Genomic DNA, 45667 nt, shown 5'->3' with positions numbered 1-45667 from the left:
CCGGCATGGGCGGCATGGAAGACATGTATTGATCAGCCGCGACTTGCGGTTCGTGGAAAGGCCCCGCGGTTGCGGGGCCTTTTTGGTGATGCAGGGAGAGATGAGAGCTTGGAGGGCTTCTCCGACGATGGTGATTCGCTCCCTGTGGGGCCCCGCTTCGCAGGCTCCACTGGAGCCTGCTTCGCGACCCACATGGTCGCGACATGGAAGACATTGTAATAAGAGCCGTCAGCCATCAGCTGTCCGCTGTCCGAGAGACGCCCCGCGATTGCGGGGCGTCTCTCGTTTCAAGGTGAAATAAAGGGGACTTTGACGTCCCAAGAATACGTTGCGATGTGACAAAACCCCACCCGAAGGGGGGCTGAGGGCCGGAAAGGGAAAATCTGTCCCGATGGGGTGGGCTGGCGGGAACATCCGGAGGGCATAACCCGCGCCGTTCCTGGGAACTGCCTCGCAAAGTCGAGGCTTTTTTCTTATATGAGACAACATCGTCATTTTTAATTGCTACCAAGGGGTTGACTATGTTTCCGGCCGAATGGATGCTTCTTCCGAATCCCCGGGAATGTCTCCCGGGCACCTTGAAAAAGCAGGAGAACCCATGGGCATGGGCCTTCTCTTTGACGCGACGCGCTGCATCGGATGCGGCGCCTGCAGCTCCGCCTGCAAGGAGCAGAACAAGCTACCGGGGAAGGTAGAGGAGGTGTTGACGGCCTACACCTGGACCACGGTCCAGGAGCGGGAGGGCCTCAACGTGCGGCGCCTGTGCATGCACTGCGAAGTGCCCACCTGCGCCTCCGTCTGCCCCGTGGGCGCCCTGAAGAAGACGCCGGAAGGCCCCGTGGTCTACGATGCCGAGCGCTGCATGGGCTGCCGTTACTGCATGATGGCCTGCCCCTTCGAGATCCCGAAGTACCAGTGGGATCGGCCCGTGCCCGTGGTCGGCAAGTGCATCATGTGCGCGGGCCGCCTCAAGGAGGGCAAACCCACCGCCTGTGCGGAGGCCTGTCCGGCGGAGGCCACCATCTTCGGGAAGAAGGAGGATTTGATCTGGGAGGCCCGGACGCGCATCCGCCAGAAGCCCGGCGCCTACGTCGACCACATCTACGGGCTCACGGAGGCCGGCGGCACGTCGGTCCTGATGATCTCCAACGTGCCCTTCGACAAGCTGGGGCTGAAGTCCAACCTGCCCGGAGAGCCTCCGGCCATGAAGACCTGGCAGGTGCTGTCCAACATCCCGGACTTCGTCGCGGTATGGGCCGTCTTCCTCTACGGGGTGCACTGGATCACCGCCCGGCGGGAGGAGGTGGCGAAGGCCACGGCCAATGGAAACGGGAACGGCCGCGACGGGCAAGGCCACGGACGGGAGGACCGGTCATGAACACCACGCTCACCACGCCCGCCACGCTGGCCGGACGCCGCTTCCGGCCCGGCTTCTGGACCGCGGTATTCGTGATCCTCTTCCTCGCGTTCTGCGCCGTGTCCGTGATCCGCTATACCAAAGGGTTGGGCGCCGTCACCAATCTGAGCGACCAGTTCCCCTGGGGTCTCTGGATCGGCTTCGACCTCCTCTGCGGCGTGGGCCTGGCCGCCGGCGCATTCACCCTCACGGCGGTGGTCCATCTCTTCAACCTGCGCCGCTACGAGCCCATCGTCCGCCCCACCATCCTCACGGGCTTCCTGGGCTATGCGTTCGTGATCGTGGCGCTGCTGCTGGACTTGGGCCAGCCTTGGCGCATCTGGCATGCCATCGTCTACTGGAACACGCACTCGGTCATGTTCGAGGTGGCCTGGTGCGTGATGCTCTACACCACGGTGCTGGCGGTGGAGTTCTCCCCGGTGGTCTTCGAGTACTTCGGCTTCCACACGCCGGCGAAGTTCATCCACCAGCTCATCACACCCCTGGTCATCCTCGGCGTGATCCTCTCGACCCTCCACCAATCCTCGCTGGGCTCCCTCTACCTCATCGTCCCCAGCAAGCTGCACCCGCTCTGGTATTCACCGATGCTGCCGCTGCACTTCTACATTTCGGCCATCGGGGCGGGCATCGGCATGATCGTCCTGGAATCCTACCTCAGCAAGCGGGCCTTCCACCGCCACCTGGAGATGGATCTCCTGGAGCCCCTGGCCCGGGGCATGGTGGTGGCGCTCGGCATCTACGGCCTCATGCGGCTGCAGGGGATCGCCCGCAACCATGCGTTCGGGACGATCTTCGATCTCAGCTATGAAGGACGCATGTTCCTCGTCGAGTTCGCGCTGGGCGTGGTGCTGCCTGTGGTGCTGATGTCCTTCCGGAAGCTGCGCACGAATCCCGATTGGCTGGTGGCCGGCGCCTTCCTCGCGGTGCTCGGGTTCGTCATGAACCGCCTCAACGTGAGCATCACGGGCATGGAGGCGGCTTCCGGCACCCGCTACCTCCCCTCGGCCATGGAGATCACCGTCTCCCTCGGCCTCGTAGCCATCGGCATGGCGGTCTTCGCCTTCGCCGTCCGCACCTTCTCAGTCTTCCCCGAGGGTCCGGTCGCTGGCGCCAAGGAGCTCTCCAGGAGGAGCTAGCATGCGAACCCGAATCGGCACGCGGCTCGTCCTGGGCGCCGGCTTCGCGACCGCGGTGGTGATCGGAGGCATGGCCTTCGCCGTCCTCCGATCCCACACGGCCCAGCTCCTCGCCGAACGCACCCGCAGCGCCGACCAGCTCAGCGAGACCATCAAGAGCGCCACCCACTTCGACATGCTGGAGAATCGGCGAGAGAACCTGCACCGCCAGATCCGGGCGGTGGGCGACCTGCGTGGGGAGGGCATCCGGAAGGTGCGGGTGTTCAACAAGGAGGGTCGCATCATGTTCTCCTCGGCGGAGGAGGAGATCGGCACCAGCCTGGATATCCGCGGCGAGGCCTGCTACGCCTGCCACGCCGAGGGACGCCCCCTGGAGCGCCTCGGCATCCAGGCCCGGGCCCGCACCTTTCGCGCTCAGGATGGGACCCGCATCCTGGGGCTCATCAACCCCATCCCCAATGAACCGTCCTGCTCGACGGCGGCCTGCCATGCCCACAGCGAGAAGCAGAGCCTGCTGGGGGTCCTTGATGTGAACGTCTCCCTGGCCGAGGTGGACCGCGAGATCAGCCACAGCCGGACGCTGATGGTGGTCTCCGCCACCGTGGCCATCCTGGCGGGCGGACTGATCCTCTGGTTCCTCAACCGGAGCCTGGTGGTCAAGCCCGTGGCGGCCCTCGTGGCGGGCACCCGCCGGGTGGGCGAGGGGGACCTCGGCACCACCATCCCCGTGAGCGGCAACCACGAGCTGGGGGAACTGGCCGGCGCCTTCAACACCATGTCCCAGCGGCTGGCCGAGACCCAGCGGCAGCTGGCCCAGGCGGACAAGCTGGCCTCCGTGGGACGGCTGGCCGCTGGCGTGGCCCACGAGATCAACAATCCGCTGACGGGGGTGCTGAGCTACGCATCCCTGCTGCGCAAGCGGCTGGATGGCGACAAGGATTCCTGCGATGACCTGGATGTGATCGTGCGTGAGACCGTCCGGTGCCGCGGGATCATCCGCGGTTTGCTCGACTTCGCCCGACCCACGCCGCCTGCCCGCAAGCCCATGGACCTGAATGAGGTGGTGCGGCGGGCCGTGTCCGTGGTGATGACCCAGCTGTCCCTGAACCAGGTGGACCTGTCGCTGGACCTGGCTCCGCAGCTTCCCGTGGTCCACGCGGACGCGAATCAGATCCAGCAGGTGGCGGTGAATCTGTTGCTGAACGCCGGGGATGCCATCAACGGCGAGGGTGGCACCATCAAGCTCACCACGCGGGCCGGCACAGATGGCTCGGTGGAAATGCTCGTCCAGGACAACGGTCGTGGCATCCCGGCGGAAGACCTGCCGCGCATCTTCGAACCGTTCTACACGACCAAGGGGAGCCACGGCACGGGCCTGGGCCTCGCGGTGAGCTGGGGCATCGTGGAAGCCCACGGCGGAGCCCTGGAGGTCCACAGCGATCCCGGCCAGGGCACCTGCTTCACCCTCCGCATCCCCGCGTCCGCCGGCCCCGGCGAGGGCACCGGACCACTCCCCATTCCCACCACCACCTAGGAGGTTCCCATGACCGCCCTGCTGATCCTTTTCATGTTCGTCGCCTTCGTGGGCATCGACTTCCTGGTGCGCACGAGCCTCCGCCGCATGCGGGAGAAGCGTGAGCGTCAGGCTCGGGAAGCCGTGCTGAACACCGCCATCCACCTCGACTTCACCTACGAGGCCAAGAGCCTGAAGCGCGTGGAGGTCCCCAACCCCAAGGCCAGGATCCTGGCGGTGGATGACGAGGCGGTGGTGCTGGACTCCTTCCGGCGGATCCTGGTGCTCGAAGGCTTCAGCGTGGACACCGTCGAGCACGGTCCCGAGGCTCTGGGCCTGATCCAGCGTCACGACTACGACTTCCTCTTCACGGACCTCAAGATGCCGGATATGGATGGCGTGGATGTGGTGAAGGCGGCCAAGCATCTCCGGCCGGACCTGGATGTGGTGGTGATCACCGGCTATGGCAGCATCGACACCGCGGTGCAGACCCTCCAGTTCGGGGCTTGTGAATACGTCCAGAAGCCCTTCACCGCCGATGAGCTGGCCGAGTTCGCGAAGAAGATCCTCATCAAGCGCGAGGCCCGCATCGAGGCCCAGCGGCGCCCGAATGTGCGCGTGGTGGCCCCGGAGATGGCCGAGGTCCTGTCCGCCAGCGAGTTCTGCGTTCCCGGCGGCGCGTTCCTGTCCACAGGCCACGCCTGGGTGCGCATCGAGCCCGAGGGTCAGATCCGCGTGGGCATCGACGACTTCGTGCGGAAGGCCCTCGGCTCGGTGAAGGGCGTGGTGCTCCCGGAACGGGGGAAGAAGGTTCGGCAGGGCGACATCCTGTTCACCTTGAAGGGTGCCTCCGGCGAAGTCCACGTGATCGCGCCGCTCAGCGGTAGCGTCGAGCACCACAATGAGGGTCTCCTCTCCACGCCCTCCGACCTCATGCACAGTCCCTACGATCGCGGCTGGGTCTGCCTGATGACGCCCAGCGACCTGGCGGGCGAGCTGCCGGCCCTCAAGATCGGCCAGCCCGTCATCGACTGGTACCAGGATGAGATCACCCGCTTCCGCACGGCCGAGGAACCCCTGGCCGCCGGCACCCTGGACTGGTCCACCTTCGAGAAGCAGTTCCTGGGGCAGAGCGAACACGCCCGGGTCTGAGCCTCGGCCGTCTGTCGGGAGAGCGGGAGAGCTTCGGGGGCTTAGCCCTCGAAGCTCTCCTTCGCGTGGTAGCTGGACCGCACGAGTGGGGCGGACTCCACCCGCTGGAAGCCCATCTCCAGGCCCTTCTGGCGGTACAGGTCGAACTCGGCCGGTTCCACGAAGCGGTCCAGGGGCAGGTGCAGCTCCGAGGGCGGGAGGTACTGGCCGATGGTGGCGATGTCCACGCGGCTCTTCCGCCAGTCGGCCATCAGCTCGAGCACCTGGTCGGGCGTTTCGCCCAGGCCCACCATGATGCCGCTCTTCACCCGCATGGCCGGGGCGTGGACATCGCGCCACTCCGCCGTCCGGCGGAGCACCGTGAGGCTCTGGGCGTAGTCTGCGTCCGGCCGCACCCGCCGGTAGAGGTGGGGCACCGTCTCGACGTTGTGGTTCAGCACATCGGGCCGGGCCTCCAGCACCGCAAGCAGATCCGCCTCGCGGCCGCGGAAGTCGGGGATGAGCACCTCCACTCCGCAGTGGGGCGACAGGGTGCGGATCCACTGGATGGTGGCGGCGAAGTGTGCGGACCCCCCGTCCGGAAGGTCGTCGCGGTTCACGGAGGTGACCACCGCGAACTTCAGGCCCAGGCGGGCGACGGCTTCGGCCACGCGCTGGGGTTCCCCCGGGTCCAGCTCGCCCGGGCGGCCCTTGCCCACGTTGCAGAAGCCGCAGTGCCGGGTGCAGATGTCGCCCATGAGCATGAAGGTGGCCGTGCGGTGGACGCCCCAGCACTCGTGCAGGTTGGGGCAGCGGGCCTCCTCGCAGACCGTCACCAGCCGCTGTTCGCGGATGAGCCCCTCGACCTCCGCCACCACCTCCGGCGCTGGCACGCGGATCTTCAGCCAATCGGGACGGGGACCGGGGAGGACGGGAGGGCGAGCCATGGCCTTCCATTGTGGACGAATGGCCATGGATGGACACAGATGAACACGGATGGATTCAAATGGAACCAGCCATCTTCCTTTTATATCTGCGTTTATCTGTGTTCATCCGCAGCTGGAGATTGCCTTGCCAAGGGCCGGGAAAACACGGGATTCGGCTAGAATGAACCCATGTCCGACACCCCCCAGGAAATTCCCGAATCCGTGGCTGAAGGTGCGCCCGCGCCGGAGGCCTCGAAGACGTTCGAGCCACCCAAGGGCTTCGAGACGAAATTCCGCGGGCTGGCGCTCCATCTGTCGGCCTTCGAAGGGCCCCTGGACCTGCTTCTGCACCTCATCCACGAGCAGAAACTGGACATCCTGAATCTGCCCATGGCGGAGGTCACGCGGCAGTACATGGAATACCTCAAGCTCATGGAGGAGCTGAATCTGGAGATCGCGGCGGAGTTCGTGGCCATGGCGGCCCAGCTGCTGCAGATCAAGTCGCGGCTCATGCTGCCCCGTCCGCCCCAGGAATCGGGCGAAGAGGATCCCCGCGAGGCGCTGGTGCAGCGCCTGCTGGACTACCAGCAGGTGAAGGCCGCCGCCCTGGTCCTGTCGGATCGCGAGTCCGTCTGGCAGAAGGTGGCCTTCGCTCCGGGCCTGGACCTGGAAGACCACAAGCGCGTGGAGGACGAACCCATCCGGGCCACGCTGTTCGACCTGCTCGGCGCCTACCGCGAAGCCCTCAAGCGACTTCTTCCGCCGCCGCCGGTGGAGGTGCGGACCCAGCCCAAGACGCTGGAGCAGCGGGTGATGGAGGTGCTCCGTGACCTCCAGGATGGGCTGTGGAAGCCCTTCCAGGGCCTGCTGGGCCCGGCGCGGACCCGGGAGGAGCTGGTGCTGACCTTCCTGGCCCTGCTGGAGCTGGTGCGGACCGGCCGCATCTCCCTGGTCCAGGGTGAGGCGTTCGGGGAGATCCGCGTCAAGGCCTCCGAGGCCGCGTGACCGAGGCGCCCGAGCACCTCCGGGCGGCTTGCCGCCAAGCCAGCCTCGTCGGGCTGGCCCTCTGCCTGGGCACGCCCATCCTCGTCGGGGCCCTGATCCTGTCCGGCCTCTTACCCCCCGGAAGCCATCCGCCGGAGGGAACTTATCTCCAAGTGGGCCATCTCTTTACCGGCTTGGTCTTATTCTCCGCCGCCTGGGTGCTCTGGCGGCGCGGAGCCGTGCTGAAGGCCTTTCCCGGGGTCCCCGTCCCGCAGCAGGCCGGGGTGATCCTCCGCGAGACCCTGCTCTACGCGGCGCTGTTCGAGCTGAGCAGCCTCTACGGACTGGTGTACTGGCTGCTCGTGGGGGCCTACGCTCCGCGGCACGTGTTCGGCTTCATCGTGCTGTCCCCGCTCCTGTTCCTGGCCTTCGCCCCCCGGCTCCGCCACTGGGCGAAACCCCTGGAACCGGGTCCCGGGGGGGGCATGTGAGCCGCCTGGCATTATCCTGAGTGTCGCCAGTCGAGATCCAGGGGGGCCCCATGAGTGAACACGAGACGCGGCCAGGCCAGGAAGGCGCCCCGGACCAGACCCACAAGCTGGTCCTGCCTGTGACGTCCGATCCGGTCCAGCGAACGCAGAAGATCTCCATCCAGACCGGGACCTCCGGTCAGACGCAAACGCCGGGCGCCCCCGAAGGTGCTTCACGGCCGCGGACCTGGAAACTGCTCCTGGGCTTCGGCGGCATTCTCGCGCTGGGGGGAGCCGCGCTCCTGCTGTCCTCGCGGGGACCGGAGCTCGGAGTGCCCAAGCCCCAGGGCAGGGCCCCGGAGGCGGGAGCGCCGGACGCGATCCGGGCCTACCTGGATCAGGCCCAGGCCGGGGATGTCCACGCCATGCGGATGCTCGGCGTGATGTACTACTACGGTCTCAACGTTCCGCAGGACCGTGAGAAGGGCCTCCATTGGTACCGCCAGGCGGCGGAGAAAGGCAGCGACGCGGCCCGCGAGGATCTCTCCAGGCTCCAGATGGGGGCCGCGAAGTAGGCCTCAGAAGGTGACCACCACCTGCAGGCTGCCGCCCCAGAAGTGGTAGGTCGAGGCTTTCTCGCCCCAGGTGGCTTCCGCCTTCAGGGCCAGAGATGGGTTCAGCGGCCAGTGCCCCGAGAGGCTGGCGAGGCGCTCCTGGGGACGGGCGCCAAGAAGGGAGGTCGTGACGCCCGTCGTGCCGCCCATCATGGACGAGCCGGCGCCGCCATATCCGAACCGGCCTCCGTATCCGCTGCCGCCCGTGGTCATGGCCGTGGTCGTGGAGGCGAGACCGCCCCCGGAGGCGGTGCTTTCGATGATGCCCCGCCCCCAGGCCAGCCGCAGGTTGTGCCACACGGCGAGATCGTTTCCGCCGAACCTGAGGTTCATGATGCAGCCGTCATCGGAATCCCCGTAGGGTTCGTACTGGAGCCGCTGGTACCAGACGGAGGCGCTCCAGGACCGGTCCTGATAGCCGGGGCCCGCCTGGAACAGCCGGACCTCCTGGTCCCCGTCGAAGCGGCTGAGCGCGCCTGCGAGATCCACCTTCCATCCGTGGGTGACGTCCAGGTGGAGACCCACATCCACCCGGCCTCTCGGCAGGATGTCCGTGTTGGTGCCGCCGCTGACGCCCAGGTAGATCGAAGAGGCCTTGCCGATGAGCAGGTACTTGCCCACGGAGAAGAGCGTCCCCTTGCCCTCGGGCCGGTCGAACCCCACGGCTGCAAGCTGCCAGGGCCCGCCGCGGGTGGGGTAGATGGTGCCTTCGAGCGTCCAGCCCTTCCACCGGCCGTAGCCATCGGAGAACGCCTGATCGTACCCCCCGATGGCCACGCGCGTGAGGGTGGCGAGTTGGGGAAGGTCGAGGTCGAACGGATCCTCCTGAGCGGACAACCCCAGGCAGATCAGCGGGAGAAGGGCGAGGTGCTTCATCATCGGGGCTCCGGACGAGCTCAGATGCTATCGCCCGGACGGGCGCGCTTCCATGCCTCGATGCGCCCTGTGGCGGCCGGGCCCACCGCCTGCGCCAGGTCGGCCTCGCTGGCCTCCCGCACCCGGGCGGCGCTGCCGAAGGTCTGGAGCAGTTTCTTCGCCGTGGCGGGGCCGATGCCGGGGATCTGCGTGAGCTCGGTCTGGAGCGTGCGCTTGGCCCGCAGGGCCCGGTGGTAGGTGATGGCGAAGCGGTGGGCCTCGTCGCGGATGCGCTGGAGCAGCTGCAGCACGGGGGATGTCTTGGGGATGCGCAGGGGCTCGCTGGAGCCTGGCCGGAAGACCAGTTCCTCCTTCTTGGCCAAGCTGCCCAGCTCCAGCTGATCAATGCCCAGGTCCCTCAGGGCGGCCTCGGCCGCATGGAGCTGTCCCAGGCCGCCATCGATCAGCACCAGGTCGGGGAATTCCTGCCCCTCGTCCCGCATGCGCTTGTAACGGCGCGTGACGGCTTCGTGCATGTTGGCGAAGTCATCGTTCTGCTCGTTCGTCATCTTGAAGCGGCGGTAGCGGGCCTTGTCGGGCGCGCCCTCGCTGAACACCACGCAGCTGGCCACCACCTCGCGGCCCTGGCCGTGGCTGATGTCGAAGCACTCGATGCGCCGGGGCAGGTGGCTGAGGCCCAGGAAGGCCTGCAGGCCCTCCAGCACGGCCTCGTTGAGGCGGGCCGGCTCGAACTTGCGCTCCAGGGCCAGCCGCGCGTTCTCCTGGGCCATGGCCAGCAGGTCCACCTTCTCGCCCTTCTTCGGCACCTGGATCTGGGGCCGCGATCCGCGCATGCCGCCCAGCCAGTCCCGCAGCAGCTCGACGTCCTCCGGCTCCACCTCGGCCAGGATGCGGCCGGGCACGGGATCAGCGCTGTAGACGCGCTGGAGCACCTGGGCCAGCACTGCGCCGTCGAAGGCCTCGACCTCATTCAGCACGTATTCTTGGCGCCCCATCATGCGGCCATCCCGCAGCATGAGGCGGTGGACGCAGGCCCGGCCGTCCAGCACGGCGCTGCCGTACACGTCCAGGTCCTCCAGGTTGGGGCTGGCGGCTTTCTGCCGCGTGAACCAGGCATCCACCTGCTGGAGGGCGTCGCGGTGCTGGGCGGCCTGCTCGAAGGCCGCGGCCTCGGCGGCCTTCCACATGGCGGCTTCCAGGCGCGCCTTCAGCTCGTCGCGCTTGCCCTCCAGGAAGAGCCGCGCCTCCTTGGCCTGCTCCCGGTAGGCCTCCTGGCTCACGGCGGCGATGCAGGGGGCCGTGCAGCGGTGGAGCTGGTACTTCAGGCAGGCCCGGCCGCGCTTGCCGTCGATGTCGATGTCGCAGTCGCGGATCTGGAAGAAGCGGTACACCAGCTCCGCCGTGCGGTAGGCCGTGCTGGCGGGGAAGAAGGGGCCGTAGTAGAGGCCGCCGTCCTTCCGCACCTTGCGCGTGACGAAGACCTTCGGGAAGGCCTCCTTCCAGGTGAGCTTCACGTAGGGGTAGCTCTTGTCGTCCCGCAGCAGGATGTTGAAGGGCGGCAGATGCTCGTTGATGAGGTTGTTCTCCAGCACCAGGGCCTCGAGCTCCGTCTCGCAGACGATGAACTCCAGGTCCCAGATGCGGGCCACGAGCCGGCGCGTCTTGGCGTCCAGGTGCTTGTTCTGGAAATAGGACTTCACCCGGTTCCGCAGCACCTTGGCCTTGCCGATGTAGAGCAGGTTCCCCTTCTGGTCGCGGTAGAGGTAGCAACCCGGGCGCAGGGGCAGGTCCGACAGCTTGCGCTGGAGGGCGGGGGACTTGTCGAGGTTGTTCCGGATGGCGGCCACGACCCAGTGTAGCGACCGCCTGCCGGTCCTTGGCGGATCGGGGACAATGAAGGGATGCTGAACCTCGAGACCTTCCCCGTGGGCCCGCTGGGCTGCAACTGCTCCCTGCTGTGGGATCCGGACACGAGCCGGGGCGTGGTGGTGGACCCGGGCGGCGACGCGCCGAAGATCCGGAAGCGCGTGGAGGCCCTGGGTTTCCGGGTGACGGCCCTCCTGCACACCCACGCCCACTTCGACCACGTGGGCGCCACGAAGGAACTGCAGGACCTATGGCAGTGTCCCGCCCACCTGCACGGGGACGACACCTTTCTCATCGAGGCCCTGGCCCAGCAGACCGCGATGTTCGGCATGCCGGCCATCCCCCAGCCCGAGATGACGGGCCTGAACGCCGGGGACCGGCACATGGAGCTCGCCACCCTGCACACCCCGGGCCACACGCCGGGTTCCTGCTGCTTCCACGGCACCTTTGAGATGGGCCAAGTGCTGCTGGCCGGCGACACCCTCTTCCGCGGGGGGGTAGGCCGCACGGACCTCTGGGGCGGGAGCTGGGAGGCCCTGGAGCAGAGCATCCGCCGCGAGCTCTACGTCCTGGAGGGCGCCACGCTGGTGATCCCGGGGCATGGGCCCGCCACCACCCTCGGTGAGGAGGCGGAGAACAATCCTTTCGTTCGGAAATAAGCTATCGGCCGAACCGGAAGACGGCGCTCACGGCGAGCCAGCTGATCGAGTCCATGCCCAGGCCGTCGGCGCCGTTCTTCTCCACCGACACGCTGTTGAGATGGCCCTCGAGGCTGAAGACGCGCGAGAAGGTGTAGCCCCCGCCGATGCGGACGCCGATGCGGCCGGATTGGTTCGCCTCCACGTCCGGGAAGCCCGCGAGCTCGTAGGTGGCCTTCACCTTGTTCACGTTCAGGCCCACGAGGAAGTAGCCTCCCAGGGACGGCGAGGTGGCGTTGAAGACGTAGTCCGCTCCGAACTGGGCCACGCCGAACCGGTTCTGCTGCGTGCTCCCGAAGATCGTCTGCTCCTTGCTCGCGAACCCGTTCGCGTTGAGGACCAGGCGCATCTGATGGTGCTGGGTGAAGTTGAAGTCGATGTGCCCCCCGAAGTGGACACCGAGGCCCTCGTTGGCCCCGAGGTAGTAGCCCCCCTCCTTTTTGTCGGCGAAGTCGCCGACGGGGAAGCCGAGGCCCGCCTGAAGGCCCCCGTTCAGGGTGGTGGACTGCGCTGTCAGGCCGGTTCCAGCCGCAAACAGAAGTGCCAGGATCTTCGCGTTCATATGCCCTCCTGGAAGAAACCGCCCAAAGGATAGCTGAGAAGCGGGTTGTCTTTCCCGGCTTTCTCTGGTGGCATGATGGGCATCCCTCCGGAGGCCACTGATGCCAGATCTGTTCGCCACCTCGTTCGGCTGTTTCGGCCCGATCGCGCTCGTCCTGCTGATCTACTTCTTCGCCTGCCTCAAGGTGGTGAACGAGTACGAGCGGCTGGTGGTCTTCACCCTCGGCAAGGTGGAGGACAAACCCAAGGGGCCCGGCCTCTGCTTCGTGTGGCGGCCCTTCCAGACAGCCGTGACCGTGAGCCTGCGCACCGTCGTGATGGACGTCCCCAGCCAGGACATCATCACCCGTGACAACGTGAGCCTGAAGGTGAGCGCCGTCGTCTACTTCAAGGTGCTGGATCCCAAGGCGGCCATCGTGGGTGTGGAGAACTACTACTACGCCACCAGCCAGATGGCCCAGACCACGCTGCGCAGCATCCTGGGCGAGGTCACGCTGGACGAACTGCTGGCGGACCGGGAGAAGCTGAGCCAGCGCCTGCGGGAGATCATCGACCGCTCCACCGAACCCTGGGGCATCGAGGTCACCAGCGTGGAACTGAAGAGCGTGGACCTGCCCGAGCAGATCCAGCGGGCCATGGGCAAGCAGGCCGAGGCGGAGCGCGAGAAGCGGGCGAAGATCATCGCCGCGGAAGGCGAGCTGATGGCCAGTCAGCAGCTGCTGGAGGCCGCCAACAAGATCAGCGAGAACCCCACGGCTATCCAGATGCGCTACCTGCAGACCCTGGCGGAGATCGCCACGGAGAAGAACAGCACCATCGTCTTCCCGCTGCCCATGGAGTTCATGAAGGCCTTCGAGAAGTTCACGAAGTAAGGACCTGACCATCCACGAGAACGGCATCGAACGCGGGCTCTGCCCGCGTTCGATGCGGGGGTTCCAGGGGGGGCGCAGAGGCCGCTCGCCGACTCAGCGTCAATGGTTCCCCGAGGTTGAGTGCGACCGGGCGGTCCCCCCTGGAGGAACACTAGCCTTCCAGCCCCGCCAGGCTGCGGCCTCCGCCTTCGCCATGGCGGAGGCCGCGCCGTTCCGGCCGCCGTAGACCTCGGCGTCCACCCGGCCCGCGAGCTCCAGCAGGGTGCCGGCGCGCTCGGGCCGCAGGGTGGCGAGCCGCAGCAGCCACGCCCTAGCCGTCTCGCCGGCCAGGGGGGCGGCCACGCGCCGGGTCCGGGCCAGCAGGGGGCGCAGGGCCCGGACGGCCCCCGGGCCCGCTGGCGTGGGCCGCCAGAACCGTCGTGTCCGCCAGGCGATCCAGGCGGCGGCCGCCAGGGCGAGGCCCCAGGACAGGCGGGCGGACGGCGCCTTCCAGCGCCACTCCCACCCCTGGATCCGCGCCTGGATCCAGGAGAGGCCTGCCACCTGGTCCTGGTCCGAGAAGCGCACCACATGGCGGTCCCACTCGTAGCGCAGCGTGTCGAGCCAGCGCGAGAGAAAGCCAAGGCTGGGCTGGCTTTCCCGGGGATCCAGGCCCGCGGCGGCCGGTGTGGGATCCGCCACCTGCCAGCGGCCCTGATCCCAGTACTCCACCCAGCTGTGGGCCTGGTCCTGGCTCACGCGGAAGTAGCCGCCCTCGGGAATCCAGGGGCCCAGGCGGAAGCCGTTCACCACCCGGGCGGGCACGCCCCGGGCCCGCAGCATCAGGGCCATGGCCGAGGCGAAGTACTCGCAGTGGCCGGCCTGGGTGCGGTCCAGGAAATCCTCCAGAGGATTCGCGGCCCGGCCGGAGGGGTTGTCGAGCGTATAGCGGAATCCGCGCAGGGACCGCTCCAGGGTCCGGGCCAGCTCCGGTGTGGGCAGGATGCCCGGCGCCAGGCGCAGGCTCCAGCGCCGGGCGGCCTCATGTTCGGGCCCCAGCTCAAGCAGGTGCTCAAGCCGCCGGGAGGACAGCGCGGCCTCCGCCGGACCGGCGTCCCCAGGGATCCAGGTCACCTCCAGGGGCATGGGGCTGGTCCGGGGGAACCGCCAGCGGATGCTGCCCCCTCCGCCGCGGCGCAGGGGCATGTCGGGAGCCAGACCCGTGGTTCCGTAGGGCAGGGTGAGGATGCCCTGGGCGCTGGGATAGAACAGGAACTCCGCCCGTCCGGCGCCGGCTCCACCCTGCGGGCCCCTCCCACCGGCGGGTGTCTGGTCCCAGACGCTCCAGCGCGGGCCCTGGACCGTCTCCAGCGCCAGGCCGCGCAACAGATCCAATCCCGGCACGGTCGCCGGGTCCGTGCCCGAAGGCGGAGCGATGCGCAGGACCACCTCGGGATTGGGTTCGATGGGGCCACCGCCGGCCAGGTCCACCTGGTCCCCGAAACCCGCCCGGCCCGCGGCTGACGCGGTTCCCATGAACGCCGCGGGGCGGAACCCGGCCTGGAGGCGGGGTAGGATGAGGAAGAAGGTGGCGCCGATCAGCAGGGTGGCGCCGATCCAGCCGGGGATGCGGGCATAGGGCGGCGGGGAAAGCACACCGCGGCGCAGGCTGGCGGAGCCTTCCCAGCTCTGCTGGAGCAGCGCCGCCGCGGCGGATCCAAGCCAAAGCAGGGCCCAGGCCAGGAACACCAGATCCGTGGTGCTGACGGCCGTGGTGAGGAAGAGCAGGAAGCCCATGAGCACCAGCTGGCGGCGTTGCGGCAAGGCCCTGGGCAGGACCAGCCTCATGCCCGCCAGCACGAACAGGGTGTGGATGGCCACCGGGAAGATGCCCCGGCCCCGGGCGAGATCGGCCAGGAAGAAGACCAGGGCGCCAGCCTCCAGCCAGCGGTGGTGCCGGCCCAGATCCCAGCGCAGGGCCTCCACCACGGCCGCCGCCACCAGGGGAAGGGCCATGACTGCCAGTTCGCCGGGCTCGTAGATGTCCGTGGACACGGCCGCGCCGAAGGCCACCCAGAGAGGCAGGTGGTCGATCCAGCGGGCGAGCCTCACGGCCAGACCCAGCTTCCGAGCACCACGGGCCGCGCGGCGCCGGTCACCTCCGGCAGGTTCCCGGGCAGGCCCAGGGCGCTGGCCGCGCCGAGCAGGGCCCAGCTCGCGGCCTCCCGGGCGCCCGGGGGGAAGGCCGCGTCATCTTCGAGGGGCAGCGGCAGGCGGGAGGCCAGCTCCGCGCGCAGGCGACCGTGCAGGGCCCCGCCACCGCTCACCAGGCCGCGGGCACCGGCCGCCAGGGGTTTGAGACGCGCCGCCTCCCGCGCCACGGCCTCGGCGCTGAACGCCGCGAGGGTGGCCAGGCGATCCTCGAGAGGAAGTCCCTCCAGTCCTCCGGCCTCCGCCTCGAGCCAGGCCTCGCCGAAGACTTCCCGACCGGTGGATTTGGGAGGCGCCCCTTGGAAGTGCGGATGGGACAGCCATCGTTCCAGCAGGTCGGGATGCGCCTCTCCGGTGGCCGAGGCGCCTCCGGGGTCGAAGGCCAGGCCGAGCCAGCGGCGGGCGGCGAGGTCCAGGAGTGACATGCCCGGACCCGTGTCCCAGGCGCGGAGCCGATGGCCGTCCCAGTAGGCCAGGTTCGCGATGCCGCCCAGGTTCAGGGCCAGCCAGGGTTCCGGGCCCCGCAGCCAGCGCTCGGGCAGGGGCACCAGCGGAGCGCCCTGGCCGCCCAGGGCCATGTCGCGGCGGCGAAGGTCCCACACCACAGGGCAACCCAGGGCCTCGACCAGCACGTAGGGGTCCGCCAGCTGGAGGGTGGCGCCCTCCGCAGGCCGGTGCTGGACGGTCTGGCCGTGGAGCGAAGCCAGGTCGGGCTCCAGGCCCAGGGTCGCGCAGAGCTCCGCCGCGGCGCGGGCGTGGTGGTCCCCCAGGCGCCGCTGGAGGATGCAAAGTTCCGCGGGGGCCAGCCGGTTCGACGCGGCCGCGAGGACCGCCTCCTTCATGGCCTCGGGATAGGGCGCCGGATGATGGCCCAGCAGCGCCAGGAAGGGCCGCCCGGCTTCGAAGCCCCCGGGGTCCACTTCCACCGCCACCACATCCACGCCGTCGGCGCTGGTGCCGGACATGAGGCCCAGCACGCGCCAGGGGCGGTCCTCCGGGAGCGGGATGCGGGAACGCATGGTGCTGATCATGCCAGCAAGTACCGCCTTGGGGTTTCGGGGTACCCTTGAGGTTCCCCAGGGGTTCCCATGTTCTGGATCATCCTCATCATCGGCATCGTGCTCTTCTTCGTCCTCCGCGGGAAGAAGGACCGTCCCGAGCAGCTTGGCGCCTCCCGCCGCGCCCTCCCGACCGCGCCGCTGGAACCCCACACCTTTCCATGCCCTTATCCCAAGTGCCCCGCCTGCGGCGCCACGGGCGACAAGATGGTCCAGGAATGGGATGGTCTCCGGGCCGTGAAGTGGACCTGCGGCTACTGCGGCGCCCTGGCCGGCGTGCAGACCCTCAAGGACGAGGAGCTGCCGCCCTCCGCGCGACGGCGCCTGGGTCTGGATGCGCCCCTGCAGGGAGCGGCTCCCATGCAGCAGGGCGGCTATGGCCAGCCGGGCGGCGGCATGGGCGGCCTGCTCACCGGCATGATGATCGGGAGCATGATGGGTGGCGGAAATCACCACCACGACGGGCAGAGCGGCGATGACGGCTGGGGGGGCGGCGGCGCTTCCGGCGGCGGCTCCAGCGACTGGGGCGAGTCCAGCGGCGGCGATTGGGGCGATTCCGGTGGCGGAAGCGACTGGGGCGGCGGGGATTCCGGCGGCGACTCTGGCGGGGACTGGTAAGACGGAACTCGATGATCCGATACAGGAATCCGAGCGGTCGGGTCGGCTGATCTTGTCTTGGTTCAGCTAGATACCCGTGCCGACACAAATGATGATCTTTGTATCATTAATAGACGGCCTGGAAATTTTACTTGATGTAGACATTCAAATGTCCATGATGAAGCCACTTCTCTTTTGAACCTGGCCATCCGATGGTGGCCATTCCTTTTGGAGCGGCCATGGCCAGCCGTCGCATGCGCTATCTGACCCTGCTTCTAGCCTCCGGAGCCATCCTCTCGGCCCAAACCACGGGGTCCCTGCAGGGGCGCGTGGTGGATCCGAAGGGACGTCCAGTCGTCGGCGCCACCGTGTCCGTCAGCGGGGCGGGGATCCAGGGTGGCCGCTCCACCACCACGGATGAGTCCGGCACCTATCGCATCGGCCTGCTTCCGCCTGGGCTCTGCACCATCACCGCCACCAAGGAGGGCCTGAACGCCGCGAAGGCGCAAATCCAGGTCGGCCTGGACCGCACCGCCACGGTCGATCTGACTCTGAAATCCATCGCGACGGCGACCGTGGAAGTGACGGACGCCAATGCAACCGTGGACCTGAAGGCCACCACCGCCGGCAGCAACTACACCAGCGAGGCCATCCTGAAGCTGCCTACCACCCGCGATTTCGCCAATGTCGCACTCCTTGCGCCCGGTGTGTCCCAGGACAACGCGGGCTTCAAGGTCTATGGCTCCTCCGGTGCCGAGAACAACTTCGTGGTGGACGGCATCAATACCACCAACGTGGAGTTCGGGACCCAGGGCAAGAAGATCCCCCAGGAGTTCGTGCAGGAATTCCAGGTCAAGACCGGCGGGTACGAGGCGGAATACGGCAAGGCCACCGGCGGCATCATCAACGTCATCACCAAGTCGGGTGGCAACGAATTCTCGGGGGACGTGTTCGCCTATTCCGAGGGCCGGGCCTTCAAGAGCGGGAACCGGCACACGGACGATGCCAACCTCCGCCAGAAGCCCCTCCTCCTGGAGAACCGCACCTCGGAATTCGGTTTCGACGTCGGCGGCCCGATCATCAAGGACAAGCTCTGGTTCTTCGCCGCCTATGACCGGCGCACCAACTCGCAGGAATCCCAGGTGCGGGTGCCGGGCCCCGACTTGGGTCTGAAGGCCCCCACGGATTCCACCCGCGACCTGTACGCGCTGAAGCTCACCTGGCGACTTGCCGAGAACCAGACCCTCATCGCCTCACTCCTCGGCGATCCCGAGAAGGTCACGGGGGCCGTGAAGGATCCTCAGGGACCCTCCACCACCTGGGATGGTGAGCACAAGATCGGCGGCACAGACCTGAGCCTGCGCTATGAGCTGACCGGCCAGTCCTGGTTCGTGCAGCTCCAGGCCAGCCAGCACGAGGAGAAGAATTCCGTCCTGCCCACGGGCGCCGGGGCCACGCTCATCCAGACCGTGGACAACACCACCCAGCGGAACAGCGGGGGGTTTGGCCGCTACGACGACAAGGACTTCACCCGCACCAACGTCTCGGGTTCACTCACCTGGTACCTCGGGCCGCACGAGCTCAAGGGCGGGTTCGACCTCCAGACCGATAAGGCCACCATCCACCGCGGGTATTCGGGCGGCCAGCAGGTCACGGACTACGGCAACGGCACTTATTCCCACTACTACTGGACCATCGCCGGCGCGGACGTGAACAACGCCCCCAGCATCATCTTCAACGCCTCTCCGAAGCACGAGAGCGCGGGCTACTTCGTCCAGGACAAGTGGTCCGCCACCCCGGCCCTCACCTTCAACTTGGGCGTCCGCCTCGACACCACCAAGATCAAGGACCAGCATGGGGCCACCAAGATCGATCTGAAGGACCAGTGGGCCCCCCGCCTTGGCGTCATCTGGGACTGGGCCGGGAAGGGGCAGGACAAGGTGTACATGAGCCTGTCGCGCTTCTACGAGCAGGTGCCCCTCGATCTCGTCATCCGCTCCTTCAGCGACGAGAGCAATCCCACCATCTTCAACTTCAGCCCCACCAGCCTGGTCCCGGATCCCGCCGCGGGCACCAGCTCCATCGTCGGGTCGTACATCGAGCCCGTGGATCCCGATCTCAAGGGTCAGTACTCGGATGAACTCATCCTGGGGGCCGAGACGACCGTGGCCTCCAACTATGTTCTCGGCGCCAAGTACATCCGGCGCTACGTGGGCCGGGCCATCGAGGATTCCCTCGACGTGAACAGCCCCCTGGGCGACTACTTCATCATGAATCCCGGAACCAGCCAGACCGGCAAGCAGTACCCCCGGGCCACCCGCGACTACAAGGGCGTGGAAGTCAGTGTGCAGAGGAAATACGCGGACCACTACACGTGGCAGGCCTCGTACCTCTGGAGCAAGCTGGACGGCAACTACGAAGGCGCCTACCAGGGGGTCGGTGGACCGGACGGAACCGGGCAGCTTGATCCGAACATCAACTCGGCCTTCGACGAGCCCGCCTTCATGGTCAACAGCGAGGGGCGGCTCAGCGGCGACCGCACCCATCAGGTCAAGGCGAACGGCTACTACGAGTGGGACTTCGGCCTCAGCCTCGGCGCCTCGTTCACCTACGCCACAGGGACTCCGATCAACCGCCTCGGCTTTGCGGACCAGGTGCAGCCCTTCCCCTACACCCGGTACGAGCTCTTCCTCACGCCCCGGGGCTCCGAAGGGCGCACCGCGGACACCAGCCGCCTGGACCTGAACCTGGGCTACACCTTCAAGGTCGTCGCCAAACAGCAGGTCCGGCTCTCGCTCGACGTCACCAATGTGCTCAACAGCCAGAGCGCCACGGCGGTGGACCAGCGGTACAACTTCAGCGGCCTCGACGTGGGCCAGACGAACCCCTACTTCAAGGCTCCCACCACCTTCCAGGCGCCGCGCTCGGTCCGTTTCGGCGTCCGCTACAGCTTCTGATCCAGATAGGGGCCCCACGGGAAGCGGCTCCAGCAGGGGCCGCTTCCCTGTTGGTCACAGCACCCTGGGGACGACGAAGTGCCCCAGGTCCTGTTGGGGTGCGTTGGCCAGGGCCTGGGCCTGCGTGAAGGTGTCCCACGGTTCGTCCTCGCGGCGGGGCAGGGGGCGGGCCAGGGCCTGGAACATCGGTTCCACGTCATCCAGCGGAAGGTCATCCAGGCTGGCCGCATGGGTGAGCATGCGGGCCATGGCCAGCCGCATGGGCTCGATCTCCTCCTCCCGCAGGCTCAGGTGGGCCAGGGCGGCGCAGCGCAGCACATCCTCGCGGGTGACGTCCATGTCAGGCTCCAAGCTTGAGGTCGGCGTCGGCGTTCTGGATCCAGGGCTCGGCGTCCGGTTCCAGCAGGGCGCCCGCGGCGGCGATCATGGCGCCGTTGTCCGTGCAGAGGCGCGGTTCGGGGATGGCCAGGATCAGGCCGGCCCGGGCGGCCAGAGCCGCCGCGTCGGCGCGCAGCCTCGAGTTGCAAGCCACGCCGCCGCTGATCACGAGGCTCTTGGCGCCATGCTCCTCGGCCAGTGTGGGTACGGGCTTCAGCAGCCAGGTGCTGATGGCCTCCTGAAGGCTGCGGCAGAGCCCCTGGACCTCGGGATCGTCAGCCCCCGCCGAGGCCAGGCGCGGGCTCCGCTCCACGCGCAGCTTCACGGCGGTCTTGAGGCCCGAGAAGCTCCAGGAGGCCTTGCCGTCGCGGAACTTCGGCGGCGTGAAGGGGTCCGCGGCCTTGCTCGCGGTGCGGGCGCAGGCGTCCACCACCGGGCCGCCGGGATAGCCCAGATTCAGCATGCGGGCGGCCTTGTCGAAGGCCTCGCCCGCCGCGTCATCACGTGTTTTCTGAAGGAGCTGGAGCCAGGTCCAGTCCTTCGCCAGGTAGAGGTGAGTGTGGCCGCCGGAGACCAGCAGCGCCAGGGCTGGAAAAGGCAGGTCCGGCGCGGCGAAGCGGGCCGCGTTGAGGTGCCCCAGGAGGTGGTGGACCCCCACCCATGGGATTCCTTCCCGCCAGGCCAGGGCCTTGCTGGCGCTGAAGGTGGCCAGCAGGCTGCCGACGAGGCCGGGCCCGCGGGTGACGGCGATGCGGTCCAGGTCCTTCCATCCGATTCCGGCCTGCGCCAGGGCCCCGCCCATGACCGCGCGCACCTGCAGCAGGTGCTCCCGCGCCGCCAGTTCGGGCACCACGCCTCCAAAGGGGCCGTGGATGGCGTCCTGGCTCTCCCGCACCAGGGACCTCAGCACGGGGCCCGCGGCCGTCTCCTCCACCACCGCGGCGGAGCAGTCGTCGCAGGAGGATTCCAGGCCGAGGATCAGCATCCGGATAGTGTAACTTGGCACCTGGAGCCCTCCCCATGCGCGGTTTGATGCTGCTGTTGCTGCCCGCCCTTTTGCTGGCCCAGCGCCCGCCCACATCTCCCACGGGAGCCTTCGACCGGGAACTGAAGCGGAACCGGTTCGGCACCTGGCTGGTCCTGGAGGATGAAGGGGCTGCCTGGGGCGCGGGCATGCGATCGGCCCTGGACGAGGAACCGATGATCCTGCTGAACCTGCCCCTGAAGGTGGTGGCGGGTGGGAAGAAGCCGGATGCGCTTGCGCCCGTCCTCCGGGAGCGCTTCGGCTGGGCGAAGGGGGCCCACTGGGCCCTGGTGGATGCGAAGGGCCGCGTGAAGGCCGAGGGGGCCGAGACTCCCATGCCCGGGGCGCTGGGCCGGGCGGTGGAGCAGGCTGGGATCTCTTCCCGGGCACAGGAACTGGAGGCCTTCCTCCGGCAGAACCCGGACCGCCTGGATGCGCGTTCGGCGCTGTGCCAGGAATACCTCGCTGTGGCGACCCGGCGGACGCAGAAGGCCCTGAACCTTCCCGGACCCACGCCGGCGCCTTCGGAGCCGGCCCCCGTGAAGCCGCTCGATCCCGAGGCGGACCTGAAGATATGGGCTGCGGCGGCCCAGCAGCTGGACACCAGCCTCCGCGAGGCCGGCGGCGCTCCCGATGGATCCCTGGGATACCTGCTCGGCCTTCGGATCCGGAGGTCTGCGGCGGAGCACTCCCCGTCCATGATCGCGGTGCTCACACGGCACAAGGCGACCCTGGAGGAGCTGCTGCGCCGGTCGCCGGAGAGCTTCGCCACCTGGCAGCTCTGGATCGCCGCCGCGCAGAAGTGCGGCGGGTGGCCCCTCCAGCCCCTGCTCGCCACCATTCCGGCCTTGCCCGGAACGCCGCCGGGGTTCTGGCCGCCCCAGGGCATCTTCGAGGCGTATCTGAAGGACGCGAAAGCCCGCAGCGACTGGACGGCGATCCGGGAGGTCCTGGAACCCCGTTGGAATGACCTCCGGGACGGCGTCCTGGATGGGCAGATGCAATTGGGGAACAACGCCATCTCCTGGGACTGGGGTCTCGGCCTCCTGCTGGAGACCCTGGTCTCCCAGGGAGACATCGGAGCCGCCGACCAGGCCCTGAACGAGGCGGCGGAGGTGGTGAGCTGGCCTGGCCTTCCGGGAAAGGCCCGGGACCTTGCCACGCGGCTGAACCGCCCCGACCTCGCGGCCCGCTGGGGCGCCCTCGCCGCGAAGGGCCGATGACCCTCGTCCCGGTCCGCATCCAGCTCAACCGTCCCCTGCCGCCGCTCACCTACCTGGCGCCAGAGGGCCTGCCGGCCGGCGTGCGGGTGCAGGTGAGGGTGCGGAACAGCCTGGCGGTGGGGCTCGCCATGGGGCCGGATCCCGCGCCTCCCGCGGCGAAGCTGCGCCCGGTGGAGGCCGTGATCGATCCCTTCCCCCTGCTGCCGCCGAAGCTGCGGGAGCTGCAGGCCTTCGCCGCCCGCTACTACGGCTGCCTGGAGGCCCACCTTCTACCCCTGAGCCTGCCCCAGGCCCTGCTGCCCCATTGGGAGGCGGACGAGGACGGCCAGCGGCTATCGTTCCACCGCGACCGAGGTGCCTGGGGCGTGCTGGCGGATCTGGGCGAGGCCTGGCACCGGGATCCGTCCATCCTGCCCACGCTGCTGCACCGGCCCCTGCTGCGGGGCGCCGGTTTCACAGAGGTGCGCCTCACCGGCGCGCCCCATCCGCCCCGGGTGACGCCCGCCCAGGCGAAGATCCTGCTGGCCCTGGAGGAGGCCGGCGGCGCCCTCATGGAGCCGGAGCTGCTGGAGGCTGCGGGCGTCGGCCCCTCCGTGCTGGGCACCCTGGAGAAGCGTGGCCTCCTCGAACGGATGAAACGGGTGGACCTGCTGGCCCAGCGCCGGGAGGCCGGCGCGGACCGCACCGTGGTCCTCAATGACGAGCAGCGGGCGGCCCTGGAAGCCGTAGGTCTCGGGACCTTCGGCGTCCACCTGCTCCAGGGCGTCACAGGCTCGGGTAAGACCGAGGTCTACCTTGCCCTGGCGGAGCGGGTGCTGGCCGCCGGCCGGCGGGTGCTCTGGCTGGTACCGGAGATCGGCCTCACGGCCCGGCTTCTGGATCGCCTGGAGGCCCGCTTTCCCGGCCGCATCGCCGTGGGCCACGCGGGCCTGAACGCCGGCGAGAAGCACGGTGACGTGGTTCGGCTGCTCTTCAACGGGGCGGATCTCTTCGTGGGCGTGCGGAACGCGGTGATGGCCCCCCTGCGGGACATCGGGCTCGTCGTGGTGGACGAGGAGCACGAGGGCTCCTACAAGTCCGAGGAGCATCCCCGCATCCACGCCCGGGATCTGGCCATCAAGCGCGCCCAGCTCGAAGGCTGCCCCATCGTGCTGGGCAGCGCGACGCCCAGTCTGGAGAGCTGGCAGGCCGCCCAGGCGGGCCGCTACCGGCTGCTCCAGCTGAAGCAGCGACCCGCGGGCATCACCCTTCCGGCCGTAGAGGTCGTGGATCTGCGGGATGCCTACCGGGAGATGCGGCGCAAGGTCATCCTCGCGCCGCCGCTGATGCGGGCCCTCACGGACGTCCTGGCCAAAGGCGAGCAGGCCCTGCTCCTACTGAACCGCCGGGGCTACGAGAACTTCTGGATGTGCCGGGCCTGCGGCAGGACGCTCGGTTGCCCCCACTGCGCGATCTCCCTCACCTACCACCGGGGTGACTTCCGCCTCCGCTGCCACCTCTGCGGACACGAGACCGTGCCGCCGGAGGCCTGCCCTGACTGTGGGGCCGATCACCTGCGGGGCGTGGGCGAGGGCACGGAACAGGTGGAGGAGCACCTGAACCAGCTCTTCCCCGCCGCCCGCATCCTGCGCCTGGACCGGGACACCACGCGCCGTCGGGGCTCCTTCGAGGCGGGCCTGCTGGCCGCCGAGACCGGCGAGGTGGATATCCTGGTGGGCACTCAGATGCTGGCCAAGGGCCACACCTTCCCCAAGCTCACCCTGGTGGGCGTGCTCAACGCGGACCAGGGCCTGAAGGTGGCGGACTTCCGGGCCTCGGAGCGCACCTTCCAGCTGCTCACCCAGGTGGCGGGCCGCGCGGGCCGGGCCGAGCTGCCGGGCCGCGTGATCCTGCAGACCTACTCGCCGGAGCACCCGGCCATCACCTTCGCCCTGGCCCAAGACTTCGAAGGTTTCGCGGCCTCGGAGCTGCCCTTCCGCGAGGGTCTGGGCTACCCGCCCTTCACGGCCCTCAGCCTCTACCGCGCCGAGGCGGACACCCCGAAGGAAGCCCGCGAAGCCCTCGAGGCCTTCCGGCAGCACCTGACCGTCCCGGGTTTGCGGGTGCTCGGTCCCCTGGAGGCCCCCGTGCCCCGCGTGCGCGACCGCTGGCGCATGCACCTGCTGCTCAAGGGCACCCGCGGCGCCCTGGGTGAAGTCCTTGCGCGCCACCCTTTGGAACCTTCAGGACCCATCAGCCTGGACCGGGATCCCATCCAGTTCGGATAGAAAAAGGGCCCCCGAAGGGGCCCCTTGGTTGGACAAGTGGAGATCCTTATCGGACCACGCGCCAGGAACGGAGCTTGAGTCCTGCCTGCTTGGAAGTGTCTCGGACATTTTGCAGCGAGGCTGTGTTGGATCCTGTCTGCTGATTGAAGGAGGTCGTCGAGGCAGCCGTGACGGCACCGCCTTGAATCACCCGATCTCCCGTATCCGTCATCTCGCTGGCCAGGGAATTGAAGAAGAAGGCCAATCCGCTGCAGGAATCTGAACTCCGGTTGAGGGTGTCCGTGTCGCCCACGAGCGTCGAGGCCTCGAGCTTGCTCTGGCTCGAAATACCCAAGGGACGAAGTATGTCGCATTCACGGAATGTCCTGGTGAAGGCATTCGAGGAGCACTTGTAACCCGAATTCCCATTGATGTTGAAAATGGAGAAGAAGATGGAATTCTGCTTGATCAAAGGGCTGACGAGCACTTTGTCATGCGTGGTGTCCAGATAGGCCTGACCTGGCAGGGAGCCATTCAGAAGATCGTAGTAATAACCTGTACTATTCGCAAAAAGGTAATTGGGGTCACCCGGTGTCACCTTCCCATTGTCATTGGTATAGCTGATGGTCCAATTAAAGTTAAGGTCACTTGTATCCTTGATTTCTTGAAGGCTGCTCTCTGGAATGCCTGATGTATCCGTCCCTTGGTTATTACTATCCTGCCGATCCGCAAAAACAAGCATGCGATTGGTAAGGGATGGATAGCTCTTGAGCGTGATGGTCCCATCTGAGACAGATTCATCCGCGTCCGTTGGGTTGTTCCAATCGCCGGATCCGATGGCGACCATGGCCGTCATGGGAGCGAAATTCGGCTGTGAAGGAGGAGGATTGCCCAATTTCACGGCGGGGACCGGATAACCGCTGTCCAGAAGGCTTGTCTCTGGCCGTGTGCTGAAGCGGAAGGCGGAATTGCTGTAGATGAACCGCGGCGTCGCTCTCCAGTTGTTCATGATGCTGGTGTCCAGGCGGAATCCTCCCGGGTATCCGTTGGCTGGGTCCGCACCACTGAGTGAGGCGGAGTCCAAGGCCATCACATTGCCCTTCATGTCCGCGAAGTAGATGCGATGGACCAGCGGGTAGCCCAAAAAGATTCCAAGGGGAGAAACGGCGGAAGGGATGGCGCCGACTTTGGCATCTCCAGACCAATCCCAAGTCTTGAGGATGGTGCCCGTCCGAGGGTCCAAGGCGAGCATGGATCGCCCCATCCCCTGGCTCGAAGTGATGGGCGGGTTGGTTCTGACGCGATAACGGGCATTGATTTCGGGGTTGGCATAGCCGCCAGGGAGGAAGCACACCGCTGTTTTCGTGGCCAGCGTCCCGTCGGTGCTGATGTAAGTGAAGACGGGGGTTGCGGTGCTCGCACCCATTCTCTTGACCGTATCGATCGTTGAGGTCTGCGGATCGAGCTTCCACATGAATTTGGGAAGCCCCGGGGTGCCACCGGTTCCACTCAGGGAAAGCGCGTAATAGCTTCTTGCGCCTTTTCGCATGCCGAAGACGATGATGGCGTCTTCCGTAGCGTCTACGCGTGTGTTTCCAATGGGTGAGCCGGAGGGAGGAACGTCCTCCCAGAACAGCGCGGGGTTCCCGTCAACCGTATAGGTATGAGGAAACACATCGTTGACGCCATCGTTCAGGTAGACCTGATAGAGGGTGTTCAGCACATCGGGTGGGATGAAGGACCAGGCTTCAGTGGCCTTCGCCTTTACGTAGCCGTCGGCATCCGTGGAAGCGGATTCCACGAAGCAGTGGAGCTGCCCCATGTTCGTTCCCACCAGAACGAGCCTCACATGCGGGTCTGTGCCCGTGCTGGGCCAGGCGATGGAGGATGGCAGATCTCGGATGTTGTCCGATCCGAGCTCGATGGCCAGAGGCGAGGAATTGACGATATCTCCCATGATGTCGATGCGGTTGTTGGTGGCGGCGTAGGTGGGATTCCTGTGCTGTCCGCGGATGAAATTGATGAATTTCTGGACGGAAGCCGTGGTGGGTGTAGGCGTGTAGCCCGCCGCGGTGAACTGAGCGACGAGGGCATTCACCAGGGTGGTGTTGTCTGAGGCGAATCTTGCCAAGGCTGAACCGTTCAGGGTGTATACGTTCCGCTGGCTCCAAAGCAGCCCGCTGCCTCCTGCGACGCCGTCGGTGTAGGGCGGCACGCCATTGGAGTAATCCGTGCTGAGGTAGGCACCGAAAATGTCGAAGGCGGACCAGAGGTGCCGGTGATCGAAATCATTGGTTCCCGTGATCACGATGGGTTGGCCTGAGTTGTCCAGAAGGGGCTGATTCAGAGCATCGGTGGGGGTATAGGAGGCAATGGTGTTCCGGCTCTGGGAATCGTAGAAGGACAGGACTTCCGTTGTCCCTGCGGCATTGAGGCTCCTCTTGAGTCCGACGGAAAAGAGGTTGCCCGACCAGACCGGCGTGCGGCTGGTCCGGAAAATGCCGAAGTAGGCCTGGGTGGTGACGCGGGCACCGGTCGAGGGGGTTGCGGGGGCCGACAGGGAGGCGGAACCGGCCACGATATAGGCGACAGCGTTCCTGAAATTATCCTCCAGCTGGGTCGGACTTCCTGAAGGGTAGTAATGGACCTGGCCGGGGTTGGTGGGATCCACGACGGAGGTGTCATAGCCTGGCTTGTCGGAATACCACTTGCCGTATCCCAGGTCCTTTCGGGTTGGATCCGACCACTGGGCGATGCGGAAGAACTGAGCCGAAGCGCTGCGAAGGTTGTGGGAAGACCCGCAGTAGACGCTCCCGGGAATGCCCACGCTCACAACCAGTGTCTGAAGGCCCGGGTTCGCCGAGCTTCGGGTGGTGCCCGGGGCGATTTCCCAGGGAGCGCCCCAATGGGAAGACGTATTGGTCGTGGCTTCAGCGAACGCCGCGACAGAAGCCAGGGCCGCGGGATGGAAGGAAATGCTCCCCGGGGTGAGGGATCCGGTGGCGCTGGGGCCTTGGCAAAGCGGGGCCCCTGGATAATTGCCGTTGATCTGGGGGACGCCTCCTCCGACGCCGGAAGGGATGGCCCCCTGCTTGCTGCCATAAGCAATGGCGGCGTCTTCGGTGATGCTTGTGGGTGAGCCGATGCCGGTCGAATCCGTGAACCCACCGGTTGGGAACATGATCACGTATTTCTGGCCGGGACACGTGGCCGACGAGGCGGGGAAAATGTCCGTCATGCTGTGTTTCGTGGGCTCGACGGTCGTCCGATAGTAGGTGTTGGCCAAAGCGTATGCCCAGGGCTGCGGGGTCCGCGGATCCATGGTCCCACCGCTCAATTTGCAGGGATCGTTGTTGCCGGTGGCCTCGATGAAATCATTCAGCGCGTCGTAGGTTTTCGGGGCCTGGAGGTAGACCTGGCTCCATCCGGAAGGGCCCATGAGCTGAAGGCTTGTGGCGTTGGTGGACACGCCAGTGCTCGCATCATTGGTGAGCTTGCGAAGATACTTCCGGTTCCTGATGGTTACGTCGTTCCACAGACTGCTCTGGGACGGGTTGTTGTCTACCGGGCCCACGTTGCCCCAGTCGATGCCCTCCTCGGAGTTGAGCGGGTTGTCGACACGCCCATCCACATAGCGATAGACGATGTTCACCTTCCCCACGTAGTCCAAGAAGACGTTGATGGCCGCCATCTTCAGTGCCTGGTACCTGGCCATCACGGGCAGTCCGTTGAACCAGCCCTCTGCCGTGACCTTGCCGCTCATTCCGGGGACCGTCGTCTGTTCCGTCGCAGCGGGAACCGCATAGCCGGTGGGCGAGGCATAGTTGCCGGAGGTTGGGGCGGTAGACCAGCAGAATCCGTTCCCGATCTCTTTGGATCCGAAAATCCACGCCATGTAATCAAAGGGATAATAGAAGTTGCCGATTGGCACATAACCATCGGGAATGTTCTGAAGGTCCGATCCCGAAGCTGGGTTCGTACCGCTCAGATTCGCCTCAGACCAGGGATCGTAATGGGGGCCGTCCGATCCGGCTTGGGTATGTTGGAAATTGGCGATACCGGAATTGCTGGGGCGGCGCGGGTTGCTGGAATCAGCCGAGTAGGGGGAGTCCCAGATCTGGGAGGGACATGGAAGATCCACGCTGCGCCCGTTGATGGTGAACCGGACGTGCGTGATGTGGGCAATGGTGTCCGCGTCCGAGGAACCCGTGGTAACGCTCGCCTTGGACTGTGTGTTGCTGCTCCCGGAAAATTGATAGGGAGTTCCAATAACGGCTGTGGCGGCAGGGCCATGCCCATTCCCGTTATAGAAGTCCTGGCTCTGTGGCCATCTGTAAAGCCGGACTTCGGTCGTCCCCTTTTTGAGCAGGAAAATATAGCCATAATCCTTGCCCTGAACAATGTTGTTACAATTGATGCCGGGCACGCCAGCGTTGGCGATGTACTGGTTGCGGCCGTTATTGGTGAGGTAGATTGCTGGCTCATACACCGCTCGGCTGAGGGTGCTGAAGTCCATGAGGCAGACGACCGCCGATTGTCCGGCGTCTGATTTGTAAACATCCAGGGTGTCGGTCCTGGTTCTGAGCTGGGGTTCCACCTGGGCTTTGAGGCTCGAGCCCAGGATCAAGAGCAGGCCGGACAGAAGGGCAGTGCGTACGTTGGACATGGTTTCCCTCGACTCAGTAGACGAGTGCTTCGCGACGGGAGATGAAGGACTGGCCGGTGTTTGCGATATTGGCCCTGCCTGTGCTGCGGGCGATGAAGAAGGCCGGGCCTTTTGACTTATAGGTGGAAAAAGGATGACCCAGGTAACGGAGTTCCAGGTCGAAGGCGGGTTGAACGACGCTGTTCGTCTGCAGGTACCCTGAGGTACCTGGCGTCAGGTCCCCGCCGATGTTCGAGGCCAACAATGTGACCTTGATCGTGCCGTCGGGATCCATGCCGGTGAAGGAGTTGTTGGACGGGTCGATGGCGTTCAAGAGTGCCTGGTACTGGGTCGCGATCATCTCCGCCGTGGGGGATGGCGCCGTCACGTAGGGAGTGTTGCTCCAGGTGATGAGATAGTCGATGCCGGAGTCTGCCATTTCATAGGCTTTTCGACCGGTGGATTCGTTGCTGGTGATGAGGGCCTCGCGGATGGCCGAACGGCTGAGGCTCACGGTGACCACGGCCGCGACGCTCAGCAGGATGAGGGCCATCAGAATGGCGATTCCACCTGATTCTTGATACCTGGATGGTTTTGGATGACTCATGGTCGCAATCCTTAATTAAGGCCGATCCCGCAATTCCGCGGGGAGAGCAGGATGGTCTCCCTCCGGGTGCGGTAGTCGACTTTGGGATTTGCCGCCGTGCTGTCGGCGCTGAATTCCGTCCGCCGCATGACTGAACGGGTGGTCAGGTCGATGCGGATCAAAATCGGCGTGTAGAGGGTCCACATGGGTAGGGTCGGGTTGTCGACTCCGCCCGATTGCTTGATGAAATGGCTTGGACTTCCTTTGATCGCCGCGTCGAGGGCTCCCCGGATGTCTTTCCACTCATTCCCGGCGCCCGAGGCTCGCAGCCAGGTCTTCCCCCCGTCAATGCTCCAATCCACGGCAAACCCGGTCACATTCTCCAGAAGAATCTGCTCGTCCGCAGTGGGGACATTCTTGTTCGGAGCCCAGATCTCGCCGGGAACGAGTGGCTTCGACTGGCGGACGAGACAGGGGACCATGGTATTTGGATCGGCGGGATCCAAGGCCCGGGGGACCACGGTGAATCGGATGATCTGGGTCGGCCGGATCACTGAAAAGGGCATTCCCTTGGCGTGCTGGAATTTGAATCCGCCCGTCGGGCTCATGGTGTTCAGCGGGGTGCCGGTGTTCGGATCAATCCCGGCGCTTTCCGAGGCCTGTAGGTGGATGGTGACGTTGGTCCCGCTTCCAGGTTTCGCGCTGATGGTCGGAAATTCCGCGCCGGCGTCTTGGATGAAGAGCATGTCCCCCGCCTGGATCACCCCTGCCCCTGTTGGGATGGTGGCGGGGAACTGGCTGGCACCGAAGGCGATGGTGTCTGACGATTGCCCTTGGACATCCAGAGGAACGTCCATGACCATCTGCAGCTCGTCAACAGGGACATTGGCCGGGGCGCCGGTCGGAATGTAGTCCGTGGCCTGCATCAGCAGCGGGGGCTGGAAGCTTTCGCCTGCCATGAGCCCGCCCGGAGCAGAACGTACAGGAAACAGGAAACCTGCCTCCAGGATTTCGTCCTGCAACAGGTTCAATCCCCAGCGGGTGTTGCGCTGGACCCCCATGGTTTCCATACCTGCCATGAATGCAGAGGTGCTCGAGGCGAAGACTTTGAACATGCCCGCCATGAGGATTGAAAGAAACGCGACGGCTACCAGCATCTCGATCAAAGAGAAGCCGCGGGAACGACGGACATTCGGAGATGACTCAGATGCGGACATTTCGGCTCGCCGAGAAGTAGTGCGTCTGGATGGACGTGGTCCCATTTGAAGTCTTGACGGCTTCGTTCCACTGAACGTTCACGACGAACGGCTGCATCGCCAGCACGTTGCTTCCGATCATCCCCGGCATGCGCTGCCAGCTGACCGTATAGACCAGGCTCGGATCCGCGGCCGCCACGGCATTGCCCTGGACATCGTAATAGAAGTTGGTGCCGCCCGAAGAAGTGGCTGGTGTGAGGCCAACCGGATCGATGAAGGTCCAACCTGTGGAAGTGATAGTTCCGTTCCCACTGTCGTACCGTTCAGCGGCGGAGATCAGCCCTTCGGCCACGGCGCGATCCAGCAGGTTATGGGCGAGGATGGTCGCCGTGCCTCTCAGACGGGATTGGCCTCCGCTGGCGATGGAGACGACCTGAAGACTCAGTAGCCCGAGCAGGCCTACGGCCAGGATGAAGGCCACCAGCATCAACTCGATCATCGAGAATCCCTGAGCCGATGCGTGCGCTGAACGTGAGGGTCGGGGGTTGTTCATTTTCTCTACTCCAAACGTTTCCATTTGTTCTCAGGGGTGTCATCCAACTGGGAGTCTCCCTTGTAGTAGGTGACGATCTGTCCCTGTTCCGTCACGAGGACGACGCCGTAAGGCACCCCGCTGGTGTTCGGTGTGGTGCCGACCACCCCCACCCAGAAACCTCCATTCGCGACGCTGACCGTCGGATTGGGCGAGGGCCCCGCGAGCTGGACCGTGGAGCCGGTGGGGCTGAATCCATACTGCGAGGAGCCCGTGAGGCATTGTGTCCAGGCCCCAGCCACGGCGGAGGCCCCGAAACCATATGAATTCGCGGGAGATAAGGAGGTGACCGCCGTGGAAGTCGTCGGGAGGTCCTGAAAGGCCGTGGCCAGAGAGCAGTAGGTCAGGGGCTTCAGGGGCAGGGTATCGGAAAAGAACGTCGCGATCGCGTTGGCTTCCGCAAGGGAGGTGTCCATGGCCCTGAATTGCCATTGGCCGGAGACGTTCTCGAGTCGGATCCGCACGGTCTTGCCGCTGGAAATGGCGGATTGCCGGGCATTCTGAAGGGCATTTCTCAGATCCAGGAGGACCGCACGGGTCGCTTTAGGGGACTTGGGTCCAAGCGAGGAAATGCTTGCCAGAGCCAGTACCCCAATGATGGCGAGCACCACAATCAGCTCGATGAGGGAATATCCTCGGATTGGAGAACGATGATTGGAAATGGGGTCCATAGGCGCCTCGAAGGAATGGTAGGTGAGTGTGGCCGGAAGCCTCTGTTTTATTAAATCTATTTAATTGAGCGCTTGTGTCGAGAGCGAGTCCTCGGGATTCACGCTTGGTTGAGGGTGTGTATAAAAAGAATACACACTGTTCGCGGCCGCCATGGATCGAAAGATCCCCGTGTTAACCTGAATCGTGTCCGAATCCGCCCAGCTTCCGAGACTCCGGGCAAAAAAGCGGCTCGGTCAGAACTTTCTGGTGAACGAGGGGGCCATCGCCACCATCGTGGGGGCGGCGCTGGGTTCCAAGGCGCCGCGGCTGTTGGAGATCGGGCCGGGTCCCGGGGTGCTGACGGAGCGCCTGCTGGCGGACGGCCGGCCCCTGTGGGCGGTGGACCTGGATCCGGAGGCCTGCGCCCTGCTGCGGGAACGCTTCTCGGCCGTGCCCCATTTCCATCTGCTGGAGGGCGATGCCGTGCAGCTGCTCTTGCCGGAGGGTGACCCCTGGTCCGTGGTGGGGAACCTCCCCTACAACGCGGCGACGCCGATCCTGGCGCGGCTGCTCACGGAGGGCATCCCCTGGGATCGCATGGCGCTCATGTTCCAGCTGGAGGTGGCCCAGAAGCTCATGGGCGAGCCGGGCACCAAGGCCTACGGGCCGCTGTCGGTGTTGGCGCAGCTCTGCGCGCGGTTGACCCGCCTGGTGAAGCTGGGGCCCGGCTCCTTCCGCCCGGCTCCCAAGGTGGATTCCGCCGTGGTGCAGTTCGACCCCAGGGCGGATGCCCCCAGCCTGGCCGAGCGCCGGGCCCTGCTCACGGTGCTGCACCGCTCCTTCGGGCACCGGCGGAAGACCCTCGCGAACAATTGGCAGGGCCTCCTTCCGGCGGAAACCCTTTCGAGCGTGGGACTGGCTCCAGCGCTTCGCGCGGAAGTCATCGCGCCCGCGGAGTGGCTGATGGCCACGCGCCAACTCATCCAATCGCACCCGGAGGTGTTCCCATCGTGATGCCCGTCGCGCCCGAATTCACAACCTGGACCGAGGTCCCTGCTGACGACGAGCTGCGGCTGATCCCCATCGGCGGGCTCGGTGAGTTCGGCATGAACGCCCTGGTGGTGCATAGCGCCCGCAGCCTCTTCCTGGTGGACTGCGGCCAGCTCTTCCCCTCGGACGACCAGCCGGGCATCGATTCCATCGTGCCGGACTTCGCCTACCTGGAGCCCTTCGCGGATCGGCTCCAGGCGGTGCTGCTCACCCACGGCCACGAAGACCACATCGGCGCGCTGCCCTACTTCCTGCGCCGCTGGCCCGTGCCCGTGTACGGCACGGCCTTCACGTTGGGCCTGGTGGAGGGCAAGCTCCGCGAGCACGGGATCGATCCCAGCCTGCTCCACCCGGTGCTGGACTACGGCCGCGTGAAGGTGGGCCATGATGAGGATGGTGGCGAGATCGAGGCCGAGTGGATTCCTGTCACCCACAGCATCCCCGATGCCTGCGCCCTGGTGCTTCACACCCCCCAGGGTGTGCTGGTGCACTCCGGCGATTTCAAGATCGATCCGGACCCGCTCGACGGTCGCCACACGGGCATGGACCGTCTGAAGGCCTTGGGCGATGCCGGCGTGCGCCTGCTCATGGCGGATTCGACCAACGTGGGCCGTCCGGGCCGCTCCCCGTCGGAGTCCGCCTGCCGGGAGGGCCTGGAAGCTGCGTTCGAGCAGACCAAGGGGCGGCTCTTCGTCACCACCTTCAGCTCCAACATCCACCGGCTCCAGACGCTGATCGACCTGGCCTACGAGTTCCGGCGCCGGGTGGTGCTGCTGGGGCGCAGCCTCGACCGGAACCTGGCCCTGGCCCGCTCCCTGAAGCGCCTATCCCTGCCGGACGATCTCCTCACCGATCCGAAGGATGCCCACCTGTTCGATCCCGACGAGCTGCTGGTGCTCTGCACCGGCAGCCAGGGCGAGCCCATGAGCGGCCTGGCGCGCCTGCTGCGCCGGGAGGTGAAGGGCCTGCCCATCCAGCCCGGCGACCGCCTGGTGGTGAGCGCCCGCGCCATCCCCGGCAACGAGGTGGCCATCTCGCGGATGCTGGACGAGGCCGAGCGCCTCGGCGCCGAAACGTCGCTCGAGGGCCTGGGGCCCGTGCATGCCTCGGGCCATGGCAGCCGCGACGAGCTGGCGGACCTCATCCGCGCCGTGCGCCCCGCGCAGATGGTGCCCGTGCACGGCACCTATCGGAACCTGCGGGCCCACGGGAAGCTCGCCGCCTCGCTGGGCTGGGCCCCGGATCGCATCTCGCTGCTGGATGGCGGCCTCTGCCTGCGGCTGTTCGGGGAGGACCGCGTGGACATGCCCGGGGCCGTCCCCGTGGGCAAGTGCTTCGTCAGCGAGGGCGTGGACCACATGGTGGATGCCCGCGTGGTGAAGGACCGCCTCATCCTCCAGGAGGATGGCGTGGTGTTCGCCACCCTGCTGGTGGACCCGCAAACTGGCGACCTTGTGGCCGATCCCACCATCCTCAGCCGTGGCTTCGTGGTGCTGTCCGATGACGAGGCCTACACGGAGCTGCTGGCGGGTGTGGCCCGGAAAACCTACGAGGAGGCGCCGCCGGAGATCCGGAAGGATGGCGAGGCGCTGCGGGACACCCTGCGCCTGGCCCTGCGACGCGTCATCCGCAAGACCACCCAGACGCGGCCCCTGGTCATCCCCGTGGTCCTCGAGGCTCCTGGAGTCTGATCAGCGGCCTCCCCGCCGCATGCCGCCGCCCAGACCGGGGCGCAGCAATCCCGGACGACCGGCCACCCCGCCCTGTCTCAGGGCTTCCACCATGCGCCGCTGCATCTCCTCCACGTGGGTGATGAGGCGGACCTGCTGGGCGGGGCTCAGGCGGGCGCGGATGTCCTCCTCGAACTTGAACTTGAGATCCGCCTGCTGGCGGCGCAGCTCCACGAACTGATCGAGGAGGGGCCGGACCTTGGCGTTCTTTTCGTCCTCGGTTCCGGGTCCCAGGAGGATGTCATTGAACTTGCGACGGATCTGTTGGATCTGCTGGGTCTTGTCGAACTGCTCGCGGTCATAGCGGGACCAGCGCTCCACCACGGCCCGGGCCTGATCCTCGGGAAGACCGACGGTCTGCTGCAGCTGCTCCATGCGGAAGCGGACCAGCGGTCGATCGTCCTCCGCCTGGGCCCACATGGGCAGGCCGGCGAGCAGCAGGATGGTCAGGAAAAGGGTCGATCGGGACATGCATCACCTCGTCGGCGCCGGAGCGGCATCCAGGCGCTCCAGGAGGGCCTTCATCTCCTCTGGACTGAGGGCCTGCACCTGGGCGGCCTCCTCCTCGCCGTTGTGGAAGGGTGTATCGGTGGTGGAGACCTCGAGGATATCGGGTTGCCGGGGCAGGTTGGCCTCCACGTAGGGCGTCCGGTTCGCGCGCCCGGCCAGGAAAGCGCCGGCACCCACGGCCATGAGCAGGCCCGCCGCCGCAGCCCAGGCCAGGGGGCCCAGTCGGTGATGCAGGGCCGGACGGACGGGCAGCTTCCGGAGAATGCGGCCGGGGAGACGCTCGAAGTAGCCGGAGGGCACCAGCACCTCAGGGCTGTCCTCCAGGGCCAGGTATTGGATCCGGGCCTCGGCGCAGGCGGTGCAGGACTTCATGTGGGCCTCCGCGGCGGCGCCGGGATCCAGAGGGGTGGTCTCGATGGCGGACAGGGTCGAGACGCAGGCTTCGGGGAGGGGCAGGGGCTCGGCGGTCATGCTCGGCCTCCTTTGACATGGCGGGTGAGGTTCTGGATGGCATGGAAGATGTGGGCCTTCACGCTGCCCACGGAGGTGCCCATCTGCGCCGCGATCTGCTCGTATTTCCAGTCGTGCTGCAGCTTCAGCGTGAGAGCTTCCTTCTGGCGGCGGGGCAATTTGGGCAGGGCCTCGTGCAGGAGGCGCCGGGCCTCCTGGTCCAGGAAGGCGGCCACCTGGCTTTCCTCGACGCGAAGGGCGGGGTGGTCCAGCGTGCCCTCCGGGCCATCGAGGCTCTCGTGCTCGCGGGCCATCCGTTCCCGGAAGTTCAGGGCCTGACGTGTGGCGATGGTGATGAGCCAGGTGCGGAAGGAAGACTCGAAGCGGAAGCCCGGGAGGGCCCGGAAGACCCGGATGAAGGTCTCCTGCACGACGTCGTCGGCGTCCTGGTGGTTCCTGAGGATGGAGAAGGCCTTGCCGTAGACGTCCCGGGAGAACAGACGCACCAGGTTGGCGAAGGCGGCCTGGTCGCCCTGCTGGGCGGCTTCCACCCAGGCCAGCACCTCCGGCGTATGGTAGGGCGAGGCCGGATCGGGGATCCGGTCGACGGCCCGGGGGGCCGGCTGGGGCATCAGGGGGTCGTTCAAGGTGGCAACCGCCATCATCGTAGTCTCCGGCGCCGGGGTTCGTGGAGAAATACGCCGTCATCGGATGGACCCCGGAAGGCCTTCTGGGGTTGAATGGAAATGACCTCGGAACGTCGTTCCAGCCCATCCCTTTCAGGAGTTTCCATGCGCGATCGCATCAGCCCGCTGCTCACGGAGGGGCAGATCCGGACCCGGGTCCAGGAACTGGGGGCTCAGCTGTCCAGGGACTATGCGGGCCAGGACCTGGTGGTGATCGGGCTCTTGAACGGGGTGTTCCCCTTCTTCGCGGATCTCGTGCGGGCCATGGACTTGGACATCGATGTGAGCTTCATGCAGGTGTCCAGCTACGGGGCGGGCACGGAAAGCACCGGCGAGGTGCATATCCTCAAGGACCTCGACCGCTCCATCCAGGGGAGGCATGCCCTGGTGGTCGAGGACATCGTGGACACCGGCCTCACCCTCTTCAAGGTCCGCAACCTGCTCCATGACCGGGAGCCTCTCAGCCTCAAGATCTGCACCCTCCTGGACAAGCCCAGCCGCCGCAAGGTCGAGGTCCCCGTGGACTACATCGGCTTCACCATCGAGGACCACTTCGTGGTCGGCTACGGCCTTGACTTCGACGGCAAACTCCGCAACCTGCCTTATGTGGGCATCTACCATCCCTAGGATCTCCGTGCCCTCTGCGTTCCGCTTTGTCCTTTCCGCTCTGATGCTTGTGGTCTTCCTGGCCTGCGGGTACCACCGCCTGGACCGGCAGCCCCGGCCGGTGGCCTGGGCGAAGCAGGGGGAGACGATCCGCTTGGCGCGGTTCCGCAACCTGACCCCCCGGCTGGGGCTGGAGGACCGCTTCACCAAGGCGCTGGAGAACCGCATCGTGGCGGCCAGCCCCTGGCGTCTGGTGGGAGCCGGCGAGCCTTCCCGCTGGGTGCTCCAGGGCACGCTGGAGGGCTACACCTCCCGGCCCCTGGGCCTGTCCCTGGGCAATGACAAGCTGAAAGCCAGCGCCGGGTCTGCCTCCCGCGTGGAGGTGGCCGTGGTGGCCAGCGTGGAGTTGCTGGATGGCCAGACCGGCGCGGTGGTGCTGTCCCGGCGCGGCATGACGTTCTCGAACCAGTACCGGGTGGACCAGAACTTCGCCAGCTTCGACAGCCGGGAGCTCCAGGTGCTCGAGAGTCTGGCGGACGACTTCGCCGAGAGCTTCCTCACCCAGCTGCTGGAAGGCACGGACTGATGGCGGCCCCGGCCTGGGTGGACCACGCCTTCGCCCTGGTCCACGGCGAGGATGGCGACGGACGGCGGAAGGCCGTGGAGGACTGGAAGGCCCGGCACGTGGACCCGGAGTGGGCCGACTTCACGCTGACGATCTGCACCGAGGGGTGTCCCTGGGCCGAGGTGGTGGCCGCCCTCCAGGAAGCCGCCCCCCTGGGGGCCGAGGCCCGCACGGTGGTCGTCCCCGCCGCGGACAACCTCTTCGCCCGGGCGAAGGATCTGCCAGGGGCGGTGAAAACCCTCCTCGAGAAGCCCCCCCAGGGCGTGAACCTGCTGCTGGTGGCCTGGACCACCCTGCCGGCCGCCCCGGGCAAGGCCCTGGGCGCCAAACCTTGGACGGACTGGGCCAAGGCAGGACGCATCCTCAAGGTGGGGGCCCTGGAGGCCGCCGAGATCCCCGGGTTCATCGAGGTCGAGGCCCGGCGCCTGGGCCTGTCCCTCCAGGGGGCGGCCGCCACCCTGCTGGCCCAGCGCCAGGGCGGGAAACCCGGCCTGCTCAAGCGGGCCCTGGAAGTGCTGGATCTGTTGGCGGAGGACCGGCGGGTGACCGAGGCCATGGTGGACCAGGTGACCTTCCGGCTGGCAGAGCAGAAGGCCTTCGCCTGGTCCGGCGCCTGGCAGAAGGGGGACGCGGCCGGAGCCCTGAGGGCCCTCCGCATGGCCCTGGAAGACGGGGACGAGCCCTTGATGCTGCTCGGCCAGGCGCGCCGAGAGGTGGACCGCCTGCTGCGGTATGCCGAAGCCCAGGCGGCGGGGCTCAAGGGATCCGAGCTGACGGCCGCCCTGGGACTTTCCCCCAAGCAGGGCTTCCTGATGGATGGCTACCGTGGCGCCTTCGACAAGCTGAAGCCAAAGGGCGTACGGGCCCTGCTGGGCCGCCTGAACCAGTGCGAGCGGGACCTCAAGGGCCTGGCCATCTCCCGGAGCGAAGCGCCCCTGCTGGACCTCACCCTCGCCCTGTGCCGGGCCTGGGGACGCTGACCTTCAGCGCAGCGAGCCCCCGACCCGGATGGCCTGGGCGGCCCTCAGCACGTCCCCCAGGCAGCAGGCTCCGGAAGGATTCAGGGTCTCGCACCGGCAGCGACCCTCCCTCACGGCGCTTCGGATGGTCTCCACCGAATCCAGGCGACCGGTGGCCTCCCACTCCGCGCGCAAGCTCTCCAGGCTGTGGCCGAAGCAGTAGCAGAGGAGCGGGGTCGCCTCCGCCCCCTTCGGGGCCGGGGCTTCGGATCCGCCGCAACACGCGCAGAATCGGGGTTCGCCCGCAGCTCCCATAGCGGTGCCTAGAAGACCAGCACCTGGTCCGCCCACAGCGTCCAGTCGGCCAGTTCCTCCAGGGTGCTCCGCCGGCAGTCCTCGGCCAGCTCAGCCTGGGTGAGGCCCCTGGCGTCCATGCAGGTGCCGCAGACGCCGACGAGGCCGTGGCGGGTGGTGACACCCTTCAGCATGCGCTCCAGGTTGTAGTATCCATCAGGAGTCTTCTGGCCTCTCTTGGCGCAGGCAGCGGCGTCACCCATGAGGAAGACGCGCACGTCGGCACCCTCACGCTTGGCGGTGGCCCCCGCCAGGCGCAGTCCGTTGTAGCTGCGCTCGGTGCCGTAGGGAGGATCGTTGAGGATGAAGAGGATCTTGCTCATGGTGGCCCCGCGGACGAGGCCCCAGGATACCTGGAGAGGGGTTCCACGCCGGTGGCAGGGGAACCGGGCATTGATCACTTGAGACTCGGCTTCGGCGGGCGGATGATGGGGGTCTGGATTCCGGAGGGCCCATGTCCGAATGCGTCATTCCCACCCTGACCTCCAACGAGGTGGTGGCGTCCAAGTCCGTGCTGCCCGCCGGGTGGAAGCCCAATCTCAAGGACCTCAAGTCCCTGGATCTCACCCTGCCCATGCTGGAACTGCTCCGCCGCAGCACCAGCCGCCTGCCACAGGACGTGATCGACGCCCTCGTGAAGGGCCGCGACGCCGAAGAAGAGGGCAGCCGGGCCTTCAACACCTTGAACGACATGGTGCGCAACATCATCCTCGCGGATGGCCACGTGACGCCCCTCTGCCAGGACACGGGCACCATCATCGTCTGGGTGCGCCACCCCTTCGGCTTGAGCCAGCGGGCCGCCAAGCAGCAGATCCGGGCGGCCGTGGCGGAGGCCACCAAGCGCTCCTGGCTGCGCCCCAACTGCGTGGAGGCCCTCAGCGGCAAGAACACAGGCACCAACATGGATCCCTTCCATGAGGGCCACCCGGCCGTCCACTTCGAGGAGTGGGACAAGCCGGAAGTCGAGATCGCCGTCATGCAGAAGGGCGGGGGCTGCGAGAACGTGGGCGCCCAGTACCGCCTGCCGGACGCCGCCATCGGCGCGGGCCGCGACATCAAGGGCGTGCGCAAGTGCATCATCGACGCCGTGGTGAAGGCCCAGGGCCAGGGCTGCAGCCCCGGCATCCTTGGCGTGGCCATCGGCGGGGACCGCGTCAGCAGCTACGAGAAGAGCAAGGAGCTGATCCTCCGCAAGCTCGGCACCTCGAACCCCGATCCCAAGATGGACGCCTTCGAGAAGGAGATCACCGCCGATCTCAACACCCTGGGCATCGGTCCCATGGGCTACGGCGGCAACACCACCGTGCTGGGCGTCATGGCCGAGGAGATGTACCGCCATCCGGCCAGCTTCTACGTCTCCATCAGCTACATGTGCTGGAGCAGCCGCCGGGGCTCGATCACGCTCAAGACCAACGGCGAAGTGTCCTTCGACTGATCCGCGACGACGAGGCCCAACATGATCCGTCTCACCACCCCCATCACCGAAGACCAGATCCGCCAGCTCAAGGTCGGCGACGAAGTGCTGCTCAACGGCCGCGTCGTCCTCAGCCGCGACATGGGCCACAAGTACATGAAGGAGCAGAAGCCCGAGTGGCTGAAGCCCATCCTCGAGAACATGGTCATCTACCACTGCGGCCCCGTCGTGAAGAAGCACGAGGACGGCCACTACAGCTTCGTGGCGGCCGGGCCCACCACCTCCATCCGCGAGGAGCCCTACCAGGCCGACGTCATCGAGACCTACAAGGTCCGCGGCGTCATCGGCAAGGGCGGCATGGGCAAGAAGACCAGTGAGGGCCTCCAGAAGACCGGGGCCGTCTACCTCCACGCCACGGGCGGGGCCGGCAGCCTGCTGGCCGAGCGCTGCAAGCGCGTGGTGGACGTGAAGATGCTGGAGGAGTTCGGCAGCCCGGAAGCCTTCTGGATCATCGAGGTGGAGGATTTCCCGCTGGTGGTCACCATGGACAGCCACGGCGGCAGCCTCCACGAGATCGTCGCCCAGCAGAGCCAGGAGCGTGCCAAGGCCTTGATGGCCTGAGCGTCGAGCATTCTGGAACCATCCCTCCCGCGCTTAGGGGCCGTAACGAAATAGCCGGTGCATTCCCGGCTATTTCGTTACGGCCTCTTATGCCGCCCCTGCGCATGGGGGAAGGATCGTTGGGCGAAGGCGGCTAGGCTGGAGGGATGGTCCAGACGTACCGACAGCTCCGCCTCGATCTGGGCGCCGCCTTGGCCGAGTTCCTGGATCATGCAGAGGCCCATGCCGAAAGCCTCCGCTGGTTCGAGGAGGGGCTGGGCCTCCCCCGGTCCTGGATGGCCGCCCATGGTGGCGACCTTGTGCCCGACGAGGTGCGCGCGCAGGTGAGCACCTGGGTGCGCCGGCGGAGGACGGGCGAACCCTGGGCCTACATCCTGGGATGGTGCTTCTTCCGGGACCGGCGCTTCAAGGTCACCCGGGAGACGCTGATCCCGCGCCCCGAGACCGAACTGCTGGTGGAGGCCGCCCTCGACGTGGGGACGCGTCTTGGGGTGAGCCGATGCGTGGATGTGGGTACGGGCAGCGGCATCATCGCCGCGAGCCTGGCCCTGGAGACGGATTGGCAGGTGTCCGCTTCGGATCTGAGTCCCGGCGCCTTGGCGGTGGCCCGGGAGAACATCGCCGCCCTGGGCGCGCCCGTGACTTTCTTCGAGGGCAGCCTCCTGGATCCGGTTCCCGATCCCCTGGGCCTGGTGGTGGCGAACCTGCCCTACGTGGATCCCGCGGACGAGCCGAGCCTCCAGCGGGAACTGGCGTTCGAGCCCGCTTCGGCCCTCTTCGCCCCGGACCGGGGATTGGCTCTGTCGACCCGCCTGCTGGAACAAGCCCGCGTGCGCCAGGCATCGGCCTGCCTGCTGGAGATCGGGGCGGGCCAGGGCGGCGAGCTGTGCCGGCGGGCGATGGGAGTGGGATGGCCCAAGGCGATGGTGCATCAGGATCTGGCCGGCCATGACCGGATCCTCGTGGCCTTGAGCGCATCGAGCCTCGCGGATGATCGCTCGGCCGTCTCGGGAGCCAAAAAAATGGGACCGGGCACTTGAGTTGGGGCAACTGCGTGCCGATAAGGCACCGTCAAGGGGCGAGCGCATGAGCAACCAGGGCAGATCGCGCAAGGATGGCAGCCACAAGGGCACAGGCTCAGGGGATGCCACCGCTGACCATCTCGTCGAAGTGGCCCACGAGGTGCTGGCTGAGACGCCGGATGTGCGCGCCGAGAAGCTCAAGGTCCTCAAGCGCCAGTTGGAGGCGGGAACCTATCATCCCGATGAGGGGGCGGTGGCTGAAGGCCTGATCCGCGAGCACCTAGCCAACGAGAAACCCCAGGGGAAGCTCCAGGGGCGCTGAGGTCACCGGGGTCGGAGGGCCTTCAACGGAAGCCACCAGATGCGGTCGGGGCCGCCACAGAGCAGGGCTCCGGCCTCGGGACGCAGGTTCCCGAGTCCGGGGAAGGCGGAGGCGCTCGGGGGCGGCGTCAGCCGTTTCCAGGCGTCCGCGATGGACACCACCTTCATGCGCTCCTCGCCGGGTTTCCATAGGTACAGGCGATCCAGTCCCTTGCCGAGGTAGGCCTCCCAGTCTTCCCGCGAAGGCTGAAGGGTGGCGGTCGTCGCCGGAGGGAGGGCGGGTGTCGGGAGAACCTGGCCCGAATCGTCCGGGGCAGGAGGCGTGGCCGGTGTGGGATCCGGCATGGGAGCCGGCGCGGGAAGGGTGGGTCGCATCAAGCCGAACCACAGATGGCCGTCTGGTTCCTCGCCCAGCAGCTGGAGCAGGCTTGCATCCAGGCTCGATGGGTCAGGAAGGAGGGCCTTCAGGTCGCGCGATGGGCCGGGTTTCGCGCCTGGGCCCAGGGGAATCAGCACGCCAGGTTCGGGCTGCCACCAGCCGCCCTTCGCATCGCCGGCGACCCTGCCAAGCCCCTGGGGAAACCCGAGGGGCGAGGGTGCCGGAGCCGGCACGTGGGTCCAGGCTCCATCACGCCAGGTCGAGAGTCCCGAGTCATGGGCCACCACGAAGGCGCGGCGGCCGACCGGGAGGAGGTTGGAAACCGTCTTCACCTCCGGTGGAAGGTCCACCGAGGTGGAGGCGGGTTTCGGCTGGCCGGGACGACCGACCAGTTCGAGGATGCCCACGGGTGTCGAGGCTCCGAAGAGGAACACGCTGCGGTGGTCCTCGGACAAGGCCAGGTGCTCGCCGGGCGCGCGGAGGGACCAACGGATTTGCTGGGAATGCAGGTCGCAGGCCAGGACCAGCGATGGCGAGGCGGGGTCCGTCGAGCTGCGGTAGAGCAGGACCAGGGCGTCATCCGGCGCCAGGGCCGCATCTGCCAGGTCCGCGAACCGGAAGAATCCATCGGGCACGCCCGGAGGCTCCGGCAGGGAGAAGACCGGGCCAGGCACGCCCTGCTGGAAGAGCACCGCCTGCTGCCGGCCGGTCTGGGTCAGGATCTGGGCCACGGCCACGCCCCCCGGGAGGGGCAGAGTCCATCGGACACTCCTGAGGGGCATGGACGGAGGCTGGAGGTCAATGAGCTGGCCGACGCGCATCGGCTCGGAACGGAAGGGCTCCAGGGCCTCTTCCTGGGGCGGGGATCCCGGGGCCCGGCGGGTCAGCCACCAGGCCCCGCTTCCGAAGGCGAGGATCAGGGTGGCGGCCCCCAGGGCGAGGGCGGGTCGCTTCATGGCAGGCCTCCGGCGAGGATCAGATGCTGTTCCAGTGAATGGAGCGCCCGCTCCCGATGGGCACGGCCCTTGGCGGACTTCACGGCCCGGGTCCCACCCGCGCGTTTGAGGGTGCGCAGGTCCAGGAGGCCCTCGGGGAGCGGCGGCAGCAACCCCAGCATGGCGTTGGTCGGTCCGAAATCCACGCTGGAGGCGTGGGCCAGGTAGTGCAGCAAGCTGCCGAGCATGGTGTCCGGCGGGAACGGCATGGGGGCCAGGCCGCGCACGGCTCGATCTGTGGCGAATGCGGCGGCGAGGCCGCCCGCGGCGGATTCCAGGTAGCCCTCGACGCCGGAGAGCTGCCCGGCGATCCAGAGATCGGGGATGGATTTGACAGCAAGTGTCGCATCGAGCACCGCCGGGGCCTGCACGTAGGTATTCCTGTGGATGCTCCCGAAGCGGGCGAACTCCGCGTTTTCCAGGCCCGGGATCAGCCGGAAGACCTCTTTCTGGGCGCCCCATTTCAGGCGGGTCTGGAATCCCACCAGGTTGAAGAGCTCCCCTGCGAGGGTGTCCTGGCGGAGCTGGACCACGGCGTGGGGCCACCGCCCGGTGCGCGGGTCATCCAGTCCCATGGGCTTCATGGGCCCGTGTCGCAGGGTTTCCCGGCCGCGATCGGCCATGACCTCGATGGGAAGGCAGGCCTCGAAATAGGGCGTGTCCACCTCGTGAAGGGGAACGCGCTCGGCGCTGAGCAGGGCGTCCAGGAACCGCTCGTACTGTGCCTTGTCGAGAGGGCAGTTGATGAAGTCGGCGCCCCCCTTGTCGTAGCGGGCCGCCATCCAGGCGATGCCCATGTCGATGCTCTGGCGCTCCACGATCGGTGCGATGGCGTCGTAGAAGTGCAGCCGGGTCGTGCCTGTGTGCTGCGCAAGCCAGTCCGCGAGCGGGTCCGCGGTCAGTGGGCCGGTGGCGAGGATGGTCGGGACGCCTGCTTCCGGGGCCACGATCTGGGCCTCTTCCCACTGGATGCGGGGGTGCGACTTCAGCGCCTCGGTGACGGATTGGGAGAAGGCCTCCCGGTCCACCGCCAGGCTGTTCCCCGCGGGCACGCGCGTGGTCTCGGCGCAGCGGAGGATGAGAGAGTCCATGCGCCGCATTTCGGCCTTCAGGATGCCTGTGGCCGAATCCGGGTCGTCGCTCTTGAAGGAGTTGGAGCAGACCATCTCCGCGGCCCGATCGGTCGTATGGGCCGGGGTTGCCCAACGGGGGCGCATTTCCGTCAGACGGACGTCGTGCCCTCGCGAAGCCAGCTGCCATGCGGCTTCCGATCCGGCCAGACCCGCCCCCACGATATGAATCACGCGCCCTCCCGGCCTTCGATTCTACGGCAGGGATCGGCGCATTCCGGCTGGCCCCAACGGATTCCAGGTGTCCCCGTGAAAATTCCTCTTGCGCTTTCGGTCTGGGGTGTTAGTCTGAATGTCCTGCGCAGTTGAGGCTGCGGAGTGCCGGGAAGGGCTGGAAGGTTCTTCTGGACCGTGTAGAAACGCGGTGGGCGTCTTTGAAAACCGGATAGAAGATAGGAAGCCTTTGAG

The 45667-nt window shown here is 66.9% G+C and carries 42 protein-coding genes; 22 read left to right on the top strand and 20 right to left on the bottom strand.

Annotation, left to right across the window (positions count from 1 at the left end; genetic code table 11):
• Nucleotides 1-598: 598 nt before the first annotated feature.
• The 4 genes from MLE42_RS15840 to MLE42_RS15825 are packed head-to-tail and all read left to right on the top strand — an operon-like array spanning nt 599 to nt 5218.
• Nucleotides 599-1378, top strand: coding sequence for a 4Fe-4S dicluster domain-containing protein (locus tag MLE42_RS15840; protein ID WP_243288819.1), 780 nt, complete (start codon nt 599-601; stop codon nt 1376-1378).
• Nucleotides 1375-2553, top strand: coding sequence for an NrfD/PsrC family molybdoenzyme membrane anchor subunit (gene nrfD, locus MLE42_RS15835; protein WP_243288818.1), 1179 nt, complete (start codon nt 1375-1377; stop codon nt 2551-2553). The genes MLE42_RS15840 and nrfD overlap by 4 nt, the downstream gene beginning before the upstream one ends.
• 1 nt (nt 2554) lies before the next feature.
• Nucleotides 2555-4087, top strand: coding sequence for a sensor histidine kinase (locus MLE42_RS15830; protein ID WP_243288817.1), 1533 nt, complete (start codon nt 2555-2557; stop codon nt 4085-4087).
• A gap of 9 nt (nt 4088-4096) precedes the next feature.
• On the top strand, nt 4097-5218 hold the full coding sequence (locus MLE42_RS15825) for a response regulator (RefSeq protein WP_243288816.1): 1122 nt from the start codon (nt 4097-4099) through the stop codon (nt 5216-5218).
• Between the two features lie 41 nt (nt 5219-5259).
• Here MLE42_RS15825 and lipA read toward each other — a convergent pair whose 3' ends face one another.
• A complete protein-coding gene (gene lipA / locus MLE42_RS15820) occupies nt 5260-6144 on the bottom strand; it encodes a lipoyl synthase (protein WP_243288815.1) in 885 nt (294 codons plus the stop codon).
• 168 nt (nt 6145-6312) lie between these two features.
• On the opposite strand from lipA, the gene MLE42_RS15815 reads away from it, so the two are divergent.
• Genes MLE42_RS15815 through MLE42_RS15805 form a run of 3 tightly spaced genes read left to right on the top strand, consistent with a single transcriptional unit; the run spans nt 6313 to nt 8152 of the window.
• The gene (locus MLE42_RS15815; protein WP_243288814.1) at nt 6313-7128 is read left to right on the top strand and encodes a segregation and condensation protein A; all 816 of its coding nucleotides are present in this window, start codon (nt 6313-6315) and stop codon (nt 7126-7128) included.
• Entirely contained in the window at nt 7125-7598 is a 474-nt protein-coding gene (locus tag MLE42_RS15810) for a hypothetical protein (protein WP_243288813.1), read from the top strand. The genes MLE42_RS15815 and MLE42_RS15810 overlap by 4 nt, the downstream gene beginning before the upstream one ends.
• Before the next feature lie 50 nt (nt 7599-7648).
• Nucleotides 7649-8152: a tetratricopeptide repeat protein gene (locus tag MLE42_RS15805; RefSeq protein WP_243288812.1), complete on the top strand. Its 504-nt coding sequence runs from the start codon at nt 7649-7651 to the stop codon at nt 8150-8152.
• 3 nt (nt 8153-8155) lie between these two features.
• Here MLE42_RS15805 and MLE42_RS15800 read toward each other — a convergent pair whose 3' ends face one another.
• Both MLE42_RS15800 and uvrC read right to left on the bottom strand, forming a co-directional pair.
• Entirely contained in the window at nt 8156-9070 is a 915-nt protein-coding gene (locus MLE42_RS15800; protein ID WP_243288811.1) for a YaiO family outer membrane beta-barrel protein, read from the bottom strand.
• Nucleotides 9071-9087: 17 nt separating this feature from the next.
• Nucleotides 9088-10914 carry an excinuclease ABC subunit UvrC gene (uvrC, locus tag MLE42_RS15795; RefSeq protein ID WP_243288810.1) on the bottom strand — a complete coding sequence of 609 codons (1827 nt, stop codon included), beginning with the start codon at nt 10912-10914 and terminating at the stop codon, nt 9088-9090.
• 54 nt (nt 10915-10968) lie between these two features.
• Here uvrC and MLE42_RS15790 point away from each other — a divergent pair, with 54 nt between their 5' ends.
• Nucleotides 10969-11592, top strand: coding sequence for an MBL fold metallo-hydrolase (locus MLE42_RS15790; protein ID WP_243288809.1), 624 nt, complete (start codon nt 10969-10971; stop codon nt 11590-11592).
• A gap of 1 nt (nt 11593) precedes the next feature.
• Here MLE42_RS15790 and MLE42_RS15785 read toward each other — a convergent pair whose 3' ends face one another.
• Nucleotides 11594-12193, bottom strand: a complete 600-nt coding sequence (locus MLE42_RS15785) for a hypothetical protein (RefSeq protein WP_243288808.1) — start codon at nt 12191-12193, stop codon at nt 11594-11596.
• A 100-nt stretch (nt 12194-12293) separates the two neighbouring features.
• Here MLE42_RS15785 and MLE42_RS15780 point away from each other — a divergent pair, with 100 nt between their 5' ends.
• Nucleotides 12294-13064, top strand: coding sequence for a slipin family protein (locus MLE42_RS15780; RefSeq protein WP_243288807.1), 771 nt, complete (start codon nt 12294-12296; stop codon nt 13062-13064).
• 99 nt (nt 13065-13163) lie between these two features.
• Here the strand turns inward: MLE42_RS15780 and MLE42_RS15775 are convergent, their stop codons facing one another.
• A complete protein-coding gene (locus tag MLE42_RS15775) occupies nt 13164-15155 on the bottom strand; it encodes a transglutaminase TgpA family protein (protein ID WP_243288806.1) in 1992 nt (663 codons plus the stop codon).
• Nucleotides 15152-16273, bottom strand: coding sequence for an anhydro-N-acetylmuramic acid kinase (locus tag MLE42_RS15770; protein WP_243288805.1), 1122 nt, complete (start codon nt 16271-16273; stop codon nt 15152-15154). Before MLE42_RS15770 ends, MLE42_RS15775 begins: the two co-directional genes overlap by 4 nt.
• A gap of 69 nt (nt 16274-16342) precedes the next feature.
• Between MLE42_RS15770 and MLE42_RS15765 the strand changes: the two genes are divergently transcribed.
• Both MLE42_RS15765 and MLE42_RS15760 read left to right on the top strand, forming a co-directional pair.
• A complete protein-coding gene (locus MLE42_RS15765; protein ID WP_243288804.1) occupies nt 16343-16930 on the top strand; it encodes a hypothetical protein in 588 nt (195 codons plus the stop codon).
• Nucleotides 16931-17148: 218 nt separating this feature from the next.
• Complete coding sequence (locus tag MLE42_RS15760; RefSeq protein ID WP_243288803.1) at nt 17149-19866, top strand: TonB-dependent receptor; 2718 nt, start codon at nt 17149-17151, stop codon at nt 19864-19866.
• 54 nt (nt 19867-19920) lie between these two features.
• Here the strand turns inward: MLE42_RS15760 and gatC are convergent, their stop codons facing one another.
• Entirely contained in the window at nt 19921-20205 is a 285-nt protein-coding gene (gene gatC, locus MLE42_RS15755; RefSeq protein ID WP_243288802.1) for an Asp-tRNA(Asn)/Glu-tRNA(Gln) amidotransferase subunit GatC, read from the bottom strand.
• 1 nt (nt 20206) lies between these two features.
• A complete protein-coding gene (gene tsaD, locus MLE42_RS15750) occupies nt 20207-21250 on the bottom strand; it encodes a tRNA (adenosine(37)-N6)-threonylcarbamoyltransferase complex transferase subunit TsaD (protein ID WP_243288801.1) in 1044 nt (347 codons plus the stop codon).
• 14 nt (nt 21251-21264) lie between these two features.
• Between tsaD and MLE42_RS15745 the strand changes: the two genes are divergently transcribed.
• Together MLE42_RS15745 and priA are read left to right on the top strand one after the other, a co-directional pair.
• The gene (locus tag MLE42_RS15745) at nt 21265-22491 is read left to right on the top strand and encodes a hypothetical protein (protein WP_243288800.1); all 1227 of its coding nucleotides are present in this window, start codon (nt 21265-21267) and stop codon (nt 22489-22491) included.
• Nucleotides 22488-24758, top strand: coding sequence for a replication restart helicase PriA (gene priA / locus MLE42_RS15740; protein ID WP_243288799.1), 2271 nt, complete (start codon nt 22488-22490; stop codon nt 24756-24758). Before MLE42_RS15745 ends, priA begins: the two co-directional genes overlap by 4 nt.
• A 46-nt stretch (nt 24759-24804) precedes the next feature.
• On the opposite strand, the gene MLE42_RS15735 is transcribed toward priA, so the two are convergent.
• The 5 genes from MLE42_RS15735 to MLE42_RS15715 are packed head-to-tail and all read right to left on the bottom strand — an operon-like array spanning nt 24805 to nt 32427.
• On the bottom strand, nt 24805-29403 hold the full coding sequence (locus MLE42_RS15735; protein WP_243288798.1) for a pilus assembly protein: 4599 nt from the start codon (nt 29401-29403) through the stop codon (nt 24805-24807).
• 13 nt (nt 29404-29416) lie between these two features.
• Nucleotides 29417-29989, bottom strand: coding sequence for a pilus assembly PilX N-terminal domain-containing protein (locus MLE42_RS15730; protein WP_275975960.1), 573 nt, complete (start codon nt 29987-29989; stop codon nt 29417-29419).
• A gap of 11 nt (nt 29990-30000) precedes the next feature.
• The gene (locus MLE42_RS15725) at nt 30001-31185 is read right to left on the bottom strand and encodes a PilW family protein (RefSeq protein ID WP_243288796.1); all 1185 of its coding nucleotides are present in this window, start codon (nt 31183-31185) and stop codon (nt 30001-30003) included.
• Nucleotides 31172-31663, bottom strand: coding sequence for a hypothetical protein (locus MLE42_RS15720; RefSeq protein WP_243288795.1), 492 nt, complete (start codon nt 31661-31663; stop codon nt 31172-31174). The genes MLE42_RS15725 and MLE42_RS15720 overlap by 14 nt, the downstream gene beginning before the upstream one ends.
• Before the next feature lie 59 nt (nt 31664-31722).
• On the bottom strand, nt 31723-32427 hold the full coding sequence (locus MLE42_RS15715) for a prepilin-type N-terminal cleavage/methylation domain-containing protein (protein WP_243288794.1): 705 nt from the start codon (nt 32425-32427) through the stop codon (nt 31723-31725).
• A gap of 184 nt (nt 32428-32611) precedes the next feature.
• On the opposite strand from MLE42_RS15715, the gene rsmA reads away from it, so the two are divergent.
• Nucleotides 32612-33421, top strand: coding sequence for a 16S rRNA (adenine(1518)-N(6)/adenine(1519)-N(6))-dimethyltransferase RsmA (rsmA, locus tag MLE42_RS15710; RefSeq protein ID WP_338029977.1), 810 nt, complete (start codon nt 32612-32614; stop codon nt 33419-33421).
• Nucleotides 33421-35148, top strand: a complete 1728-nt coding sequence (locus tag MLE42_RS15705; RefSeq protein WP_243288792.1) for a ribonuclease J — start codon at nt 33421-33423, stop codon at nt 35146-35148. The genes rsmA and MLE42_RS15705 overlap by 1 nt, the downstream gene beginning before the upstream one ends.
• Here the strand turns inward: MLE42_RS15705 and MLE42_RS15700 are convergent, their stop codons facing one another.
• Genes MLE42_RS15700 through MLE42_RS15690 form a run of 3 tightly spaced genes read right to left on the bottom strand, consistent with a single transcriptional unit; the run spans nt 35149 to nt 36812 of the window.
• Nucleotides 35149-35658, bottom strand: coding sequence for a hypothetical protein (locus tag MLE42_RS15700; RefSeq protein WP_243288791.1), 510 nt, complete (start codon nt 35656-35658; stop codon nt 35149-35151). It abuts the gene before it with no gap.
• 3 nt (nt 35659-35661) lie between these two features.
• Entirely contained in the window at nt 35662-36168 is a 507-nt protein-coding gene (locus tag MLE42_RS15695; RefSeq protein ID WP_243288790.1) for a hypothetical protein, read from the bottom strand.
• The gene (locus MLE42_RS15690; protein WP_243288789.1) at nt 36165-36812 is read right to left on the bottom strand and encodes an RNA polymerase sigma factor; all 648 of its coding nucleotides are present in this window, start codon (nt 36810-36812) and stop codon (nt 36165-36167) included. The genes MLE42_RS15695 and MLE42_RS15690 overlap by 4 nt, the downstream gene beginning before the upstream one ends.
• 126 nt (nt 36813-36938) lie before the next feature.
• Between MLE42_RS15690 and hpt the strand changes: the two genes are divergently transcribed.
• Genes hpt through holA form a run of 3 tightly spaced genes read left to right on the top strand, consistent with a single transcriptional unit; the run spans nt 36939 to nt 39044 of the window.
• Entirely contained in the window at nt 36939-37460 is a 522-nt protein-coding gene (gene hpt / locus MLE42_RS15685) for a hypoxanthine phosphoribosyltransferase (RefSeq protein WP_243288788.1), read from the top strand.
• A 7-nt stretch (nt 37461-37467) separates the two neighbouring features.
• Nucleotides 37468-38025, top strand: a complete 558-nt coding sequence (gene lptE / locus MLE42_RS15680) for an LPS assembly lipoprotein LptE (protein WP_243288787.1) — start codon at nt 37468-37470, stop codon at nt 38023-38025.
• Nucleotides 38025-39044 carry a DNA polymerase III subunit delta gene (gene holA / locus MLE42_RS15675; protein ID WP_243288786.1) on the top strand — a complete coding sequence of 340 codons (1020 nt, stop codon included), beginning with the start codon at nt 38025-38027 and terminating at the stop codon, nt 39042-39044. Before lptE ends, holA begins: the two co-directional genes overlap by 1 nt.
• 3 nt (nt 39045-39047) lie before the next feature.
• On the opposite strand, the gene MLE42_RS15670 is transcribed toward holA, so the two are convergent.
• Both MLE42_RS15670 and MLE42_RS15665 read right to left on the bottom strand, forming a co-directional pair.
• Complete coding sequence (locus tag MLE42_RS15670; protein ID WP_243288785.1) at nt 39048-39218, bottom strand: bacterioferritin-associated ferredoxin; 171 nt, start codon at nt 39216-39218, stop codon at nt 39048-39050.
• A 128-nt stretch (nt 39219-39346) separates the two neighbouring features.
• Entirely contained in the window at nt 39347-39700 is a 354-nt protein-coding gene (locus MLE42_RS15665) for a DsrE/DsrF/TusD sulfur relay family protein (protein ID WP_243288784.1), read from the bottom strand.
• Nucleotides 39701-39831: 131 nt separating this feature from the next.
• On the opposite strand from MLE42_RS15665, the gene MLE42_RS15660 reads away from it, so the two are divergent.
• From MLE42_RS15660 to MLE42_RS15645, 4 genes are all read left to right on the top strand, one after another.
• Nucleotides 39832-40812 (top strand): fumarate hydratase, encoded by a 981-nt coding sequence (locus tag MLE42_RS15660; protein ID WP_243288783.1) that lies wholly within the window; start codon nt 39832-39834, stop codon nt 40810-40812.
• A gap of 21 nt (nt 40813-40833) precedes the next feature.
• Entirely contained in the window at nt 40834-41412 is a 579-nt protein-coding gene (locus MLE42_RS15655) for a FumA C-terminus/TtdB family hydratase beta subunit (RefSeq protein WP_026852856.1), read from the top strand.
• Nucleotides 41413-41558: 146 nt separating this feature from the next.
• Nucleotides 41559-42452 carry a peptide chain release factor N(5)-glutamine methyltransferase gene (gene prmC, locus MLE42_RS15650; protein ID WP_243288782.1) on the top strand — a complete coding sequence of 298 codons (894 nt, stop codon included), beginning with the start codon at nt 41559-41561 and terminating at the stop codon, nt 42450-42452.
• A gap of 46 nt (nt 42453-42498) precedes the next feature.
• Nucleotides 42499-42756 carry a flagellar biosynthesis anti-sigma factor FlgM gene (locus MLE42_RS15645; RefSeq protein ID WP_243288781.1) on the top strand — a complete coding sequence of 86 codons (258 nt, stop codon included), beginning with the start codon at nt 42499-42501 and terminating at the stop codon, nt 42754-42756.
• Between the two features lie 2 nt (nt 42757-42758).
• On the opposite strand, the gene MLE42_RS15640 is transcribed toward MLE42_RS15645, so the two are convergent.
• The gene (locus tag MLE42_RS15640) at nt 42759-44090 is read right to left on the bottom strand and encodes a hypothetical protein (RefSeq protein ID WP_243288780.1); all 1332 of its coding nucleotides are present in this window, start codon (nt 44088-44090) and stop codon (nt 42759-42761) included.
• Complete coding sequence (gene trmFO / locus MLE42_RS15635; RefSeq protein ID WP_420843106.1) at nt 44087-45433, bottom strand: methylenetetrahydrofolate--tRNA-(uracil(54)-C(5))-methyltransferase (FADH(2)-oxidizing) TrmFO; 1347 nt, start codon at nt 45431-45433, stop codon at nt 44087-44089. Before trmFO ends, MLE42_RS15640 begins: the two co-directional genes overlap by 4 nt.
• Between the last annotated feature and the right edge of the window lie 234 nt (nt 45434-45667).

The organism is Geothrix terrae, assembly GCF_022808775.1.
GTDB classification, from domain to species: Bacteria; Acidobacteriota; Holophagae; order Holophagales; family Holophagaceae; genus Geothrix; species Geothrix terrae.
Note: the sequence above shows the minus strand (reverse complement) of the source record. Positions and strands in the feature narration are given on the sequence as shown.

Coding starts and splice junctions, on each gene's coding strand:
- MLE42_RS15840 (WP_243288819.1), top strand. CDS start 599: ATGGGCATGGGCCTTCTCTTTGACGCGACGCGCTGCATCGGATGCGGC.
- nrfD (WP_243288818.1), top strand. CDS start 1,375: ATGAACACCACGCTCACCACGCCCGCCACGCTGGCCGGACGCCGCTTC.
- MLE42_RS15830 (WP_243288817.1), top strand. CDS start 2,555: ATGCGAACCCGAATCGGCACGCGGCTCGTCCTGGGCGCCGGCTTCGCG.
- MLE42_RS15825 (WP_243288816.1), top strand. CDS start 4,097: ATGACCGCCCTGCTGATCCTTTTCATGTTCGTCGCCTTCGTGGGCATC.
- lipA (WP_243288815.1), bottom strand. CDS start 6,144: ATGGCTCGCCCTCCCGTCCTCCCCGGTCCCCGTCCCGATTGGCTGAAG.
- MLE42_RS15815 (WP_243288814.1), top strand. CDS start 6,313: ATGTCCGACACCCCCCAGGAAATTCCCGAATCCGTGGCTGAAGGTGCG.
- MLE42_RS15805 (WP_243288812.1), top strand. CDS start 7,649: ATGAGTGAACACGAGACGCGGCCAGGCCAGGAAGGCGCCCCGGACCAG.
- MLE42_RS15800 (WP_243288811.1), bottom strand. CDS start 9,070: ATGATGAAGCACCTCGCCCTTCTCCCGCTGATCTGCCTGGGGTTGTCC.
- MLE42_RS15790 (WP_243288809.1), top strand. CDS start 10,969: ATGCTGAACCTCGAGACCTTCCCCGTGGGCCCGCTGGGCTGCAACTGC.
- MLE42_RS15785 (WP_243288808.1), bottom strand. CDS start 12,193: ATGAACGCGAAGATCCTGGCACTTCTGTTTGCGGCTGGAACCGGCCTG.
- MLE42_RS15780 (WP_243288807.1), top strand. CDS start 12,294: ATGCCAGATCTGTTCGCCACCTCGTTCGGCTGTTTCGGCCCGATCGCG.
- MLE42_RS15770 (WP_243288805.1), bottom strand. CDS start 16,273: ATGCGTTCCCGCATCCCGCTCCCGGAGGACCGCCCCTGGCGCGTGCTG.
- MLE42_RS15765 (WP_243288804.1), top strand. CDS start 16,343: ATGTTCTGGATCATCCTCATCATCGGCATCGTGCTCTTCTTCGTCCTC.
- MLE42_RS15760 (WP_243288803.1), top strand. CDS start 17,149: ATGGCCAGCCGTCGCATGCGCTATCTGACCCTGCTTCTAGCCTCCGGA.
- gatC (WP_243288802.1), bottom strand. CDS start 20,205: ATGGACGTCACCCGCGAGGATGTGCTGCGCTGCGCCGCCCTGGCCCAC.
- MLE42_RS15745 (WP_243288800.1), top strand. CDS start 21,265: ATGCGCGGTTTGATGCTGCTGTTGCTGCCCGCCCTTTTGCTGGCCCAG.
- priA (WP_243288799.1), top strand. CDS start 22,488: ATGACCCTCGTCCCGGTCCGCATCCAGCTCAACCGTCCCCTGCCGCCG.
- MLE42_RS15735 (WP_243288798.1), bottom strand. CDS start 29,403: ATGTCCAACGTACGCACTGCCCTTCTGTCCGGCCTGCTCTTGATCCTG.
- MLE42_RS15730 (WP_275975960.1), bottom strand. CDS start 29,989: ATGAGTCATCCAAAACCATCCAGGTATCAAGAATCAGGTGGAATCGCC.
- MLE42_RS15725 (WP_243288796.1), bottom strand. CDS start 31,185: ATGTCCGCATCTGAGTCATCTCCGAATGTCCGTCGTTCCCGCGGCTTC.
- MLE42_RS15720 (WP_243288795.1), bottom strand. CDS start 31,663: ATGATCGAGTTGATGCTGGTGGCCTTCATCCTGGCCGTAGGCCTGCTC.
- MLE42_RS15715 (WP_243288794.1), bottom strand. CDS start 32,427: ATGGACCCCATTTCCAATCATCGTTCTCCAATCCGAGGATATTCCCTC.
- MLE42_RS15705 (WP_243288792.1), top strand. CDS start 33,421: ATGCCCGTCGCGCCCGAATTCACAACCTGGACCGAGGTCCCTGCTGAC.
- MLE42_RS15700 (WP_243288791.1), bottom strand. CDS start 35,658: ATGTCCCGATCGACCCTTTTCCTGACCATCCTGCTGCTCGCCGGCCTG.
- MLE42_RS15695 (WP_243288790.1), bottom strand. CDS start 36,168: ATGACCGCCGAGCCCCTGCCCCTCCCCGAAGCCTGCGTCTCGACCCTG.
- MLE42_RS15690 (WP_243288789.1), bottom strand. CDS start 36,812: ATGATGGCGGTTGCCACCTTGAACGACCCCCTGATGCCCCAGCCGGCC.
- hpt (WP_243288788.1), top strand. CDS start 36,939: ATGCGCGATCGCATCAGCCCGCTGCTCACGGAGGGGCAGATCCGGACC.
- holA (WP_243288786.1), top strand. CDS start 38,025: ATGGCGGCCCCGGCCTGGGTGGACCACGCCTTCGCCCTGGTCCACGGC.
- MLE42_RS15665 (WP_243288784.1), bottom strand. CDS start 39,700: ATGAGCAAGATCCTCTTCATCCTCAACGATCCTCCCTACGGCACCGAG.
- MLE42_RS15660 (WP_243288783.1), top strand. CDS start 39,832: ATGTCCGAATGCGTCATTCCCACCCTGACCTCCAACGAGGTGGTGGCG.
- MLE42_RS15655 (WP_026852856.1), top strand. CDS start 40,834: ATGATCCGTCTCACCACCCCCATCACCGAAGACCAGATCCGCCAGCTC.
- prmC (WP_243288782.1), top strand. CDS start 41,559: ATGGTCCAGACGTACCGACAGCTCCGCCTCGATCTGGGCGCCGCCTTG.
- MLE42_RS15645 (WP_243288781.1), top strand. CDS start 42,499: ATGAGCAACCAGGGCAGATCGCGCAAGGATGGCAGCCACAAGGGCACA.
- MLE42_RS15640 (WP_243288780.1), bottom strand. CDS start 44,090: ATGAAGCGACCCGCCCTCGCCCTGGGGGCCGCCACCCTGATCCTCGCC.